Annotated in this window: 54 protein-coding genes, 3 tRNA genes and 1 pseudogene (2 of these 58 running past the window's edge); 39 read left to right on the forward strand and 19 right to left on the reverse strand. The window is 35.0% G+C overall.

The features are described 5' to 3' along the window. From proB to BXU11_RS14365, 6 genes are all read left to right on the forward strand, one after another. Positions 1-601, forward strand: partial view of a glutamate 5-kinase gene (proB, locus tag BXU11_RS14340; protein WP_024980771.1) — the 3' portion only. 161 nt of this gene lie to the left of the window's left edge; only the last 601 of its 762 coding nucleotides appear in the window; the start codon falls outside the window, past its left edge; it ends in the stop codon at positions 599-601. A 65-nt stretch (positions 602-666) separates the two neighbouring features. Next, the gene (locus BXU11_RS14345; RefSeq protein WP_078213039.1) at positions 667-1,641 is read left to right on the forward strand and encodes an N-acetylornithine carbamoyltransferase; all 975 of its coding nucleotides are present in this window, start codon (positions 667-669) and stop codon (positions 1,639-1,641) included. Between the two features lie 9 nt (positions 1,642-1,650). Then, positions 1,651-2,427 (forward strand): acetylglutamate kinase, encoded by a 777-nt coding sequence (gene argB, locus BXU11_RS14350; protein WP_078213040.1) that lies wholly within the window; start codon positions 1,651-1,653, stop codon positions 2,425-2,427. Between the two features lie 54 nt (positions 2,428-2,481). Continuing rightward, positions 2,482-3,552 (forward strand): M20 family metallo-hydrolase, encoded by a 1,071-nt coding sequence (locus BXU11_RS14355; protein ID WP_078213041.1) that lies wholly within the window; start codon positions 2,482-2,484, stop codon positions 3,550-3,552. 50 nt (positions 3,553-3,602) lie between these two features. Next, the gene (gene argH, locus BXU11_RS14360; RefSeq protein ID WP_078213042.1) at positions 3,603-4,883 is read left to right on the forward strand and encodes an argininosuccinate lyase; all 1,281 of its coding nucleotides are present in this window, start codon (positions 3,603-3,605) and stop codon (positions 4,881-4,883) included. 291 nt (positions 4,884-5,174) lie between these two features. Next, the gene (locus tag BXU11_RS14365) at positions 5,175-5,747 is read left to right on the forward strand and encodes a hypothetical protein (RefSeq protein ID WP_078213043.1); all 573 of its coding nucleotides are present in this window, start codon (positions 5,175-5,177) and stop codon (positions 5,745-5,747) included. 91 nt (positions 5,748-5,838) lie between these two features. Here the strand turns inward: BXU11_RS14365 and BXU11_RS14370 are convergent, their stop codons facing one another. Both BXU11_RS14370 and ytxJ read right to left on the reverse strand, forming a co-directional pair. Further along, complete coding sequence (locus BXU11_RS14370) at positions 5,839-6,360, reverse strand: GNAT family N-acetyltransferase (RefSeq protein WP_078213044.1); 522 nt, start codon at positions 6,358-6,360, stop codon at positions 5,839-5,841. Between the two features lie 81 nt (positions 6,361-6,441). Then, the gene (gene ytxJ / locus BXU11_RS14375; protein ID WP_078213045.1) at positions 6,442-6,831 is read right to left on the reverse strand and encodes a bacillithiol system redox-active protein YtxJ; all 390 of its coding nucleotides are present in this window, start codon (positions 6,829-6,831) and stop codon (positions 6,442-6,444) included. A 154-nt stretch (positions 6,832-6,985) separates the two neighbouring features. On the opposite strand from ytxJ, the gene clpB reads away from it, so the two are divergent. The 11 genes and pseudogenes from clpB to BXU11_RS14430 all read left to right on the forward strand — a co-directional run bounded on the left by clpB (position 6,986) and on the right by BXU11_RS14430 (position 16,975). After that, positions 6,986-9,589, forward strand: a complete 2,604-nt coding sequence (clpB, locus tag BXU11_RS14380) for an ATP-dependent chaperone ClpB (protein ID WP_078213046.1) — start codon at positions 6,986-6,988, stop codon at positions 9,587-9,589. Between the two features lie 390 nt (positions 9,590-9,979). Next, the gene (locus BXU11_RS14385) at positions 9,980-10,234 is read left to right on the forward strand and encodes a hypothetical protein (RefSeq protein ID WP_024980781.1); all 255 of its coding nucleotides are present in this window, start codon (positions 9,980-9,982) and stop codon (positions 10,232-10,234) included. 39 nt (positions 10,235-10,273) lie between these two features. Further along, the gene (locus BXU11_RS14390; RefSeq protein ID WP_078213047.1) at positions 10,274-11,146 is read left to right on the forward strand and encodes a DUF808 domain-containing protein; all 873 of its coding nucleotides are present in this window, start codon (positions 10,274-10,276) and stop codon (positions 11,144-11,146) included. 92 nt (positions 11,147-11,238) lie between these two features. After that, positions 11,239-11,658, forward strand: a complete 420-nt coding sequence (locus BXU11_RS14395) for a DUF1801 domain-containing protein (protein WP_078213048.1) — start codon at positions 11,239-11,241, stop codon at positions 11,656-11,658. A gap of 122 nt (positions 11,659-11,780) precedes the next feature. After that, positions 11,781-12,625 (forward strand): annotated as a pseudogene (locus BXU11_RS18560) (HAEPLYID family protein). Positions 12,626-12,636: 11 nt separating this feature from the next. Continuing rightward, the gene (locus tag BXU11_RS14405) at positions 12,637-13,005 is read left to right on the forward strand and encodes a glyoxalase (RefSeq protein ID WP_078213049.1); all 369 of its coding nucleotides are present in this window, start codon (positions 12,637-12,639) and stop codon (positions 13,003-13,005) included. 130 nt (positions 13,006-13,135) lie between these two features. Next, positions 13,136-14,023 carry a carbon-nitrogen hydrolase gene (locus BXU11_RS14410; RefSeq protein ID WP_078213050.1) on the forward strand — a complete coding sequence of 296 codons (888 nt, stop codon included), beginning with the start codon at positions 13,136-13,138 and terminating at the stop codon, positions 14,021-14,023. Between the two features lie 2 nt (positions 14,024-14,025). Beyond that, positions 14,026-15,066 carry an agmatine/peptidylarginine deiminase gene (locus BXU11_RS14415; protein WP_078213051.1) on the forward strand — a complete coding sequence of 347 codons (1,041 nt, stop codon included), beginning with the start codon at positions 14,026-14,028 and terminating at the stop codon, positions 15,064-15,066. Between the two features lie 17 nt (positions 15,067-15,083). Next, on the forward strand, positions 15,084-15,674 hold the full coding sequence (locus BXU11_RS14420; protein WP_078213052.1) for a sigma-70 family RNA polymerase sigma factor: 591 nt from the start codon (positions 15,084-15,086) through the stop codon (positions 15,672-15,674). Positions 15,675-15,752: 78 nt separating this feature from the next. After that, the gene (locus BXU11_RS14425) at positions 15,753-15,989 is read left to right on the forward strand and encodes a thioredoxin family protein (protein ID WP_078213053.1); all 237 of its coding nucleotides are present in this window, start codon (positions 15,753-15,755) and stop codon (positions 15,987-15,989) included. An 11-nt stretch (positions 15,990-16,000) separates the two neighbouring features. Continuing rightward, entirely contained in the window at positions 16,001-16,975 is a 975-nt protein-coding gene (locus BXU11_RS14430) for a permease (RefSeq protein WP_078213054.1), read from the forward strand. A 62-nt stretch (positions 16,976-17,037) separates the two neighbouring features. Here BXU11_RS14430 and BXU11_RS14435 read toward each other — a convergent pair whose 3' ends face one another. Next, positions 17,038-19,296 (reverse strand): M1 family metallopeptidase, encoded by a 2,259-nt coding sequence (locus tag BXU11_RS14435; protein WP_078213055.1) that lies wholly within the window; start codon positions 19,294-19,296, stop codon positions 17,038-17,040. Positions 19,297-19,451: 155 nt separating this feature from the next. On the opposite strand from BXU11_RS14435, the gene BXU11_RS14440 reads away from it, so the two are divergent. The 4 genes from BXU11_RS14440 to BXU11_RS14455 all read left to right on the forward strand — a co-directional run bounded on the left by BXU11_RS14440 (position 19,452) and on the right by BXU11_RS14455 (position 23,749). Further along, positions 19,452-20,306: an aldose 1-epimerase family protein gene (locus BXU11_RS14440; RefSeq protein ID WP_078213056.1), complete on the forward strand. Its 855-nt coding sequence runs from the start codon at positions 19,452-19,454 to the stop codon at positions 20,304-20,306. 10 nt (positions 20,307-20,316) lie between these two features. Then, positions 20,317-20,865 carry a GNAT family N-acetyltransferase gene (locus BXU11_RS14445; protein ID WP_078213057.1) on the forward strand — a complete coding sequence of 183 codons (549 nt, stop codon included), beginning with the start codon at positions 20,317-20,319 and terminating at the stop codon, positions 20,863-20,865. 3 nt (positions 20,866-20,868) lie between these two features. Then, positions 20,869-23,067 carry a TonB-dependent siderophore receptor gene (locus BXU11_RS14450; protein ID WP_078213058.1) on the forward strand — a complete coding sequence of 733 codons (2,199 nt, stop codon included), beginning with the start codon at positions 20,869-20,871 and terminating at the stop codon, positions 23,065-23,067. A 124-nt stretch (positions 23,068-23,191) separates the two neighbouring features. Then, complete coding sequence (locus BXU11_RS14455) at positions 23,192-23,749, forward strand: DUF3575 domain-containing protein (RefSeq protein WP_024980794.1); 558 nt, start codon at positions 23,192-23,194, stop codon at positions 23,747-23,749. On the opposite strand, the gene BXU11_RS14460 is transcribed toward BXU11_RS14455, so the two are convergent. Continuing rightward, positions 23,746-23,970: a VF530 family DNA-binding protein gene (locus tag BXU11_RS14460; protein ID WP_024980795.1), complete on the reverse strand. Its 225-nt coding sequence runs from the start codon at positions 23,968-23,970 to the stop codon at positions 23,746-23,748. The two genes, BXU11_RS14455 and BXU11_RS14460, sit on opposite strands and share 4 nt — an antisense overlap. A 70-nt stretch (positions 23,971-24,040) precedes the next feature. Between BXU11_RS14460 and smpB the strand changes: the two genes are divergently transcribed. Together smpB and BXU11_RS14470 are read left to right on the forward strand one after the other, a co-directional pair. Beyond that, the gene (gene smpB, locus BXU11_RS14465) at positions 24,041-24,493 is read left to right on the forward strand and encodes an SsrA-binding protein SmpB (RefSeq protein WP_078213059.1); all 453 of its coding nucleotides are present in this window, start codon (positions 24,041-24,043) and stop codon (positions 24,491-24,493) included. A 66-nt stretch (positions 24,494-24,559) separates the two neighbouring features. Further along, entirely contained in the window at positions 24,560-25,204 is a 645-nt protein-coding gene (locus tag BXU11_RS14470) for a hypothetical protein (protein WP_223253741.1), read from the forward strand. 39 nt (positions 25,205-25,243) lie between these two features. On the opposite strand, the gene BXU11_RS14475 is transcribed toward BXU11_RS14470, so the two are convergent. Further along, complete coding sequence (locus BXU11_RS14475) at positions 25,244-25,885, reverse strand: protein-L-isoaspartate(D-aspartate) O-methyltransferase (protein ID WP_024980798.1); 642 nt, start codon at positions 25,883-25,885, stop codon at positions 25,244-25,246. 164 nt (positions 25,886-26,049) lie between these two features. Here BXU11_RS14475 and BXU11_RS14480 point away from each other — a divergent pair, with 164 nt between their 5' ends. Continuing rightward, positions 26,050-27,015: a Gfo/Idh/MocA family protein gene (locus BXU11_RS14480; protein WP_078213060.1), complete on the forward strand. Its 966-nt coding sequence runs from the start codon at positions 26,050-26,052 to the stop codon at positions 27,013-27,015. Positions 27,016-27,101: 86 nt separating this feature from the next. Continuing rightward, a complete protein-coding gene (locus tag BXU11_RS14485) occupies positions 27,102-27,989 on the forward strand; it encodes a 3-hydroxyacyl-CoA dehydrogenase family protein (RefSeq protein ID WP_078213061.1) in 888 nt (295 codons plus the stop codon). Between the two features lie 73 nt (positions 27,990-28,062). On the opposite strand, the gene gpmI is transcribed toward BXU11_RS14485, so the two are convergent. The 3 genes from gpmI to BXU11_RS14500 form a co-directional block, all read right to left on the reverse strand. Beyond that, positions 28,063-29,580: a 2,3-bisphosphoglycerate-independent phosphoglycerate mutase gene (gene gpmI, locus BXU11_RS14490; RefSeq protein ID WP_078213163.1), complete on the reverse strand. Its 1,518-nt coding sequence runs from the start codon at positions 29,578-29,580 to the stop codon at positions 28,063-28,065. A 122-nt stretch (positions 29,581-29,702) separates the two neighbouring features. After that, positions 29,703-32,129 (reverse strand): DUF5916 domain-containing protein, encoded by a 2,427-nt coding sequence (locus tag BXU11_RS14495; RefSeq protein WP_078213062.1) that lies wholly within the window; start codon positions 32,127-32,129, stop codon positions 29,703-29,705. Between the two features lie 136 nt (positions 32,130-32,265). Then, the gene (locus BXU11_RS14500) at positions 32,266-34,659 is read right to left on the reverse strand and encodes a DUF5916 domain-containing protein (RefSeq protein ID WP_078213063.1); all 2,394 of its coding nucleotides are present in this window, start codon (positions 34,657-34,659) and stop codon (positions 32,266-32,268) included. A 198-nt stretch (positions 34,660-34,857) separates the two neighbouring features. Between BXU11_RS14500 and BXU11_RS14505 the strand changes: the two genes are divergently transcribed. Further along, positions 34,858-35,589, forward strand: a complete 732-nt coding sequence (locus BXU11_RS14505) for a murein L,D-transpeptidase catalytic domain family protein (protein ID WP_078213064.1) — start codon at positions 34,858-34,860, stop codon at positions 35,587-35,589. Here BXU11_RS14505 and BXU11_RS14510 read toward each other — a convergent pair. Next, complete coding sequence (locus tag BXU11_RS14510) at positions 35,578-37,170, reverse strand: murein L,D-transpeptidase (RefSeq protein ID WP_078213065.1); 1,593 nt, start codon at positions 37,168-37,170, stop codon at positions 35,578-35,580. The genes BXU11_RS14505 and BXU11_RS14510 overlap by 12 nt on opposite strands. Positions 37,171-37,382: 212 nt before the next feature. Between BXU11_RS14510 and BXU11_RS14515 the strand changes: the two genes are divergently transcribed. The 3 genes from BXU11_RS14515 to BXU11_RS14525 all read left to right on the forward strand — a co-directional run bounded on the left by BXU11_RS14515 (position 37,383) and on the right by BXU11_RS14525 (position 37,727). Further along, positions 37,383-37,455, forward strand: a tRNA-Gly gene (locus tag BXU11_RS14515). Positions 37,456-37,518: 63 nt separating this feature from the next. After that, a tRNA-Gly gene (locus BXU11_RS14520) sits at positions 37,519-37,591 on the forward strand. Positions 37,592-37,654: 63 nt separating this feature from the next. Continuing rightward, a tRNA-Gly gene (locus BXU11_RS14525) sits at positions 37,655-37,727 on the forward strand. A 43-nt stretch (positions 37,728-37,770) separates the two neighbouring features. Here the strand turns inward: BXU11_RS14525 and pepE are convergent. Further along, on the reverse strand, positions 37,771-38,478 hold the full coding sequence (gene pepE / locus BXU11_RS14530; protein ID WP_078213066.1) for a dipeptidase PepE: 708 nt from the start codon (positions 38,476-38,478) through the stop codon (positions 37,771-37,773). 171 nt (positions 38,479-38,649) lie between these two features. Between pepE and BXU11_RS14535 the strand changes: the two genes are divergently transcribed. The 10 genes from BXU11_RS14535 to BXU11_RS14580 all read left to right on the forward strand — a co-directional run bounded on the left by BXU11_RS14535 (position 38,650) and on the right by BXU11_RS14580 (position 48,543). Beyond that, positions 38,650-39,411, forward strand: coding sequence for a carboxypeptidase-like regulatory domain-containing protein (locus BXU11_RS14535; protein ID WP_078213067.1), 762 nt, complete (start codon positions 38,650-38,652; stop codon positions 39,409-39,411). Next, complete coding sequence (locus BXU11_RS14540) at positions 39,401-40,126, forward strand: hypothetical protein (RefSeq protein WP_024980809.1); 726 nt, start codon at positions 39,401-39,403, stop codon at positions 40,124-40,126. The genes BXU11_RS14535 and BXU11_RS14540 overlap by 11 nt, the downstream gene beginning before the upstream one ends. After that, on the forward strand, positions 40,113-40,844 hold the full coding sequence (locus BXU11_RS14545) for a hypothetical protein (RefSeq protein ID WP_078213068.1): 732 nt from the start codon (positions 40,113-40,115) through the stop codon (positions 40,842-40,844). The genes BXU11_RS14540 and BXU11_RS14545 overlap by 14 nt, the downstream gene beginning before the upstream one ends. Next, positions 40,828-41,577, forward strand: a complete 750-nt coding sequence (locus BXU11_RS14550) for a hypothetical protein (protein WP_078213069.1) — start codon at positions 40,828-40,830, stop codon at positions 41,575-41,577. The genes BXU11_RS14545 and BXU11_RS14550 overlap by 17 nt, the downstream gene beginning before the upstream one ends. Beyond that, positions 41,574-42,080 carry a DUF6702 family protein gene (locus tag BXU11_RS14555; RefSeq protein ID WP_078213070.1) on the forward strand — a complete coding sequence of 169 codons (507 nt, stop codon included), beginning with the start codon at positions 41,574-41,576 and terminating at the stop codon, positions 42,078-42,080. Before BXU11_RS14550 ends, BXU11_RS14555 begins: the two co-directional genes overlap by 4 nt. A gap of 58 nt (positions 42,081-42,138) precedes the next feature. After that, positions 42,139-44,382: a M1 family metallopeptidase gene (locus BXU11_RS14560; protein WP_078213071.1), complete on the forward strand. Its 2,244-nt coding sequence runs from the start codon at positions 42,139-42,141 to the stop codon at positions 44,380-44,382. A gap of 218 nt (positions 44,383-44,600) precedes the next feature. Beyond that, complete coding sequence (locus BXU11_RS14565) at positions 44,601-45,260, forward strand: YggS family pyridoxal phosphate-dependent enzyme (protein WP_024980814.1); 660 nt, start codon at positions 44,601-44,603, stop codon at positions 45,258-45,260. Positions 45,261-45,334: 74 nt separating this feature from the next. Continuing rightward, positions 45,335-46,696 carry an exonuclease domain-containing protein gene (locus BXU11_RS14570; RefSeq protein ID WP_078213072.1) on the forward strand — a complete coding sequence of 454 codons (1,362 nt, stop codon included), beginning with the start codon at positions 45,335-45,337 and terminating at the stop codon, positions 46,694-46,696. 12 nt (positions 46,697-46,708) lie between these two features. Then, on the forward strand, positions 46,709-47,629 hold the full coding sequence (miaA, locus tag BXU11_RS14575; protein WP_078213073.1) for a tRNA (adenosine(37)-N6)-dimethylallyltransferase MiaA: 921 nt from the start codon (positions 46,709-46,711) through the stop codon (positions 47,627-47,629). Between the two features lie 173 nt (positions 47,630-47,802). Next, on the forward strand, positions 47,803-48,543 hold the full coding sequence (locus tag BXU11_RS14580; protein WP_078213074.1) for an acyl-[acyl-carrier-protein] thioesterase: 741 nt from the start codon (positions 47,803-47,805) through the stop codon (positions 48,541-48,543). 36 nt (positions 48,544-48,579) lie between these two features. Here BXU11_RS14580 and BXU11_RS14585 read toward each other — a convergent pair whose 3' ends face one another. The 9 genes from BXU11_RS14585 to coaBC all read right to left on the reverse strand — a co-directional run. Continuing rightward, the gene (locus tag BXU11_RS14585; RefSeq protein WP_078213075.1) at positions 48,580-49,296 is read right to left on the reverse strand and encodes a response regulator transcription factor; all 717 of its coding nucleotides are present in this window, start codon (positions 49,294-49,296) and stop codon (positions 48,580-48,582) included. Positions 49,297-49,299: 3 nt separating this feature from the next. Continuing rightward, a complete protein-coding gene (locus tag BXU11_RS14590; protein WP_024980819.1) occupies positions 49,300-50,883 on the reverse strand; it encodes a sensor histidine kinase KdpD in 1,584 nt (527 codons plus the stop codon). A gap of 79 nt (positions 50,884-50,962) precedes the next feature. Further along, the gene (gene coaE / locus BXU11_RS14595) at positions 50,963-51,538 is read right to left on the reverse strand and encodes a dephospho-CoA kinase (protein ID WP_078213076.1); all 576 of its coding nucleotides are present in this window, start codon (positions 51,536-51,538) and stop codon (positions 50,963-50,965) included. After that, on the reverse strand, positions 51,539-52,543 hold the full coding sequence (locus BXU11_RS14600; protein ID WP_078213077.1) for a glycosyltransferase family 2 protein: 1,005 nt from the start codon (positions 52,541-52,543) through the stop codon (positions 51,539-51,541). It lies immediately after the preceding gene. Between the two features lie 57 nt (positions 52,544-52,600). Beyond that, on the reverse strand, positions 52,601-53,407 hold the full coding sequence (locus BXU11_RS14605) for an enoyl-ACP reductase (RefSeq protein WP_078213164.1): 807 nt from the start codon (positions 53,405-53,407) through the stop codon (positions 52,601-52,603). 85 nt (positions 53,408-53,492) lie between these two features. Then, positions 53,493-54,683: an enoyl-ACP reductase FabV gene (gene fabV / locus BXU11_RS14610; protein ID WP_078213078.1), complete on the reverse strand. Its 1,191-nt coding sequence runs from the start codon at positions 54,681-54,683 to the stop codon at positions 53,493-53,495. A 93-nt stretch (positions 54,684-54,776) separates the two neighbouring features. Further along, a complete protein-coding gene (recN, locus tag BXU11_RS14615; protein WP_078213079.1) occupies positions 54,777-56,429 on the reverse strand; it encodes a DNA repair protein RecN in 1,653 nt (550 codons plus the stop codon). A 53-nt stretch (positions 56,430-56,482) separates the two neighbouring features. Then, complete coding sequence (locus BXU11_RS14620; protein ID WP_024980824.1) at positions 56,483-57,373, reverse strand: DUF4835 family protein; 891 nt, start codon at positions 57,371-57,373, stop codon at positions 56,483-56,485. Between the two features lie 61 nt (positions 57,374-57,434). Continuing rightward, positions 57,435-57,671: the end of a bifunctional phosphopantothenoylcysteine decarboxylase/phosphopantothenate--cysteine ligase CoaBC gene (coaBC, locus tag BXU11_RS14625; RefSeq protein WP_024980825.1), read on the reverse strand. Its footprint extends 1,005 nt past the window's final position; only the last 237 of its 1,242 coding nucleotides appear in the window; the start codon falls outside the window, past its right edge; it ends in the stop codon at positions 57,435-57,437.

Here is a 57,671-nt window from a genome sequence, read left to right on the forward strand (position 1 = left end):
CAAACAGTTTGTCAAGCTAGACAATAATGACCAAGAAGTCTTTGTAAAACAAGCCTTAGCATCTATTGGGCAACCCCATTTGATGCGTATTTATCACGAAAATTTCAGCGATTTAGGATTGCATATTTCACAATGCCTACTCTCCTATTCTGATTTTGAGAAAGAACAATCCAAAGTCAATATTGTGAATACCATCAATGTTTTGGTCAAAAACAATTACATTCCCATCATCAATGAAAATGACACAGTGGCAACAGACGAAATCAAGTTTGGCGATAACGATAAATTAGCCGCTTTGGCAGCCGTATTGTTAGATGTAGATATTTTGATTATTGCTACCAATACGAATGGTATTTACACCAAAGCGTCTATTAACGATGCACTTCCATCAACGATTGAACTAGTAACCGATTTGTCTTTACTAGAAAAAGAAATAGGCGATAAAAAATCGTCTCACGGAACTGGAGGAATGCAATCTAAAATAGAATCGGCAGCCATTGCCAAAAAAGCCAATATTGAGACTTGGATTGTGAATGGCCTAGAAGATGATTTTATGCGGAAAGCGCTGCGGAATGAAATCCCTTTCACTAAAATTATTTAACTTAGAGCCACTAAAAATCACAAACTACAAATCCGCTTATTCAGCATTCTAATAAAGATAAAGCTATGAATTACACCTCAATAAAAGAAATCGATTCCCTAAAGAAATGGGTAAAACAAGCCCTTAAAATAAAGAAAGACCCATTAAAAAATCAAAGATTGGGTAAAGACAAAACATTAGTTATGCTCTTTTTCAATCCAAGTTTGAGAACGCGTTTGAGTACTCAAAAAGCAGCCATCAATCTAGGAATGAATGTGATGGTGATGAACTTTGGTGCTGAAGGATGGACTTTGGAGTTCGAAGACGGCACAATTATGAATCAAGGCGCCTCAGAACACATAAAAGAAGCCGCCGAAGTCGTTTCACAATATTGTGACATTATTGCCATTAGAGCTTTTGCGGGACTAACGGATAAAGAAAAAGATAATGCAGAAACGGTGTTGAATGGTTTTGTAAAATATGCCACTGTGCCTATTGTTAATATGGAAAGTGCTACTGGGCATCCGCTACAATCCTTAGCCGATGCGATTACAATGGCCGAATTCAAAACCAAACACAAACCTAAGGTTGTCCTGACTTGGGCGCCACATCCGAAAGCATTGCCTCAAGCTGTGGCCAATTCGTTTGTAGAAATGATGCAACTGCAAAGAGATATGGATTTTGTAATCACGCATCCAGAAGGTTATGAATTGAATCCTGAAATCACCAAGGATTCGGTAATAGAATACAATCAAAACAAAGCTTTTGAAAATGCTGATTTTATTTATGCCAAAAACTGGAGCAATTACAACGACTACGGGAAAGTGACTAATACGGACGAAAATTGGACCGTTACTGCCGATAAAATGAAATTGACAAACAATGCTAAATTTATGCATTGCCTTCCAGTGCGTCGCAATGTGATTGTAGCCGATGAAGTGATTGATAGCGAAAACTCCATTGTGATTCAGCAAGCTCATAACAGAACCTATTCGGCACAATTGGTTTTACAAAAAATATTGAAAAGATTACCTAGTGGAGCCAAAAGTTTAGAGTATTAATTCAAAAAAATGGAACAACTAACAATAGTAAAAATCGGTGGTAATATTATTGATAATCCAGCCGAACTACAACAGTTTATTACCGATTTTTCAAAAATTGAAGACTATAAAGTATTGGTGCACGGCGGAGGAAAATCAGCTACCAAAATGGCAAAAAGTATTGGTTTAGTCCCTCAAATGATTGATGGAAGACGCATCACAGACCAGCCTATGCTAGACGTTGTCGTGATGATTTATGCGGGCGAAATCAACAAAAATATCGTAGCACAATTACACGCAAATGGAACTAATGCAATGGGCTTTTCTGGGGCGGATGGCAATTTGATTCAGTCCACCAAAAGAAATCATCCAACGATTGATTACGGTTTTGTGGGCGATGTACAAAAAGTAAACACGTCTTTGCTAGAAACATTGCTAAAAAACGAAATAACACCCGTTTTTTGCGCTATTACACACGATAAACAAGGACAATTATTAAATACAAATGCTGATACGATTGCCAGTGAATTGGCCATTGCATTGTCTAAAGTTTTTGAAGTAACTTTGACGTATTGCTTCGAAAAATCGGGAGTTTTGTATGATGCAGAAGACGACACTTCTGTCATTGAAAACATCAATAAAGAACTGTATGATAGATTAAAAACAGAAGGTGCCATACATTCAGGGATGATTCCAAAACTCGACAATTGCTTTAACAGCTTGTCCAAAGGCGTTCATAAAATAAAAATTGGACATCACAAATTATTGAAAGACAACAACGCACTTTGTACGAGTATAACATTATAGATTACTAACAACCCTTTCAGAATTCAAAACTCTGAAAGGGTTAAATTAAAAATTTTGAAAACCATTACAACCCTTACACAAGAAGCCATCTCCTTACTAAAAGCACTGATTGCGACTCCTTCCTTTTCTAGTGAAGAACAACAAACTGCGCTTTTAATTGAACAATGGTTTCAACAAAATAACATTCCCTTTGAGCGGGAAAACAATAATATTTGGGCGTACAACCAACATTTTGATGCGGCTAAACCCACTCTTTTACTCAACTCTCATCACGATACGGTAAAACCCAACCAAGGCTATACCAATAATCCTTTTGAACCTATCGAAAAAGACGGGAAGTTATTTGGTCTAGGCAGTAACGATGCTGGAGGTTGTTTAGTGGCTTTATTGGCCACTTTTGTTCATTTTTATGCTCAAGAAAATTTGCCTTACAATTTGGTTATGGTCGCTTCTGCAGAAGAAGAAAGCAGTGGCAAAAACGGATTGAATAGCGTACTAAAACATTTACCAGAAATTGATTGTGCCATCGTGGGCGAACCTACATTAATGCAACTGGCCATTGCCGAAAAAGGACTCTTGGTTTTAGATGTAGTCGTAAAAGGTACCGCAAGCCACGCAGCACATCATAATCCTGACAATCCTATTTACAATGCGATGCCTATCATCAGTTGGTTAAACAGTTACCAATTCGAAAAAGTATCAGAAGTTTTAGGACCTGTAAAAATGACGGTAACCCAAATCAACGCAGGAAAACAACACAATGTAGTACCTGCTGAATGCCATTTGGTAGTCGATATTCGAGTAAATGATTGTTATACCAATGCGGAGATATTAGATACGGTTCGTCAACAAGTGAAAGCTGAGATTACACCGCGTTCTATGCATCTCAATGCTTCTTCTATTCCTCTTTCACACGGATTAGTACAAGCAGGAATCGCGTTAAGCCGCACCACCTATGGCTCTCCTACGCTTTCGGACCAATCGGTGTTGAGTTGCCAGTCGCTAAAACTTGGCCCGGGAGAAACCCTGAGGTCACACTCGGCAGACGAATTTATCTACATCAATGAAATCGAAGAAGGAATTCAATTGTACATTAAAATATTGACAGATTTTTTAAAAAATTAATTGTAGGGACAGGTCGCGACCTGTCCCTACAATTCAAAAAATAAAATAATATGAAACTCTGGGAAAAAGGAATACCAACCGACAAACAAATCGAACATTTTACGGTAGGAAATGACCGTGAATTAGATTTGGTTTTGGCCAAATACGATGCTTTAGGCTCTATCGCTCACGCTAAAATGTTGGCTCAAATAGGATTATTGGATGCTACAGAAGCTAATGACTTAGTTTCAGCTTTACAAGAGATAATTACAGCTATCGAAAAAGGAGATTTCGAAATCGAATACAGTTTTGAAGACGTACATTCCAAAATCGAGTATTTATTGACCGAAAAACTAGGCGACGCTGGTAAAAAAATACACACGGCACGTTCTCGAAACGACCAAGTCTTGGTGGATGTCAATTTGTATTTGAAAGACGTTGTCATAGCACTCAAAGAGCAAGTAAAAACGCTATTCGATTTGTTCATGGCATCCGCTGAACAGTATCAAAATGTATTGTTACCTGGCTATACGCATTTACAAATTGCTATGCCTTCATCCTTTGGTATGTGGTTCTCCGCTTACGCCGAAACTTTGATAGATGATATTACGATGTTGAATGCCGCTCTAAAAGTGGTAAATCAAAATCCATTAGGTTCCGCCGCTGGTTATGGAAGCTCCTTCCCTATCAACCGAACCTTTACAACTCAGGAATTAGGCTTTGCTACTTTAAAATTCAATTCTGTTGCAGCTCAAATGAGCCGTGGAAAATCTGAAAAAACAGTGGCTTTTGCTATGAGTAGCGTGGCTTCAACTTTAGCAAAATTCTCTATGGATGTATGTCTATATATGAGCCAAAACTTCGATTTCATTAGTTTACCAGCGCATCTAACGACTGGGTCAAGCATTATGCCTCACAAAAAAAATCCAGATGTTTTTGAACTAATCCGTGGGAAATGCAATAAAATTCAAGCTTTGCCTTATGAAATCACTTTAATCACAAACAACCTTCCTAGTGGCTATCACCGTGAATTTCAATTATTGAAAGAAGGATTATTTCCCGCTATACAAAATCTAAAAGCGTGCTTGGATATTGCCATTTTTTCCATCAAAGACATCAAGGTAAAAGACAACATTCTAGCCGATCCAAAATACAATTACCTATTTACTGTGGATACATTAAACGAAATGGTAGTAGCAGGAATGCCTTTTAGAGACGCCTACAAAGCGGTGGCAGAACAATTAGAAAATGGTACTTACGAATCACCAAAAGCCACCCAGCACACCCACGAAGGGAGTATCAATAACTTGTGTTTGAAAGAGATCAAAGAAAAAATGGAAAACACTTTTTAAATTAATCTTATTAATAATAGCCACGAATGCACAAATTAAACGCTTATAATTTGTGCATTCGTGGCTTATTTATAAAATTCAATAGCAATATCACTCCTATCAAACATCACTTTAACACAACAATTCTTATTCATAAAAATTTTCAAATATAAATTAAGAATAGCACAACTAATTAATAGTTAAATACTTAATATCACTTTTATTTTATAGTGTAAAATTCTCATAAAAATTATTTGCTAAACAAAAATAATACATAATTTTGTAAGAACTTTAACTATATAATAAATAAAAATGAAAAAGAAAATTGTCCTTTTACTATGCCTAAGCTTAGGTGTTTTTACAAGTTGTTCTAACGATGACTCAAACAGCACTACTGTACCACCAACAGACAACTCAACAATAAAAACTTTCAAAGATGTTACTTTTTCTTTAGATGAGTCTGAGGGATTTGATGCAGGAAGATTTTTCTCTACCGAATTAGGAAAATCATTCAAAAAAAGTAAAATAGATGCTACAATATTACCAAAAATAGATCTTGCTTTTTATAGTGGTAGTTTCTCATTAAACGCATTTGTTAGCCCAAATAACTCAGATCACGGTATAAAAAATGCCACAACCTCTATTTTCTTAAACAACCCTAAAGGGTCTATCACAGTAGATCAATTCAATAAAATCGAAAAAAGCACCGATTTCGATACTTTGAAATTAGATGCCGATGATAATGAGTCATTCCCAGACAATTTAACTCCAACAGTAGTTTTATTTAAAAACGCTGCTGGAAAAAAAGGAGCGATTCATGTGAAATCTGTGTCTAGAGCAGGCTACGACCCAAGAATCGTAGTAGATATAAAAATTCAAAAATAGCAATACTTTTTGGTAGTACTAAAAACGGCAATTTTTCTTTGTGAAAAATTGCCGTTTTTTTATTAAACTCGATTACGATTTGAAATCAGGATTAACTCAATTTCAATCGCATCATAATATCAGTCTGCTCGTCATCGCCTAACTTAAAAATGTGTTTATCAAAAGCCACAAAACCATTTTTGGTATAGAATCGAATCGCTTTCACATTTTCTTCCCAAACACCAAGCCATACATACTCCACACCTTTTTCTTTGGCAATTGTGATGGCATTATCATAAAGCAATTGTCCCACATGCTTCCCGTGAAAGGCATTTACAACATAAATCCGTTCAATTTCAAGCGCTTTATGATCTTTTAACTCCGTTTGAGCTTCTGCAAAATTGATTTTCAAATACCCAATGATGTCATTTTCATGGATAGCAAAATAGAACTCAGAATCTTTATTATGCAACTCTAAAGTAAGCTTTTCAACAGAAAATCCCTCCTCCAAATAGCTTTTCATGTTTTCCTCAGAATTGGAATCTGAAAAAGTCTCCTGAAAAGTCTGTCTCCCTATTTTTTGCAATGGAACTATTTCATGAGGCTTTACTTTTGTTATTTCAATAGTCGTCATTTTATTTATTTTGATGATCAAATCTAGTACTTTTTAGCCTAGTGAATAGTATCATAACTTATTACCCGAAAAAGAAAGAAATTAAACGTACTCTTTCAAAATCCCAGCTTCAATATCACTATGTGAGGCATCATAAATGGCTTTTCCTTCTTTAATCAAGATCAATTGAGGCGATTGATGTTGCACGCCAAAACGAGTAGAAATTTCATTCGAAATCTCACGGTAGGTAATCAAATCCAAGAAATAGGCATCCATAACATCGTGCAAATCAAACTCGTTTTCAAATTGTTTCAAGGCAAATCGACTAATACTACAACGAGTACTATGTTTGAAAATAAATACAGGTTTTTCGTTAGAAAGTGCTGTTAATTCGTCTAATTGTCCCATCAATTGCAACGGAATCCAATTGACTTTACTATCCGACTCTTTTTTTTCTTCTGAACTACCAAATAAGGAATTAAATAGGCTCATTTTGTCTCTTTTTATGTCTTTTTGTCGTTAAATAATACTCAAATTCAAACAAAAACAGTCAAAATGTCCGTAAATTTATAATGGAATACCCTTTGACGCTTTCTCAACAAAATTAGCTAATAAAACACAAAAATAATCATCAAATCTAACAATCATGAACATTAATAAATTTACGATCAAATCCCAAGAGGCCATTCAGCACTCCCAACAATTGGTGCAAAGCCTAGGACAACAACAAATTGAAAACGAACATCTCTTCAAAGCTATTTTTGAAGTAGACGAGAATGTAGCGCCTTTTCTATTGAAAAAACTAAACGTTAACGTGCCTATATTTCTTCAAATTTTGGATAGTCAGATTCAAAATTTCCCTAAAGTAACTGGTGGCGAAATTCAATTATCTAGAAGTGCTAACACCGCACTTAACGAAGCCGAAATTATTGCCAAAAAAATGAACGATGAGTTCGTTAGTATTGAGCATTTAATCCTAGCGATTTTTGGTTCTAAAAGTAAAGTTGCCCAAATCCTAAAAGATCAAGGCGTGACCGAAAAAGGACTCAAAGCTGCGATAGACGAATTGCGCAAGGGCGAACGCGTTACCTCGGCTTCTGCGGAAGACACCTATAATTCTTTGAACAAATTTGCCAAAAATCTCAACGAATTAGCTCGAACAGGAAAATTAGATCCTGTAATTGGTCGCGACGAAGAAATCCGTCGTGTCCTTCAAATTTTAACGCGTAGAACCAAGAACAATCCGATGCTGGTGGGAGAACCTGGTGTGGGTAAAACCGCCATTGCCGAAGGCTTAGCGCACCGAATCGTAGCAGGCGATGTTCCTGAAAACTTAAAAAACAAAATTGTTTTCTCTCTCGATATGGGCGCGCTTATCGCGGGTGCAAAATACAAAGGGGAATTCGAAGAGCGTTTGAAATCGGTAGTCAAAGAAGTCATTGCTTCTGAAGGAGACATTGTATTATTCATAGACGAAATTCACACGCTGGTAGGAGCTGGCGGTGGCGAAGGCGCCATGGACGCGGCCAATATTTTGAAACCGGCTTTGGCTCGTGGCGAATTGCGTGCGATTGGAGCCACTACTTTGGACGAATACCAAAAATACTTTGAAAAAGACAAAGCCTTAGAGCGCCGTTTCCAAAAAGTAATGGTTGAAGAACCGGATACAGAAAGTGCGATTTCGATTTTGCGTGGTATCAAAGAAAAATACGAAACACACCACCAAGTACAAATCAAAGACGAAGCTATTATCGCTTCGGTTGAATTGTCGCAACGCTATATTACCAACCGATTCTTACCAGACAAAGCCATCGATTTGATGGACGAAGCGGCTTCTAAATTGCGTATGGAAATCAACTCCAAACCCGAAGAACTCGATGTATTGGACCGAAAAATCATGCAGCTAGAAATTGAAATCGAAGCCATCAAACGCGAAAAAGACGAAAGCAAGCTGAAAGTGTTAGGTTTGGATTTGGCCAATTTGAAAGAAGAACGCAACGAAATTTTCGCTAAATGGAAATCTGAAAAAGATGTGGTGGACAATATTCAGTTGGTAAAAACAGAAATCGAAAACTTCAAATACGAAGCCGAACGCGCCGAACGTGAAGGCGATTACGGAAAAGTTGCCGAAATTCGTTACGGAAAAATCAAAGAAGCCCAAGAAAAACTGGCTACTCTCACCCATCAGTTGCAAGAAAATCAATCCGGAACTTCTTTGATTAAAGAAGAAGTAACCCGAGAAGATATTGCCGAAGTCGTAGCCAAATGGACCGGAATTCCAGTCATGAAAATGCTACAAGGCGAACGCGAAAAACTATTGAAATTAGAGGATGAACTTCACAAACGCGTGGTAGGACAAGAAGAAGCCATCGAGGCAGTGAGTGATGCTGTTCGCAGAAGTCGTGCGGGATTACAAGACATGAAAAAACCCGTAGGAACCTTCCTTTTCTTAGGAACTACTGGTGTGGGTAAAACCGAATTGGCCAAAGCCTTAGCCGAATATTTATTCGACGATGAAAATGCCATGACCCGAATCGACATGAGCGAATACCAAGAACGCCACAGCGTGAGCCGATTGGTGGGTGCGCCTCCGGGCTACGTGGGCTATGACGAAGGAGGACAATTGACCGAAGCTGTGCGAAGAAAACCGTATTCTGTGATTCTGCTAGACGAAATCGAAAAAGCACATCCTGATACGTTCAATATTTTGCTACAAGTGCTGGACGAAGGCCGATTGACGGACAACAAAGGACGCTTGGCCGATTTCAAAAACACCATTATCATCATGACCTCGAATATGGGAAGCCAAATTATTCAGGATAAATTTGAAAATTTAAAAGGAAGCCTAGAAGCCGCCACCGAGGCCGCCAAAGTAGAAGTGTTGGGATTACTAAGACAAACCGTTCGTCCAGAGTTCATCAACCGTATCGACGAAATCGTGATGTTTACCCCGTTGACCAACGCTAATATTGCGCAAATTGTAGGCTTGCAAATGAAAAGTTTGACCAAAATGTTGGCACAACAAGGCATCACCATGGACGCTACTCCCGAAGCGATAAGCTATTTGTCTCAAAAAGGCTACGATCCGCAATTTGGAGCCAGACCAGTAAAACGCGTCATTCAGCGTGAAGTGCTCAACGAATTATCGAAAGAAATTCTGTCGGGTAAAATCACCACCGATAGTATCGTTTTGATTGACGCCTTCAATAATCAATTGGTTTTCAGAAATCAAACAGAATTGGTAAATTAATCAATGCTTACTAACAACTTCAACCTTGTCAGAGTTTTGAACTCTGATTGGGTTATTCAACAACACCAGTCGAAAGATTGGTGTTTTTTTTAGGAGCAGTAACACCTTTTTTCATAATAACTTTCCCTCCCGCTGTCCGCAGTATCTTTAGGGCTGAACCCCAGCCCTAAAGGATACTTGCTCCCATCGGGGCTGAATAGAAAAAATGCTTTGCATCACTACATTTTCAAAAGATTGATAGAATCAACTTAAACAAAATAAATACAAAATGACCCTTATTTTATTCCTATAATTTGGTGTTTTTCTTTAGATTTGCCTCACTCATTTGTAAACACATAGTCAAGCAAATAATTGGAGAAGAAATGCTTTTTATAAATCAATAGCCAAAAAATGGATATCGTCAAATTCAAAATCACCCCAAAAACCATCAAAGTAGAAGTACGTAATTCCAATAATTACGTGTTTAATTTTAACAGTGCGGTGGAAATCGATAAACAAGACCGAGACGTTTTATTAAAATTATACAATGCATTAGATCTTCTTTTCAAAAAAGAAACCACAAACGAAACCAAAAACTTTATCGCTCCCAATCAAACTAACATCTTAGATCAAATCAAAGAAGTGAGTGAAACAGAAAAGCCATAAATCAAAACAAATTAAAAATTAAACTAAATTAAATAAAAAATGGGATCAGGATTTTTTGCACTTTTAGATGATATCGCAGCAATAATGGATGATGTGGCAGCAATGAGTAAAATTGCTACCAAAAAAACAGCTGGAATTTTAGGAGACGACCTAGCTGTCAATGCCGAAAAAGCTTCAGGATTTGTTTCCTCACGTGAGCTACCAGTATTGTGGGCCATTACTAAAGGTTCGTTTTTAAACAAACTAATCATTCTTCCAATAGCCTTTGTGCTTAGTGCTTTTTCGCCTTTGGCCATTAAAGTAATTTTAGTTTTGGGAGGTCTTTATTTAGCCTACGAAGGTGCCGAAAAAATTTATGAATATTTCTTTCCGCATCATCATCACGAAGCTGAGATTTCATTAACCCAATCTTTTACCGAAGAAGAGATTCTTGCACAAGAAAAAGGAAAAATAAAAGCAGCTATTGTTACAGATTTTATCCTCTCTGTTGAGATTGTAATCATTGCCTTAGGAACCGTTTTAGAGAAATCAGTCCCCACTCAAATTGCAGTAGTGTCTATTGTTGCCATTATTGCTACTATCGGTGTATACGGTATAGTAGCTTTAATTGTTCGTATGGATGATATGGGATTCAAACTAATGCAACTAAGCAGTAAAGAAAATGGCTTTTTAACCAAAATTGGAAACTTTTTGGTAAACGCTTTACCTAAAGTCATTAAAAGTTTAGCCGTAATCGGAACTATTGCTTTGATTATGGTAGCTGGTGGAATTTTTGCCCACCAAATCGACTATTTACATCACGTGCTACCACAAGTTCCTAGTTTCATCAAAGAGCCTTTATTTGGCTTAGTGTTTGGTGGAATTACACTACTCATCGTTACCATTATAAAGAAAGTTTTGGGCAAAAAATAAACAACACCTCTATTTTCAATTAATTACAAGTTAGCTTTTGTTTTTTTTACAAAATAAAAGCTAACTTTATTTTTTATATTAATTCAAAGATAATGGCACAAAAAACTATAGAAACAGATCAAAGTGTGGCTGATTTCATTGAAAAATTTGCCGATTCAGAACAAAAGAAAAAAGACAGCCAAAAATTAGTTGAAATTATGCAGGCTGTTTCTGGATGTGAAGCTATAATGTGGGGAGCATCAATCATTGGCTTTGGCAAATATCACTACAAATACGAAAGCGGACACGAAGGAAATGCACCGCTATTGGGTTTTTCTCCAAGAAAATCGGCGATTTCGTTATATGTTTTTACTGGACTCGAAGAGCAGGAATCACTTTTAACAAGTTTAGGGAAATTTAAAAGAGGAAAAGCGTGTTTGTATGTAAATAAGCTCAGCGATATCGATTTGGATCAATTGCAAAAAATTATGAAAGCCAATATCGAATACTTAAAAACTCGGTTCGAGTTATAGCAATAATTCAAACTGAATTTTGGTAATCTTTCGAAATCATTATGACAGCTTACAATTCTTAGAATTATAATAAATAAAAAAAGCAACACGTTATTAAAAACGAAGTAACTAGATTCAGTCTCATGAAAAAAATAATTTTTGTTGTATTATCAACACTCTGCTCTGCTCTTATTTTTAGTCAAAATAAGAAAGAAAAAGACAGTTTATACATTGAAGCAGTAGAAAACAAACTACATCCAGATAAAGTTCTTCACGCCGAGCCCCTTTATATTGATTTAATTAGAGATTTAGGTGCCCGAAAAGGAGAAAAAGAATGGAACGTTGGATTTGAATTAAAAGACAACAATACATTTGATTCATACAATGGATTTGTAGAATACGAGTGGGCAGTCATCGATCGTTTAGGTTTAGAAATTGAGGTCCCATTCACTTTTTATTCTCCAAACAACAGCGGCGCAACCATTCCGAAAAATGCCATAGATGGATTAAAACTAGCTACACAATACTCGTTTTATGTTTCTGAAAAAAAAAAACCACACTGGCCATTGCTTACTTAAACGAATTCGAACTACCCAATTTTTCAGATTATGGCAAATCGAAAGCCATAATTGGTAACATTTACAATCCTTTTTTTGTTGCTGCAAAACGATGGGGAAACAATTTTCATACTTTACTTTACATTGGGCCCGTGATAGAACACGAATTTGAAAACAATCATATCGAAACTACGTGGCAAATCAATACTAGTTTCCATTATATGATTCCTGGAACTAGTAACTTTTTTGGAATAGAATTGAATAAAGAGATTCATAATGGTGCTTTCGATATGGTCATAAGGCCTCAAATGCGTGTTGGAATAATTGATAATTTATTGATTGGAATTGTAACTGGAATCCCAATAAGCAAAGAAAACGAACGCTTTAGTACTTTCTTACGACTCATTTATGAACCCAAAGGCATACATTAAAAACAAAAAAAGTGGAATTCAAAACCAAATCCATCCGCCCATTTATAGGATCTAAAAACTTCGCGGAATCTAGACAGTTTTATAAAGAGCTAGGTTTTAATGAGAGTATGCTTTCTAGCAATATGAGTTATTTCTGTACCGCTAATTTTGGCTTCTACCTACAAGATGCTTATGTAAAAGACTGGATTGACAATACTATGGTTTTTATGGAGGTTGAAAATGTAGAAGAATTTTGGGAATCATTAGTAGCATTACATTTGACGAAAAAGTATCCTACTGTCAAATTGGTCCCTATTCGCCATCTCGACTGGGGAAAGGAATGTTTTTTACACGATCCTTCTGGTATTCTTTGGCATTTTGGAGCATTTAATCCTCAATAAAAAAAAGAATTCTATTTACAATTGCACTTCAACAAAACCAATGATAGCTTGATTACAAACCAAACTTTCATTTTACCTCATTAGAACTCTTTAGAAAAAATAACTACTTTTGCACTCTAAATTTTAAGTTATGCCTAATAAAAAATACAAAATAGCGGTTATTCAATTAAACCTCAACGATATTGCTGAAAACAACTTAAAAAAATGTTTACACTGGGTTCGAGAAGCTGCAAAACAAGGTGCAGAAGTCATTTCGTTACCAGAATTATATAGCAGTCATTATTTTTGTCAAAGTGAAGACGTGGATAATTTTGCCTTGGCAGAACCATTGTACAGTACTTCATTTATCGCTTTTTCGGCACTAGCCAAAGAATTAGGCGTGGTAATCATTGTTCCTTTCTTCGAAAAGAGAATGGCGGGAATTTACCACAACAGTGCTTACATCATTGATACCGATGGAACCGAAGCTGGACTGTATCGCAAAATGCACATTCCAGACGATCCACATTTCTATGAAAAATTCTACTTTACGCCAGGCGATATTGGTTTCAAAGCTTTCCCTACACAAAAAGGAAAAATTGGAACCTTAATTTGTTGGGATCAATGGTATCCAGAAGGTGCACGTCTTACTGCTTTACAAGGAGCTGAAGTGTTATTTTATCCAACTGCAATTGGTTGGCATCCTTTAGAAAAAGAACAATATGGCGAAAACCAACACGGTGCTTGGATGAATGTGATGAAAGGCCACGCGGTAGCCAATGGTGTGTATGTAGCCGCAGCCAACCGTATTGGTTTGGAGCAATACATCGAAGGAACAGCTGGAATTGAATTCTGGGGATCCTCTTTTATTGCAGGACCACAAGGAGAAATTTTAGCGCAAGCTTCACACGATAAAGAAGAAATAATAATTGCCGAAGTTGATTTGGATTTACAAGAAAACGTACGTCAGAATTGGCCGTTTTTCAGAGACAGACGCATCGATGCTTTTGGGGATATTACTAAAAGAGCAATAGACTAAAGATGACTACAACCTCAAGAAGATTTCCCGCAGAATGGGAAAAACAACAAGGAATCCTATTATGTTTTCCTCATAACGGAAAAGACTGGCCTGGAAAATACGAAGCGGTACAATGGGCTTTCGTAGAATTCATCAAAAAAGTAGCCACCTACGAAACTGTTTTTTTGGTAGTTGCCGATGAAAAACAACAAGAGAAAGTCACTGAATTGCTAACAATGGCTACCGTAAATTTAGAGCAGATATCCTTCATCATTCATAAAACCAATAGAAGTTGGATGCGTGATTCTGGTCCAATCATTGTGAAGAATGGTAATCAAAGAGAAGCCTTGAATTTCAATTTTAACGGTTGGGCAAAGTACAAAAACATCAATTTAGATAAACACGTACCGAGTAAAGTCGCTGAACATTTACAACTTTCCTTAACTCAAGTTACCTACAAAGGAAAGCCCGTAATTGTAGAAGGTGGTGCTATTGATGTAAACGGACGTGGTACCTTGTTAACTTCAGAAGAATGCTTAATGCATCCTACGATTCAGGTGCGTAATGAAGGCTTTACCAAAGAAGATTATGAAACCGTTTTTAAAGAGTACTTAGGCATTACCAATGTCATTTGGCTAGGAGATGGTATCGAAGGTGATGATACACACGGACACATCGATGATTTATGCCGATTTGTAAATGAGGACACTATTGTCACCATTATAGAGACTAATCCAGAAGACAGCAATTACAAACCTTTACAAGACAACTTAAAACGTTTGCAAAATGCGAAACTAGAAAACGGTCAAGCACCTGTAATTGTTACTTTACCTATGCCGAAACGCATTGATTTTGATGGATTGCGTTTACCTGCGAGTTATGCTAATTTTTTGATTTTAAATAACTGTGTTTTAGTACCTACTTTCAATGATGCAAATGACAGAGTAGCTTTGAATATCCTTTCAGAGTGTTTTCCAGATCGTGAAATTATTGGCATTAGCGCCACAGATTTTATTTGGGGATTTGGAACTTTACATTGCTTGAGTCAACAAATTCCTGAGTAATTTTTTACTTTAAAAAGATGAAAAACGAATGCTGCAATATCAATGAAGTAGTAGATGAATTTTATTCTTTTCTAAAAAATTATATTCTTAAGAAAGTACAAAATCCAACGGTGGCTGAAGACATCGTTCAAGAAGTGATGCTACAACTCATTGAATCACATCAAAAAAATAGAGCCATTGCCAATGTAAAGGCTTGGTTGTTTCAAGTAGCAAGAAATACGATTCACGATTATTTCAACAAGAATAGCATCGACAGTATCGAGATTGATGAAATCCTTCTGGACAAAAACGCACAAGCATTTGAATTATCGGTATATGATTACATTATACCGATGATTCAATTACTTCCTAAAAAATATGCTGAACCTTTGTATTGGAGTGATATTGACAAAATCCCTCAAATCGAAATCGCCAAAAAACTGAATATAACTCTTTCAGCGGCAAAAATGAGAATTCAAAGGGCAAGAATCCAATTGCGAGAACTCTTTGTTGAAAGTTGTGATATTGTATATGATGCGAATGGCAACTTTGTCACTTGTACTGTTAAAAAAAACTGCGCTACCGTTCAAAATCACTTGAATGATTTTAAAGCTGAAGTAAAAAAATAATTTTTTTTTCAAAAAAAATGTGTCTTTTACTTTATTTCAAAGACTACATAGTAGAGTTTAATCTTAAAAAACAATACTATGAGTACTGAAATCAAAATTTTACATTCGTCATGCTGTGGTGCTAAATCACCAATTAAAGAACAATTAACAGCAATTGCAGAAAAAAACAATCTTGATATTTCGATCACCGAGTTATCCAATTTACAAGAAACTATGGCTTTTGGAACAATGACTTTTCCTTCTTTAGTTATCAAAGGAAAAGTTTATGATTACAAAAAAATAAATAGTGAAGAGTTACTAATATCCATTCTATAATACCTTGTAAAATGGAAACCTTATCACAACTCCTCACCTATTTGGCCGATTTTTTGGTTTATAATTGCTTGGGACTTAGCGGTACCGATAAATTTGGTGCTGCTTTACATTATTTCATTATCACTTTTAGCGAAATTTCAATTTTGGTGCTTCTGGTTACCTATCTTATGGGCATTGTAACCAATTATTTGCCATTAGATAGTATTCGGATTTATTTAGAAAAAAATAAAAAAACGGGGATTGGGAATCTAGCAGCATCTACTTTGGGGGCCATTACTCCATTTTGTTCTTGTTCTTCTATACCGCTTTTTGTTGGAATGCTTAAAGCAAGAATACCTTTTGGAATAACACTTTCATTTTTGATCACATCTCCATTAGTGAATGAAATTGCAATTGCACTATTTTGGGTAACCTATGGTTGGAAAGTGGCCGTGATATACATTATAACCGGAATCGTTTTAGGTGTTGTTGGAGGTATCGTATTAGAAAAATTAGGAATGGCTAAACATGTAGCCGATTGGTTAAAAACCCCCAACTCCTTTCAGCTATCACAAGAAGAAAACAATAGAACGCTTCTTCAACGTCTTCCTGAAATTAACACAGAAGCCATTCAAACCTTGAAAAAACTAGTGGTATATGTATTTATCGGCATCGCTATTGGTTCTTTTATTCACGGATATGTTCCGCAATCCTTCTTTGAAAGTTATTTATCAAAATCCAATGTTTTTGCAGTACCTATTGCGGTTTTGGCGGGTATTCCACTTTATATTGATGCCGTAGGAGTTTTGCCTGTTTTAGAATCGTTGGTTAGTAAAGGAGTACCATTGGGAACTGGAATTGCATTTATGATGGGAGCCATTGGTTTATCCATACCCGAAGCCTTACTGCTTAAAAAAGTAATGAAAAAAAAGTTGATCATTACCTTTTATTGCACCATCGGTATTGGAATGATGCTTGCTGGGTTTATGTTTAATATTTTTTTTTAATACAAAAAAAGACTTGCAGTACACCACATACTACAAGTCTTTTTTTGTAATATCAAAGCCTTTTACTCTCTTGTAAAAGCAATTTTTTCTGTTGGACTGATGATCATATCCACTTCCGTTTTAGCTTCATTAAATTGAAACGTAACACCCTCTTCTTCAGACTCAAATGTATCTTTTCCTATCTGAGATAAACCAAATTTTGGATAATCGGTAATTTCAGCAAATAGGACACTGTTTTTTTGTGTAAACTCAATTTTTAAAGGAGCTGCTTTAGTAGAGAATTTACCCAAATAACCATCCAAAATCACATCTTTTTCAATTGTACCTGAACTTGCATTCCAAATATTATTAGCAGTATTAGAATCAGGAAAAACGTGATCTGGATCTATCACAACACTTTCAATTTCCTCAGTTGAATTGTGCTGAAATGACCATTCTTTATTGCGCTGCCAAATTTCGACTGGCAATTTCACTCGTGTCACTTTACCACTTTTTGTTTTTACATCAATTACTATAGGCATCGCCATTTTCTCAAGGTTTTCGATCGTAATGATTGCTCCGTTCTTAGGCTCATTTTTCACGTATTTTACGCTATTCACACTTTGATCCAAACGCCAATTGTTTTGAAACCATGCTCTCCAAAACCAATTCAAATCTTCGCCAGAAACATTCTCCATTGTTCTAAAAAAATCATCTGGTGTAGGATGTTTAAAAGCCCATCTTTCGATATACTTTTTAAAAGCGGTATCAAAACGTTCGGGTCCCAATACTTGTTCTCTCAAAATCACTAAACCTTCACTGGGTTTAAAATAACAAAGGATACCAATGTTCTTTTCTTTCATATTATCCGGAGAACTCATAACTGGTTCTAATTTCGGACTGGTCAACATTTCACTTATAGCATGCAAATCATTTGGTCTGTCCTTGAATTCACCTTTATTAAATTCAGCTCCACTTAATGAATTGATAAAAGTGTTAAACCCTTCGTCCATCCAAGCAAACAAACGTTCGTTAGAACCAACAATCATTGGAAACCAAATGTGTCCAAACTCATGGTCTGTAACGCCCCATAAATCTTTACCTTTGGATTCCCAACTACAAAAAACAATCCCTGGATATTCCATTCCGCCTTCGTTACCCGCTACATTTGTAGCAACTGGATAAGGATATTCTAACCATTTTTTAGAGTAATGCTCTATCGAACCTTTTACATACTCTGTTGAGCGTCCCCAAGCTGCATTTCCAGCAGATTCTACTGGATAAGCAGATAATGCCAAGGCTTTTTTTCCACTCGGTAAATTGATTTTTGCGCCATCTAAAATAAATGCAGCTGACGAAGCCCAAGAAACATCGCGGGAATTTTTAATTTGATAATGCCACGTTTTCGTAGCAGTTGTTGTGCTTTTTGCGGTTGCATTCACCTCGGCTTCGGAACGAATGACTATGGTTTTATCACTGGTTAACGCTGTTTTATATTGTTTGAATTGCTCTGCAGTATACACTTCTGCTGGGTTCAATAACTCCCCTGAACATACTACAAAATGATTCGCGGGTGCAGTAATTTTAACATCAAAATTACCATACTCCAAGTAAAATTCTGAAGCTCCAAGGTAAGGATGAACATTCCACCCTCTCACATCATCATACACGCACATTCTTGGATACCACTGCGCCATGGTGAAAATTTTTCCATTTTTGGTTCCCAAAACGCCCATTCTATCCGAACCTTCATTGGGAGCTATAAAAGAAAATTCAACAACTAATTTGACACTTCCGCCTTTAGCTGTAAGAGCTTCCGGCAGAAAAACTTGCATTCGAGTATCAGTAACCACAAATTTTACGTCGGTTGCTGTTTTGGCTTTTCCTGAAATAGCTTTAACGGATTTGATTTTAAAACCTCCATCAAAAACTTGTCCTTGGCCTCCATTTCTACTTCCTGTTAACGGAACAAGCGCGGCACCTCTAGAATCTTGTTTGAATAAATTTTGTTCTAAGTTCAACCATAAAAACTCTAACTTATCGGGACTGTTATTAGTGTATGTAATTTCATCCGTCCCCACCACTTCATTGGTAGCGTCATTCAATTTTACCTTCAACTGATAATCCGCCCGATTTTGCCAATACTCAGGGCCTGGCTGACCACTAGCTGAGCGGGTAGGCGTTCCGATTTTGGTATAAAAATTAGGACCAAACGTATCATGATAATCGTATTTTGATACGGTGCTTCTGCTTTCAGATGATGTAGGTTGCTGCCCAAAAACGGATAAAACCCCGAAAAAGAGCCCCAAGCATGAAATCCAATTTGCTTTCATAATTTGCATGTTTTTATTAGTATGAACACAAATTAAATAAAAAAATAATAGTTTTCACTACTAAAAACATATAAATTAAGATAATTCTTAAGGTTTCTAGCCATCTATTTCTACATGTATTGTAATATCAATATATTTACACCTCATTATTAAAAATAAACATCGTGACTACCATTTCTATAAGCAATGCAAAAATTACTGCTCAATTCAAAACATTGGGTGCCGAATTATTTTCTTTAAAAGATACAAACAACAAAGAATTCATTTGGGAAGGTGATCCAAACCATTGGGGAAAACATGCTCCAATTTTGTTTCCTATTGTTGGTTCTTTAAAAAACAATACTTTTGAATATAATGGCGACTCCTATTCATTACCACGCCACGGCTTTGCTCGCGAATTAACTTTTGAAGTAATTGACAAAAAAGAAGACAGTGTTATCTTTTCATTACAATCCAATGAAGAAACGCTAAAAAAATATCCTTTCTCGTTTGAACTTCAATTGAGTTACACCCTAATTGGTAGTTCATTGCATTTAGGATACAAAGTCATCAACACTTCGAATACTGTGCTTCCGTTTTCTATAGGAGGACATCCTGCCTTTGCTTTACCCAAAGCTTTTGAAAAATATAGTTTACAATTTGATGCTTCAAATTCACTAACCTATCATTTACTGGAGGAGGGATTAATTTCGAATCAAACGAAAACCATCGAAATCCCAAATCAACAATTGAATTTGGAGTATCCGTTATTTGAAAATGATGCTTTAGTGTTCAAAAATATACCTTCAAAATCTGTAACAATTTTAGAAGAAAACCAACCCATACTCAAAGTAGACTATGCCGATTTTCCAGACCTTGGCGTTTGGACACCAGTAAATGCTCCTTTTATTTGTATTGAACCTTGGTTTGGTTATTCAGATACACCAAATAATTCAGGAAAAATTATTGAAAAAGAAGGGATTCAATTGGTCGAGCCAAATTCTTTTTTTCAATCCAATTATACAATAACGCTTCTTTAAATTTAGAAAAATGCTAACCATCAACTTCTCTCCTTTTCCGAATTTAGAAACCGAAAGACTCATCTTAAGAAGGGTTTCTACCGATGATATCAATGAGATATTTGCCTTGCGTTCGAATCCAGAAACTATGAAATACATCCCGAGACCATTAGTAACCAATGAAGAAGAGGCTTTGGCACACTTTAAAATGATTGATGATAAAATTGAAACCAACGAAGGCATCAATTGGGCAATTACCTTAAAAGGAAATAACACTATGATCGGACTCATTGGACATTATCGCATCAAACCTGAACATTATAGAGCCGAAGTTGGGTATATGATTTTACCTGAATATCACGGAAAAGGAATTACTACAGAAGCAGTTCAATGTGTAGTAGATTATGGCTTCACTAGAATGAAATTACATTCTATTGAAGGGGTTATTGACCCTGAAAATGGAGCATCTGAAAAAGTTTTACAAAAATGTGGTTTCGTCAAAGAAGCCCATTTTAAAGAAAATGAATACTTTGGCGGTAAATTCATTGATGCGGTGGTATATAGTATATTGAACAAGTAAAAAATGAAACAAGTTATTATCACCTTGTTTTGTCTATGCTCTTTTATGGGCTTTTCACAAGCAACAAAAGATAGCGTGAATGCCGTTGAATTAAACGAACTAGTGGTTAGTGCTAGACGTTTTGCACAACCTAAAATTAAAATGACACAGCAAATAGAAACGCTGTCCAAAAAACAAATCGAATTTCAAAATTTTCAAACCAGCGCTGATGCACTTGCGAATTCTGGAACATTGGCGGTTCAAAAATCACAACAAGGTGGCGGAAGTCCAATTATTAGAGGATTTGAATCCAGTAGAATTCTATTACTTGTAGACGGAATCCGAATGAACAACCTTATTTATCGAGCTGGTCATTTGCAAAATATTATCACCGTTGATAAAAATATGCTCGATAACATTGATGTGCTCTTTGGTCCTTCTTCTACCGTCTATGGAAGTGATGCAATGGGTGGAGCTATTTTTCTTCAAACCAAAAACCCCCGTTTACTTGACGAAAATGACAATAAAAAGTTTTCTGGAAACGTATTGTCTTCTTATAGCACTGTAAACGAAGGCAAATCAGGTCATTTTGATTTTAATTATGCTGGCAATCGATGGGCGAGCCTAACCTCTTTTTCTTATAATGAATTTGGAGATTTAAGAATGGGAAAAAACAAAAATGGTAACAATGCTTTCTTTGGAGAACGCCCCTTTTATGTAGTAACCAATAACGAAGTAGACACTCAAGTGGCTAACACAAATAAATACATTCAGAAATTCTCTGGCTATACGCAATATGATTTTATGCAAAAAGTGGTTTTTAAGCCAAACGAATCCACTAAACATCAATTGAATGTTCAATATTCCACTACTTCTGATATTCCAAGATACGACCGTTTGACGGACACTAATGCAGCAGGTAAATTAAGGTCGGCCGTTTGGAATTACGGTCCACAAGACAGATTTTTATCAGCCTATAAACTCGTTAAAAAAGATATTTTTGGCTCCACAACCTTGAATTTGAACGCTAGTTATCAAAAAGTAGAAGAAAGCAGGATTACCAGAAGTTTTGGTAGTGCCAATCAAACTTCTAGAATTGAAAAAGTAAACGTGTATGCTTTGACTTCTGATTTTAAAACCAAAATTGGTAATGGTGATTTGGTATACGGCGCCGACTTTTACTATGATGATTTACAATCAAAAGGAATTCGAAAAAACATCTTAACTGGTGCCGAATCCATTACAGATTCCCGTTATCCTGATAAAAAAAACAATACACTTAGAGCCGAAGCATTTGCTTATTTCAATAATGACATTACTAATTTGACAACATTCAATACTAGTTTTAGAGGTGGCTTTACTCAATTGAATAGTGAAACTGATACTAATTTTTTCAAACTTCCTTACACCACTGTTAAACAAGAAAATTTCACTTACAGTGGTGCCGTTGGAATTGTTCATAACCCTAGTAAGAATGTGAAATTAGCATTCAATTTAGCCTCAGCTTTTCGAGTACCGAATATCGATGATTTGGCTAAAATTTTCGAATCCGTTCCTGGAAGAGTTATTGTTCCCAATCAAAACATAAAACCAGAACAATCTGTAACTGCTGATATGGGAATCACCTTTTGGGAAGGTAAACGCTTTCAACTAGAAAACACCTTCTTTTATACCCGATTGTATGACGCCATTGTAACTTCGCCATACACACTTAACGGGCAAAATAGCTTGGTATATGAAGGACAATTAAGTCAAATCTACGCGAATCAAAATCAAGGAAAAGGGGAAATTGTAGGGCTTTCCACTTCTCTAAAATGGTATTTGTTTCCAAAATTGCTTTTGTATGGTAACTTCAATTACACCAACGGAAGAGTTGAAAACAATTCAGGCCGCTTTCCGTTAGACCATATAGCTCCAACCTATGGAAAAGTAGGCTTGAGTTATGAAGCCGATAAGTGGATGGTGGATACTTATGTTTTATACAATGGCAAAAAAAGACTAAAAGAGTATTCTCCAAGTGGAGAAGATAATTTACAATATGCGCCAGCCAACGGAATGCCTGCTTGGGAAACCTATAATTTGAAAGGAGCGTATAAATTAATAAATAATCTTACCCTCATTTCTGGTATAGAAAACTTATTGGACACACAATACAGAACTTTTGCTTCTGGAATAAATGCTGGAGGACGAAATTTTTATTTGGGAGGAAAGTATACGTTTTAACCAATTGAAATACCAAGTGTTGCTTTTTTTATATTTAAAAAACCAATGCTTGGTTATCATTAATCCATATTCGGCTCAGATTTTTCCCAAAAATAGATTTACCTTTACCGTAAATTAAACAAACATGAAAAAAACAATTGCATTTCTTTTATTATTAGTAGTCACAACAAGTTTTGGCCAAACATACGTCAAATTTAATGGTGCAACAGCTTTAGTTGGCGTTCCAAATATTGGGATTGAAACAAGCATTGGAAAAAAATTGACATTTAATTTTGATGTAATGGCTTCATTCTGGAAATCTTTTGATGGTCATCATCCTATGCAATTTTACACTTTTACTCCAGAGGTTCGTTATCACTTTAAAGAAAAATATAACGGCTGGTATTTTGGTGGACACGCAGGACCTGATATTTATAAAATTCAGAAATGGAATTATTGGAACACTAATAAATACGAAGAAGGATTTGGCTATCGATTAGGAGCTACCATTGGATATAACTTTAAAATCTCTGACAAGATTGTCTTAGATGCATTTGTTGGCGGTGGTTGGCATCAAGGTTTTTATAAAGGATATTACAATGATGGCACACCCGGACGCTATGAAAAGGCTAAAGATTGGAACAAAAGTGGCGAGTGGTTGCCGTATCGTGGTGGACTAATGCTCTCTTATAAATTAAATTAAAACTTAGAGAGCGATCGTATATACAACTCTTCTACTTGTTTGCGAGCCCAATCTGTTTTTCGTAAAAAGGTTAAGCTGGACTTGATACTTGGATTATTTGTAAAGCACTTTATTTTTATCAATTCGCTCAAAGTATCAAATCCGTATAAACCGACCAATTGCTCTACCATCTTTTGAAGGGTGATACCGTGTAATGGATCGTTTGATTTTTTATTTTCCATAAGGCAAATGTATAGCATTTTTGTAAAAAGAATTGTGCTTTCATTAATTTGTACCTAAATTTGCTGACCTATGCAAAAAACAGTCAACATACTAAATAAAAGAGCGCGTTTTGATTATGAAATAATCGAAACATTTACGGCTGGTATTGTTTTGGCCGGAACCGAAATAAAATCCATTCGTTTGGGTAAAGCCAATATTACTGAAAGCTTTTGTGAATTTAGCAACAATGAACTATTCGCTATCAATACCTATATTGAAGAATATGCCTTTGGAAACCAATTCAATCACAAAGCCAGAAGTGAACGCAAATTATTACTGAATAAACGAGAATTAAAATCGTTAGCAAGAAGTGTACAAGCCAAAGGTTTAACTATTGTACCCTTAAAAATGTTCACCAATGAAAAAGGAATGGCAAAACTACAAATTGGCCTTTGCAGAGGTAAGAAAACATACGACAAAAGGGAATCACTCAAAGAACAAGACACCAAACGTGATTTAGACCGTATTAAGAAGGCTTTTTAATTTCACTATTCTTTTGTAATTTTTATAAAGTAAAATCATTATTTTTACTTTACTAATCTTAAAAAAATGATTTTGAAAAAACTATTATTATCCCTACTCGCATTAACCCTTTTTAGTTGTGGAAGCAACACCGTTATTGTTAACAGTTGGAGTGATCCGACAACAACAATTGAACAACAACAATTCAAAAAAATACTAGTAGTCGCTTTAGTCAAAGACGAAGCTACCCGAAGAACTACAGAAAATAGAATTGCTTCCTCTAATCCCATTTTTGTAACTTCTTTTCAATATTTGAATGGAACAAATTTAGAATTAAGCAAAGAACAAAAACTCAAAATCCTTAAAGATGAGAATTTTGATGGGGTACTTACCATGCGCTTGGTGAGCAAAGAAAAAGAGACCAATTATGTTCCAGGTACTAACACTTCTCTTTTTTATGGTGGCTTTAATGGCATGTATTCTGGTATCTACGGCTATGGTTTTGGCAATTGGTACGGAATGTATTCGCCTAATTTTTATACTCCTGGATACTACCAAGAAAACACCTATTATATGGTAGAAACCAATATCTTTTCCTTAAATCAAAACAAATTAATTTGGACAGGAACTACAAAATCTTCTAACGCATCAGACTTAGGGCTTAAAGTAGACGAAATAATGAAAACACTTTATGGTCAAATGATCAAAGACAAAACGGTCATTAAAAAATAAAAAAAAACGGTTAGTGAAAAATCTAACCGCTTTTTTTATCTAATTTTTATCTTCTAGCAAAGGAACAAAACGAAATTCTCCAAACTCATGTTTTTCAAATTGCGTAGCATTTTTCCTAATGAGCAAAGTCATAATTTGAACTTCTTCTCCCAAAGGAATAACTAACCTTCCTCCTATTTTTAGTTGAGCCATCAAAGGCTTAGGAATAAATGGTGCTCCTGCTGTAACAATAATACTATCAAATGGTGCGTGTAATGGCAACCCCTTGTAACCATCACCAAAAGACACATGCTTAGGTCTGATTCCTAATTTTCGGAACAAAACAGACGTTTTTTTAAACAATTCACTTTGGCGTTCTACGCTATACACTTTAGCTCCTAAAGCACATAATACTGCCGTTTGATACCCAGAACCTGTTCCTATTTCAAGTACTTTATCTTCTTTTTTTACTTCCAATAATTGAGACTGAAAAGCAACCGTGTAGGGCTGAGAAATGGTTTGATCAGCACCAATTGGAAATGCCTTATCTTGATAAGCATACGCCTCAAAACTAGAATCTAAAAAAAGGTGTCTTGGTATTTTTCCGATAGCCTCTAATACAGCCATATCCGTAATTCCTTTTTCTTTTAAAAGAGTAACCAATTGATTTCTAAGTCCTTGATGTTTAGCAGTGTCTTTCAATGTTGTTTATAATTATTTTGGCAAAAATAAACTAAAAATTCAAATTCCAAATGGAAAATAAAACCAATTAAAAGTACAATTAACCAACTTTTATCAGTAGGATTTAGATAGATTACCATTGGTAATTCTCATTAAATTGCTATTTTTGTAAAAAGAACATTCTTATGCTAAAAATTGGAGTATTAGGTGCTGGTCACTTAGGAAAGATACATTTGCGTTTACTGCAACAGTCAGAAAAATATGAATTAGTAGGTTTTTATGATGAAAACCTTGAAAATGGCCAAAAGATAGAAAAAGAATTTGGTTACAAACAATTCAAAACTATAGCCTCTCTAATTCATGCTGTAGATGTGGTCGATATTGTAACCCCTACCTTGTCTCACTTTAAATGCGCCAAAGTAGCCATTAAGTCAGGCAAACACGTTTTTATAGAAAAACCCATTTCAAATACAGTTGAAGAAGCTCTAGAGATTATCGCCTTAGCCAAAGAGTATAATGTAAAAGGTCAAGTGGGGCATGTAGAACGCTTCAATCCAGCATTTATCGCAACTAAAAACATGATTGAAAACCCCATGTTTATTGAAGCCCACCGTTTGGCCGAATTCAATCCTCGCGGAACCGATGTGCCTGTAGTCTTGGATTTGATGATACACGATATTGATGCTATTTTAAGTGTAGTACAGTCGAAAGTCAAAAACGTAAGCGCAAGTGGTGTATCTGTCATTAGCGAAACTCCCGATATTGCCAATGCAAGAATCGAATTTGAAAATGGTTGCGTAGCCAATCTAACCGCCAGCCGTATTTCGATGAAAAACATGCGTAAATCAAGATTCTTTCAAAAAGACGCGTATATCTCGGTTGACTTTCTAGAAAAAAGATGTGAGGTAGTAAAAATGAAAGATGCACCAGAAGTCCCAGGTGATTTCGATATGATATTACAAAATGCAGAAGGCGTAAAAAAACAAATCTATTTTTCTAATCCTGATGTCGCCCAAAACAACGCCATCTTAGACGAATTAAATTCCTTCGCAGACGCCATCAACAACAATACGACTCCTGTTGTTACCTTAGAGCAAGCAACAGAAGCCCTAAGTGTAGCCTATCAAATTATCGATTGTTTTGCTAAATAACACACAACCACAAACTAAAAAATTTAATAATTAAATCCTATTTACCCCTAATAGGAATTCCCCTTTTGGGGGTCAGGGGGCATATTATGAAAACAATAGCTGTTATAGGTTCAGGTACTATGGGTAACGGAATCGCCCACACCTTTGCACAAAGCGGATTTACAGTAAAATTAATTGATGTTTCTGAAAAAGCATTAGATAAAGGAATGGCTACCATCGCTGCCAATTTGGACCGAATGGTAAGCAAAGGCAGCATTACAGAAGAAGACAAAGCCAAAACCATTACCAATATCATTACGTATACGGATATCAAAGACGGAGTAGTTGGTGTAGATTTAGTAGTAGAAGCCGCTACAGAAAACGTAGATTTAAAACTGAATATCTTCAAACAATTAAATGAAGTTTGTTCCCACAATACCATTTTAGCGACTAATACCTCATCAATTTCCATCACACAAATTGGAGCTGTGGTAAGTCATCCAGAGCGTGTTATCGGTATGCATTTTATGAATCCGGTGCCTATTATGAAATTAGTCGAAATCATTAGAGGATACAATACATCTGATGAGGTGACGAATATCATCATGAAATTATCTGAAAAACTAGGAAAAGTACCTGTTGAAGTAAACGATTATCCTGGTTTTGTGGCGAACCGAATTTTGATGCCTATGCTAAATGAAGCAATAGAAACATTGTACAATAAAGTAGCAGGTGTTTACGAAATAGATACGGTAATGAAACTTGGTATGGGACATCCAATGGGACCATTACAGTTAGCTGATTTTATTGGCTTGGATGTGTGTTTAGCCATTTTAAATGTAATGTACGAAGGATTCAAAAACCCAAAATACGCTCCTTGCCCGCTATTGGTCAATATGGTGCGCGCTGGAAAGTTAGGCGTAAAATCGGGCGAAGGATTCTACGATTACAGTGAAAGCAAAAAAGCAGAAAAAATTTCAAAAATGTTCTTGTAATTTTCTTTACTTGCACAAAAAAACAAACCCCAAAATCATTAGATTTTGGGGTTTTCTATTTTAAAATATTGTCTTACAACAAAGAATGACTAGTCATAACTTCAGGTTTCTCAACACCCATCAATTCTAAAATGGTTGGAGCAATATCCCCTAACACACCATCATTGATGTTTTTCAAATCTTTATCCACTAAAATAATCGGCACTGGATTTGTCGTGTGAGCCGTGTTTGGACTTCCATCAGGATTGATCATCGTTTCACAGTTACCGTGATCGGCAATTACGATAGTAGTATAATCATTAGCTAAAGCCGCTTCAATCACTTCTTTCACACAAGCATCAACTGCCTCACAAGCTTGTATGGCTGCGCTCATTACTCCTGTATGCCCAACCATATCGCCGTTGGCAAAATTCAAACAAACAAAATCAACTTCACCTTTGTTCAATTCAGGAACCAAAGCATCTTTCAATTCATAAGCACTCATTTCTGGTTTCAAATCATAAGTGGCTACTTTTGGAGAATTTCTTAAGATACGTGTTTCGCCCTCAAAAGGAACTTCTCTTCCTCCTGAGAAAAAGAACGTAACATGTGGATATTTTTCAGTTTCAGCAATACGAATTTGTTTTTTTTTGGCTTTTTCTAAAACCTCACCCAAAGTTTCAGTGATGTTGTCTTTGTTGTACACCACTTTCACGTTTTCATACGTTTCATCGTAATTGGTCAAAGTAACATAATACAAAGACAATTTGTGCATATTTTGCTCATGAAAATCTTTTTGTGATAAAGCTTCTGTCAATTCACGTCCTCTGTCTGTTCTGAAGTTAAAGAAAATAACTACGTCATCTTCTTCTATTTTAGCCAATGGTTGACCTGCTTCGTCTACAACAACCAAAGGATCTATAAATTCATCCGTCACATCTTTAGCATAGCTTTCTTCAATTGCTGCTACTGGATTTTGAGTAGCCGTTCCCGTTCCATTTACCACTAAATCATAGGCTAACTTTACACGCTCCCATCTTTTATCACGATCCATAGCATAATATCTACCTACAACTGAGGCTAATTTAGCTGTTGTTGGCGCCATGAATTCTTGTAAATCTTGAATGTATTGTTTTCCTGATTTTGGATCTACATCACGTCCGTCAGTAAAAGCATGCACAAAAACATCTTGCAAACCATAAGTTTGTGACGCTTCAATTAATCCTCTTAAATGTGAAGTATGTGAATGGACACCACCATCAGAAACTAATCCTAAGAAATGTACTTTTTTGTTGTTTTCTTTGGCATAAGTAAAGGCATCAACTAAAACAGATTCTTTAGCTAAAGTATGATTTGCCACAGCCAAATTGATTTTTGCCAAATCTTGGTATACAATTCTACCAGCACCCAAATTCATGTGTCCCACTTCACTATTTCCCATTTGCCCTTCTGGCAAACCAACATTTAAACCATCGGTTCTAAGTTGTGCACTAGGATATTTTTCGTAAAGACTATTGATAAAAGGTACATTGGCATTGTCTATTGCAGACACCTTAGGATCAGGAGATTTCCCCCATCCATCAAGTATCATAAGGATAACTTTCTTGTTCATAATTATTTTTTTATCAAATATAAAGAATTTTGAAGCGCCGAAAAAGGATTCTAAAATTCGCTTTTTCATTTCAATCGATGTAGGTGATAAAAATTTACAAAAAAGACCCTAAAATTTCGATTTTAACTTTTTATAAACAAATTCTTCGCTTCATTATAATCAATAAAATAGCGTACACTGATGGATAAAGTGTGTTGCAATTTTTCATTGGTTAATATGGTATTCAGATTATCCCTATAATTTTTATTGATAAGGTCCTCAAAATTAGCCGAACTGTTGCGATACAAAAACGAAACCTGACTCCCGGGTGCAAACCACCAAGAACAAGACAAGTCCATATTCCAAGAATAAAAACTTGAATTCTTATTCAGATTATACCCCATAAATTCAACCAATCTTCCATTGGGAGCTAGTTGAAGTATGTTTTTGTTTTCTGCATAAGACCAATATTGTCTCACCAATAAATTAAAATTAACCTGACTATTTATGGAATATTTCCCAGAAATATTATGAGAATAAGTAACTACATTTCGATTAGCAAAAAGAATCATTTTATCTAAAGAAGCGTCAATCGTATTCTCAACTTTATCAATATACCCTTTATTATTATTTCGTCTTGAAAATCCAAAATCATACACTACCGCCATTTTATCATTAAAACGATATCTTGGGCTCACAGTCACGCCGATAAAATCTCTTCCAGGTTCATCTGAACGAAAATACTCTGGATTAATATCAAAGGCAAATTTGTAGTTGTAATTACGAGAATAGTATGCCCAAAAGCCATAACTCGTAGGGGTGATGACATATCGACCTGACTGACGAGGTTCATAATAATCATAATTTTCAAAGGGATTAAAAACAATGCCAAGACCATATGAATTATTCTTTTTGGTTTCGATATTGGTGTTTATATTGATGTTATTGCCTTGCACCTGCCCTGTTTCTTTATTGAATTGGAGGAAATTATTATAATTCACTCGAAATCCATTGAAGTTTTTGGTCGGATTTAAAATTCTATAATTCGCATTTCCGTAAAAACTATAATAATTGGTTTGAAAATTAATCCCTAGATCGTTATTATCAAAGTCTTTGGTGTATAAATCTGTCCCCAAACTATAGCGATAATTCCCTGAAGTTTCGGCAAAATTAAGTTGTGTAGCTATGCCTTTTTTTACTATTTCATCATTAACATAACTGTATTTAAAATCACCCGACAAGTTATAGGTATTGGCTTTGGTATTCAAATCCCAAACTAGGGCCGAAACATTTCCATCTCTAAAACTTCCGTTTCTAGTTACGTTGGTATTAACAAAAGTGACTGATGAATTTTTACGAAATCGTTGATCCAAAACCAATACATTATAATTAGCCAAAGGCTCCACTAATTCTCTTCGAATCGCACCGGTTTTAGTGTTTTGCAAGGTTGCATTTGTTTTTTCGGTCACTGCATTCAACACGCCAATTCCTAATCCTCCTTTGGTTCTTCCCGATATTTTTAAAGCATTTAATAAATTTACACTGGCAGGGTTATCGATAATAATCTCATCTTTTTCTTTGGTTGGATACAAGGTTGGCGCACCCCCAATTCTTCTGGAGTATAATAAATTTCCTTTGCTAAACAAGTCAGTCCCTTCGGTGAAAAATGGTCTATTTTCATTGAATTGTTGTTCAAAAGGACCCAAATTTAAAATCTGATCATCGTATTTGGTTTGCCCAAAATCTGGAATTAAAATGGCATCAAGTGTAAATGCGTCGTTAATGCCGTATTTGATATCCAAACCTCCTTTCAACGTTCCTTTTGTTTTTTGTTGGTCGTTGGCATTTAAATAAAACGAAGAATAAGGTAATAAAAAAAGTCGTGTAGGGGTTTTAATATTTTCAATTCCGGTCAGTATGCCATTTTGTTGAGTAAAAGTCCCCAGTTTTGAATCGATAAAATTCCATGAATATTTTTGACGATCTCTTCGTATCTCTCTAAAGAAATTAATCCCCCAAGTTTGAATTTTCTCAGGCGAAAAACGTAAGGCAGCATACGGAATACGCATTTCAACTGTCCAACCAAAATCTGTAATAATCGCTTTGCTATCCCAAACCGCATCCCAAGAATAATCTTCACCATTAGTATCCGTAGTAATACAATCCGCTTGCCCATCGGCCGCATTGACAAAAAATTGAAAATCTTGTTGACCATCATTATAGCCATTTATAAAAACACCAAAAAGATCAGCCGTACCAAAATCGTCTCGTTTAGAAATTTCCTTTAGAATTTTTTGAGGCTGATCATCGAACATTTTAGCCGAAATATAAATGGCATTGTTATCAAACAAAACTTTTACTTCAGAACGTTTTTCAGGAGCTACTGCCTTTCCGTTATCTGGCTGAAACATAATAAAATCCGTGGCCGGCTGCACCGTTTCCCATACCTTCTCCTCTACTTTTCCATCAACAGTAATGGGTTCCGTAATCAACTTAGTAGCAATGCTCTTCTTTTGACCATGAGCAAAAAAAGAAAAAAACAAAACAAAAAACAGTACAATTGATTTCATAGGAATAGATTAAAAAGCCGAAACGAAACAGCTCCTTAATAGACATAAAAAAGAAAAAAATGTTACAGTTCTAGCAAAAAACCTTTTAAAAAAACAGGAATCAATTATTTAAAACCCAAAAAATGAAGAAAACATATTAAAATTTATTCTTTACCGTATTATAATCTATGAAATAACGCACGCTTACAGATAAAATGGACGTCAAGTTGTTGTTCCAAACATTTTTAAAATTTGTTGGAAAATCTCGCTCTACAAGATTTGTTCTTTCTAAGGCATAGTTTCGATATAAAAAGGACAATTGGCTACCAGGAGCAAACCACCAACTGTAAGAAAAATCAAAATTCCAGGAATTAAAATTTCGATCTTTATTTTCAACATAAGTAGTATTTGTAACAAGTCGCCCATCATTTTGTAAGCTAAAAAAATCATGATTCTTGGCATAGGACCAATAATATCTTGCCGTCAAATTAAGAGTCATCTTTTCGTTCAAAGCATATTTTCCGGTAAAATCATGCTGGAAATACTCTCTGTTTCGTTCTGCAAAAACTATAGCATCATCTGTTGTTTCAACCCAACCACGATCATTTTTTTTATTCAAATAATCCAAAGCATAGGCAAGTGAAAATTTATCATTAAAACGGTATTTTGGACTTGCAAAAAAACCATAATTGTGCCTGCCTTCTTCATCATACCAAGCACCAGAAACGGTAACATCCATAGTAAACGCATGATTCCTATTCATCTCAACACCAAAATAGGAAGACATTCTTTTGGGAATAAATACATATCTATTGTGTTCACGAGGCTCATAAAAATCATAATTAACGAATGGATTAGCAAAAAAGGCAAATTCAAAATAATCATTATTCAAATTTGTTCCTTTAATGAGTGCTTTGTACCACGCTTCTTGTAATTTTCCAAAAGTGTTTTGTACCTCGACATTCACTTCTTGTTCTACTTTGAATGTATTAAAATACCGTGTTGGATTTAGAATTCTATAACTACCATTCGCTAAAAAACCGTGGTAATTCGTAAAGAAAATAATACCCAAATCATTTACATCATAGTTTTCAGAAATATATTTACCAGAAAGCAAATAACGATATTTACCACTCGTCTTTGCAAAATTTAAAGACGTTTTAAAACCATTATAATCCTGAATATCATTAATGGTACTGTATTTAAAATCACCATAAAGATTATAACTATTGGCTTGAGTATTCAAATCAAACAACAATCCCGAAACATTGGCATCTCTAAAACTTCCGTTTCGAGTTGTGTTGGTATTAATAAAGGTAACCGATGAATTTTGATTAAAACGCTGGTCAAAAACCAATACGTTATAATTAGTCAAAGGTTCCAATATTTCTTTTCTTCTAAATTGAGTGATCGTGTCTTTTAGGGTGGCGAAAGTTTTTTCGGTAACGGCATTCAAAAAACCAACTCCGAGCCCTTTTTTAGTACGTCCAGAAATTTTAACAGCATTGATCAAATCAACAGTATTGGGATAATTATCGATGACTTCATTGTCTTTGGTCGTTACTTCTGTCGTGGATCCCAATCCAATTCGGCGGGAATAAAACAAGTTTCCCTTGGTAAACATATCCGTCCCTTCGGTAAAAAAAGGTCTATTTTCTTGAAATTGTTGTTCAAAAGGCTCCAAGATTAAAATGGCATTATCGAACTTGGTTTGACCAAAATCAGGAACCAAAATAGCATCTAAAGTAAAAGAATCATTGATACCATATTTCAAATCTAAACCAGCTTTAAAAGTAGTTTCAGAACCAATATCGTTATGCTGATAATAAGCAGACGAATAAGGAATCAAAAACAATCGCGTGGGCGTATCAATATTTTCAATCCCTTCCAAAACTCCAGCTTGCGGAATAACCGCTCCAATGCTAGCATCTACTAAATTCCAAGTGTATTTTTGAACATCTCTTTTTATCTCTCTCATAAAATTAATGCCCCAAGTTTGCTTTTTGGCAGCAGAAAATCGCAAGGCTGCATATGGAATCTTCATTTCAACCGTCCAACCAAAACTGGTTTGTAACACTTTGCTATCCCAAATGGCATCCCAACTAAAATCTTCAAAGTCTTCTGTAGCCAAACAATCCATTTGAACACCAGCTGCACTTACAAAAAATCGAAAATCTTGTTGCCCATCATTGAAGCCATTAATATAAACACCAAAATGGTCCGACACCCCAAAAACATCTCTATTGGTAATTTCTCGCTGAATTTTCAAAGGATCTTCATCGTACATCATTGCAGCGATATAAATCGCATTATCATCATAAAGAATTTTGACTTCTGTTTTTTTACTTGAACTAATTGGCTTACCATTGTCGGGTTCAAACATCACAAAATCAGTAGCTGCTTCGGCTGTACTCCAAGCCTCTTCATTGAATTTTCCATCAACACTAATGGTTTCTTTAATAAAACTTGTGTGTAGTGACTTTTTTTGTGACCAAATTGTGCTATTTATTAAAAGCATCAAAAAAGGAATAAAAATGTATTTTTTACTCATAAAGCGAATTGATTTGGAGTAAATGTATGGATTTTAACACAAATACAACTAAAAACTACGCTTTTATCTTAAATAAAACCAAATACAACATCGACTAAGTGTTAAATTTTATCGACAAAATACATTTTAGCATTGTTTTATTGCTTAATCATAGTATATTTGCGACCACGACAATTCTTTCTAACTAAAAGATTTACAATGTATTACAACGTAGCTTTTCTCTTGTTATATTTATTCGGCAATAGCTTTTCTTTTAATTCCAATAGTGTAAAAGAGGGTAATTTTCTTCTTAATAAAAACAAAAAAACTAGTAGCTATAGATCTGACTCCCACACAATGATTGCATCGATCTATCAAAATTTAAATGCCAACCAATTTGAATTACCTAATTATGATAGTTTTGCAGAAGGACTAAAAGGCTACTACACTTTAAAAGAAAAAGGATTAATCAAAAAAGAAATCCTTACTCTAATTGATTTTAGTCTTTCAGCGAACACCAAACGTCTTTGGGTAATTGATTTGGCTACCAATACCATTTTACACCATTCACTTGTAGCGCATGGCAAGAATACTGGCGATGAATTTGCAACAAAATTCTCCAATCAAAATTCATCTTTCCAAAGCAGCCTAGGTTTTTATAGTACTGGCGAAATCTACCAAGGAAAACATGGCGCTTCATTAAAACTTGATGGTTTAGAAGAAGGACTCAATAGCAATGCTAGATCTAGAGCAATTGTCATTCACGGCGCTGACTATGTTTCAGATAAATTCATCAAACAAAACAAACGATTGGGAAGAAGTTTAGGATGTCCTGCTTTACCAAAGGAACTCAATATGCCTATCATTACCACTATTAAAGACAAATCACTTCTCTTTATTTATCATCCGTCAAGAAAAAAAGAAGAAAACAATCAAGCCTTAACGTCGTAAACTATCATACAACGCTAAATCATAGTCATAAATATCTTTTCTAAATAAAAGACGCCCTTTTTGGCTCCAAGCCGTCCAATACCAAACATGAAGGTTGTATTTTTTTTCGATTTTGATGTAGTGTGTTTTTCTAGTTGCTACTACTGAATCCATTTTTTCTTTGGGCCATTGTTCTGAATGATTTAAAAAATATTCAGCCAATTCCAGCGGTTTTTCCACTCTTATACATCCCGAACTCAGCGAACGATTACTCAAACCAAACAAATTGCGATGATTGGTATCGTGCAAATAAATACTGTGACGATTTGGAAAAAGTATTTTCATTTCCCCCAAAGTGTTATCGGGTCCAGGACCTTGTACATAGCGATAAGCATGCGGTTTTGTGGCATTCCAAGCATGGGGAGCAACCACTTCATTAGTACTACTATATATGGTGATATTTTTATTCAATAAATAATTCCTATTCTTTAACATAGCAGGCACAATGTCTTCCACTAAAATAGTTGGAGGTATCGTCCAAGTCGGATTCAATACAATTGTTCTTAAATACGAATCTAAAATTGGTGTCTTCCTTTTTGAAGTCCCAACTACAATTTTATGCACCAAAGTGGTATCTTGATTTTCAACCACCCACAATTTATAATCAGGAATATTTATAAAAACAGCATCTTCGTTCTGTAAAGCTTCAAACCATCTCCATCTTTCCAAATTAGCAATAATCTGTTTTTCCCTAATCGCTTTTGAAACATTCAATGCTTCAATAGTGCCTTGTCCAATTACACCATCTTGCACTAAACCATGACGTTCCTGAAAACGCTTAATTGCCGCTAACGTCTGTCCATCGTATTTTGAAGTCAACGAATCCCTAGTTTTCAAATCTCCCCAATACCTGAGAATTTTTTTAATGGTTTTCATTTCAACCACATTATCATTAACTTGAATACTTTTAGAATATACTATTGGCGCAAATTCTTGATCATCATATTGACGAATAATTTTCAACGCTTCGAGTAACTGATGATAGACTTCTGTAGTAGGTCTACATTTTTCGACTAAATCTTTGAAAGATTTGTTTTGCAAAGACTCAGCCAACAACAGATTGACATTAAAAGGAGTTTTCTTTAAATCCCAAGTATCATACACAATTTTAGGATCAAGTTTACCGTTTTTTAGTTCCGATAACAACTGTTGAATATTTGAGGTAATCAAAATATCATATTCAATTAATTCCTTTTCGGTCAAATCAGCATGTCTTTTTTCATATAATTCTAAAGTACTCCATTGATAATCATTTGGTACCAATCCATCAACATTCGACGTTTTAATCATCGAAAGAACAGTATCACGCAAACTATCCGACTGCCAAACTGTGGAAAACCCCGCAGCACTGTAAAACTGAATTAAGGTTTGATTTTTGGTAGCCATAACCAAAGAACTATCGAACGGTATAGCATTTTTCTCAACTTTCAAGTCAGGTATAGGCGCTAAACTTGAGGTAACCACCGGAGTCGATTGCTCTTCAAAATAGTGCTTACAGCTAGTACAACATAAAAAAAATAGGATCAAGTAAAATAGTTTCATGTTGATTAGGGTATAAATCAATCAGGTATAGCATGTATAACAACAGCGATTTCCGATATCTGACAAATAAAAGACTTTTAATTCAAAAGAAATACAAAATATAACTTTTTAGTTTTAAAACAATTACAAAATTAACGGAATTTTATATCATTTTTTTGGTTTGAAAATTTGCAATTAAACGAAATGTTTCCCTATATTTGCACCTCAATACTGCGAAAGTAGCTCAGTTGGTAGAGCTCCAGCCTTCCAAGCTGGTTGTCGCGAGTTCGAGCCTCGTCTTTCGCTCTAAGCTAGAATTTTTCTAGTCGTTCTTAGAGTTTTTATTCAATTAACAACTCATTATTTAATGCGAAAGTAGCTCAGTTGGTAGAGCTCCAGCCTTCCAAGCTGGTTGTCGCGAGTTCGAGCCTCGTCTTTCGCTCTAAGCTAGATTTTTTCTAGTAGTTCTAAGAGTTTTATTCAATTAACAACTCAATTATTTAATGCGAAAGTAGCTCAGTTGGTAGAGCTCCAGCCTTCCAAGCTGGTTGTCGCGAGTTCGAGCCTCGTCTTTCGCTCTAAAAAGCCGAAACAAAATTTGTTTCGGCTTTTTTATTACCCTTAATTCAACTGACTTAAATCAGCTCCTGCACTCATTTCTACGGGCTCTTGATGTTGCAAAAACAAACGCGCACTCAAATTGCCTTTTAAAACTACCGAATCTCCTTTTACTTCCAGCCAACTTCCTTCTCGCAATCCCAATACAGGAACAGCATTAAAAGCATGAAATTCTTTAATCCTAGTTTCACGAGTTTCTCCCATGTGAGTAGAATCAGGCATTGGATCTAAATAATGTGGATTTAAATTAAAAGGAATCAATCCCAAAGTTTGAAAACTTGGAGGATATACAATTGGCATATCATTGGTGGTTTGCATACTCAATCCGCAAATATTACTTCCAGCACTAGTGCCTAGATAAGGCGTTCCATTCTTAACAGTTTCAGACAAGAGTTGCATTAACTCGTATTGATACAGTTGCGACACCAATAAAAAAGTATTACCTCCGCCAGTAAAAATTCCTTTGGCCTGCTGAATGGCTTGCTTTTTGTCTTCAAATTCATGAATTCCTTGAACTTGAAGCTGAATTTTAGCAAAAGCCCCTCGTACTTTTGCCGTGTATTCGTCATGCGAAATACCTCCAGGACGCGCAAAAGGAATAAACAAAATAGTTTGACAACCTTCAAAATGATGTTGTAATTCTGGTAATAAATAATCCAAATACTCTCCCTCGTGTAGCGTTGAAGTACTAGCTATGATAACTTTTTTCATTATAATAAATTTAAAGAGCTAAGATATTAAAATGAGTGCTATTTATTGTTGAAAAAACAGAATATCAAAAGACCAATTCTTCTTGTAAATTAACATATTTTTACCAATCTATTAGTGTTTTATTAGCAAGGACTTACAATACTTTTACTTCAAATCATCATCGGTACAAAAATGAGAATTTGGTTAGCTCTTTTTTTTCAAATATCAACTATAATACACTTGCAGGCTCAACCAAAAAATGAAGTAGTCCTTTCTGGTCGTATTATTAGCTCAAACACCAACACCGAAGATGTAGTTGTACGCAATGAAAATTCAAACACAACTACGAAAACAAATCAAAACGGATCTTTTCGTATCGCATGTAAAATGGGTGATGTTTTGCATTTTAGCGCTACTCACTTAGAAACCAAAAGAAAAAAAATAACCCTAAAAGAATATGAATCACAAACCGTTTTTATAGAAATGACATCAAAAATCATTGCTTTAGACGAAGTAATCATTACGACAAACCAAGCAATTACCGCCGAAAAACTACATATTATTCCTGAAAATCAAAAAAAATATACCCCAGCGGAAAGAAGATTAAAAACTGCGGGGGATTTTAAACCCATACATTTGTTAGCAATTCTAGGTGGAGGAATGCCATTGGATCCTGTAATCAATAAGATCAGTGGCCGAACCAAAAAATTAAAAAAGGAGCTTGAAATTGAAAAAAAGGAAAAAATTCTGGAACGCTTAAAAATACTTTATCCCAATGATTACATCCAAAAAAAACTAAGCATTCCAAGCAAGTACATCGATGCTTTTAGATATTTTTGTATTGAAGACAGTACATTTGTCTCCCATTTCACTGCTGGAAATCAAAAATTAACAGCATTAGCACTATCAGAATTGGCCATTACCTTTAACAAAAACATACTGAGTGAAGAATAATTTCATACTCTTACTATTGCTTTTTTTCGCTATCCCACAACTTTTCGGTCAAATAAGTACAGAAAGAGTCGTTCAGGGACGAATTATGGTAGCATCCAATTTTATAGATGGGATTAATATCAAAAACGAAACCACCGGAGCCTCTACCTCAAGCCGAATTCAAGGTTTTTTTAGGATTCCGGCTAACGAAGGAGATGTCTTACTTTTTACTGCGGTTAATTTGGAAACCCTTACCAAAATTGTAACCAAATTAGATTTAATCCAAAAAGATTTAAAAATTGAAATGAATCTAAAAAGTATTGTTTTAAAAAACATCATTATTGGTGGAGACAATGATATTTCCCCTCAAAAACTTGGAATTCCAATGGCTACCAAACATTTCACCCCAGCCGAAAGAAAATTGCAAACCGCAACCAAAGGCAGTTTAGATGGGATTTTAAATGGTCTTTCTGGAAGAACCGAAATGCTCAAAAAAGAAGTAGTCATTGAAAGAAAACAAACATATTTAGAAAAATTAGAGTACTTATTTGAAGAAGAGTATTACACAAATAAGCTCAATATCCCGAAAGAATATATCAAAGGATTTCAATACTATTGCATTGAAGACATGGGATTTACCAACTCATTAAAAGCAAAAAACAAAACCATGAGCGAATTTTTGATCATTAAACTCGCTGAACAGTATATTCAAATCATTACTGATGAAAAAAACTAAAGCCAAAACACTATTCCTGTTCTTGAGCACACAGTTACTTCTGGGACAAGTACAAGAAGAGGGTAAAATGATCAAAGGAAAAATTATCACCAACTCTGGTATTTTTACTGAAATTGAAGTAGTGAACCTCGCTTCGGAAAAAAGCACAAAAGTAGATACCAACGGTGAATTTGAAATAAAGGTAAACATCGCAGATGTTTTGATATTTGCTTCTAAAAACTTTCAAGCCTATAAAAAGATCATCCATAAAGAGGATCTTTTAAATGATTATGTTACTATTAATATGACTCCAAAAGCCATTGAATTAGATGAAGTAGTGATCAATCAATATGCTAATATTAATAGCCGAGCATTGGGCATAATCCCAAAAAACCAGCGAACTTATACTGTTGCTGAAAGAAGATTAGCCTCAGGATCTGGTGGCATAAGCGGTATAATCAATACCCTTTCTGGCCGAAAAGACATGCTCAAAAAAAACCTTGAAGTAGAAAAGAAAGAAACCAATCTAGAAAAATTAAAACGATGGTTTACGACGGAGGACTATCAAAAAACGTTTCATATTACCGACGATAAGATCAATGCTTTTCAATATTATTGTATCGAAAACAGTGCATTGGCAAAGCTTATAGAAAGCAATAATAAAGCACAAATTCTACTAGCAATGTTACAATTAGCCGTCACTTTTAACGAACTACAAACCAATGATCACCAAAACTAAAATCTTATATGCTTTTTTATTATTTGTGTCTCTTGCGTATTCCCAAGAACGAACAAGACTTCACGGAAAAGTTTCTACACAGTTTGGAGTAGTAGCCAATGGAACCGTTTTAAACTTGAACTCCAAAACAAGGCAACCTATTACAGAGGTCGGATATTTCGAAATTTTAGCCAAACCAAAAGACACTTTACTTTTTACCGGTTTAGCCTGTTTACCCAAAACAATAGTACTGAATACATTGAATTTCAATCCTGCCGTTTTAGAAGTAACGCTAGAAATGTTTGACAATGAACTCAAAGAAGTCATCATTCTCAATCAAAAGGAAATTCGCCCAACTAGTGCTAATTCTCAAAAATACGTTGACAAAAAGTACTTTGCCGATAACCAATCGTCGCCAACAAACCCACTAATGCCTTCATCCCCCATTCCAAACGGAACCGATTTAGTACGCTTGTTCAAAGAGTTCAAAAAAATTATTAAAAAGAAAGAACCTGCTTTAGAAGAAAAACAAAAAACGATAAATTTCTACAAGGAAGTAACTCGAAAAACGCCAACTTCTTTTTTTGTTAATACATTAAAAATAAAAGAAAGTGAAATCTTGCTCTTTCTCTCTTTTTGCGAAAAAGACAAAAAAGCAACACAAGTCATTACTGAATATGATGATTTTTTTCTCTATGATTTTCTAATAAGTAAGAATATAGAATTTAAAAGTTTCAGTACTTTTGAGCAATGAAAAAAACAGTTTTAACCTTTGCCTTACTATTTCTAGCGCTAAGTCTATCTTCATTTGAACTTCATAAATTTTATGTTGCCATTTTTCAGGTGCAATTTGTTCCTGAGAAAAAAAGAGTGCAAATCACTTCTCGCATCTTTCTAGATGATATCAACCAAACTTTAGAAAAAAAATATCACAAAGCAACTCAAATTGGATTCGGCCCCGAAAAACCAGAAGAAATTGTTTTACTAAAAAAGTATTTTACTGACAACTTAGTAATAAAAATAAACGGGCAGTTGCACCATTTGAATTACCTATCGAGTGATGTTGAAGAAGATGTATTGGTCAGCTATTGGAGCATCACCAACATCTCGAAGGTCAAAAGTTTCAATATTCAAAATACAATTTTAATGGATGGGAATGCTGACCAACAAAATATCATGCATTTTACCGCAAACAACACCAAAAAAAGCTTGAATTTTACGGACTCTTCCAAAATACAAATGTTAAACTATAACTAATTGTAGTGCCGTTTCGTTAAAATAATTATTTTCACCAGCTTAAAACGCCAAACTATATATGAAAAAAACCATCTTTCTTTTATTACTACCCGCAATACTTATTGCCCAAGAAAAAACCACCACCACAATCCAAAAACAACAAGGCGCATACGACACCAATAAATTTAGTCAAATGTACGATTTGTTAGCTACGCCAAATATGTTTCGTACAGCCTCTGGTGCACCTGGTCCGGCCTACTACCAACAACAAGCCGATTATAAAATTGATCTTGAATTAGATGACAAAAACGCAAAAGTAAGCGGAGCTGAAACCATTACTTATCACAATAACTCTCCCGATAAACTCGAGTATTTATGGCTACAATTGGATCAAAACCAAGCAGCCAAAAATTCGCAAACACCCTTAGCTGAAAACGAAAGAATTGAACAAGTACTAACACCCAATAAATTCACCAACGAATATTTAAAACAGGGGCTAGATCGTGGATTCAAAATAGAATACGTAAAAGATGCCAAAGGCAATCCAATGAAATACACCGTAAATCAAACCATGATGCGTATTGATTTACCTATTGCCATGAAACCTGGTGAAAAAATATCATTTTCAATAAAGTGGTGGTATAATATCAATAATTACCAACAAGATGGATTTCGATCAGGTTATGAATTTTTTGAAAAAGATGGCAATCGTCTATATGTAATTGCCCAATTTTATCCAAGAATGGCCGTGTACAATGATGTAGAAGGATGGCAAAATCAACAATTTTGGGGTACAGGAGAATTTGCGCTCCCTTTTGGAAATTTTGATGTAAACATCACTGTTCCTGCAGACCACGTTATGGAAGCCACAGGAGAATTACAAAATCCAGCTGAAGTTTTCTCCCCTGCCCAATTCAAACGATATGAACTAGCAAAAAAGAGTTTTGATAATCCTGTTATAATTGTTACTCAGGCAGAAGCAGAAGCAGCTGAAAAAGGCTTTGCAACACAAAAGAAAACCTGGAAATTTAGTGCTAAAAACGTACGTGATTTTGGAATAGCAACCTCTAGAAAATTCATATTTGATGCAATGGCTGTACAGTTAGGTGGTAAAGTCGTTATGGCTACTTCTGTCTATCCAAAAGAAGCCAACCCGCTTTGGGAAGAAACCTCTACAAGAACAGTTGCGCATACCCTAAAGAGCTATTCCGCTCACACTTTTGATTATCCTTATCCAAAAGCAGTTTCTGTTTCAGCAGAAGACCAAGGTATGGAATACCCTATGATTTGTTGGAATTTTGGGCGTCCCGATGCTAACGGTGTCATCAATCCTCAGATTAAAAACGGAATGATTGGAGTAATTATTCATGAAGTAGGGCATAACTTCTTTCCAATGATTGTGAACTCAGATGAACGCCAATGGTCTTGGATGGATGAAGGTTTGAATACCTTCATGCAATACATGGCCGAACAAGAAATGGGTACTAACTTCCCATCAAGACGTGGACCTGCCAAAAACATTGTTCCTTACATGAGTGGTGATCAAAAAATGCTAGAGCCTATCATGAGCAACTCTGAAAGCATAATCAATTTCGGAAATAACGCTTACGGTAAGCCCGCTACAGCCCTCAATATTTTGAGAGAGACCGTAATGGGTCGTGAATTATTTGACCATGCTTTTAAAACCTATGCCAATCGTTGGAAATTCAAACATCCAACACCTGAGGACTTTTTCAGAACAATGGAAGACGCCTCTGCCTTTGACCTTGACTGGTTCTGGAGAGGTTGGTTTTACTCAACCGATGTTGTAGATATTGGCATTACAGAAGTAAAACAATATTACGTAACCGACACACCAACTACCGAATTAAAAAATTCCAAACTAAGAAAAGGGCGTTTCGGAGAAGAAAAAGGACCTTTTGTTTATTTAGTAAATGGAACAAATCAAGAATTAAAAGAAGCTGACAAGAAAGCGTTGAAAATCGACGAATTCAAATTGCTTTCGGATTATGTGAATGAAAAACTAACAGCCGAGGAAAAAGCATCATTAAATGCACCAAAATATTTTTATGAAGTGGCATTCAACAAACCCGGAGGCTTAATCATGCCAATTTTAGTGGAAATCACTTATGAAGATGGTACGACAGAAAATTTCAAATATCCAGCACAAATTTGGAGAAAAAACAACGATACAGCCAAGAAAGTATATGCTACTACCAAAGCAATCAAAAAAATTGAAATCGATCCAAAATTAGAAACTGCCGATATTGATGTCACTAACAATAGCTGGCCAAAAGCAGAAGTAAAATCAAAATTTGATTAATCAATTAAAGAACAATACGAAATAAGCCTGACGAACTCAGGCTTATTTTTTTTTAAAACAAATCGATTACACATTGGCACCAATACTAAATGGTTAAATAAAGAATAAAATTAAACACCCCATAAAAAGAAGACCCTACTCCATGCGTAAAAAGAGCTATTAATTTAATAAGTTTGCTTAAGGGTAACAAAGCCGGAAGATCTATAAAAAATCACATAATGCCAATAGCTGAAAATTTACTAAAAATAAAGGAATCACTTCCAGAACAAGTAACACTAGTAGCGGTTTCAAAAACCAAACCCGTATCAGATTTGATGCAAGCTTACAATGCAGGACAACGTATTTTTGGCGAAAATAAAATCCAAGAAATGGTGGATAAATGGGAACAAATGCCCAAGAATATCGCTTGGCATATGATTGGTCATGTTCAAACTAATAAAGTCAAATATATGGCGCCCTTTGTTTCACTAATTCACGGTGTAGATAGCCTTAAATTATTAGTAGAAATCAACAAACAAGCGCTAAAAAACAACCGAATTATTGATTGCTTATTACAAATTTATATCGCCGAGGAAGAATCAAAATTTGGTTTGGACGAACAAGAATTACAACAACTCCTCTCCTCTCCTACTTTTACCCAAATGAAAAACATTAAAATTGTTGGACTCATGGGGATGGCAACCTTTACCAATGATCAAAACCAAATCAAAAAAGAATTCACCCACTTAAAATCTATGTTTGATAACATACAAAAACTGGAAACTACAAACTGCCAACTGAGCACTATTTCTATGGGAATGTCTGGCGATTACTCATTAGCTATCGAATGTGGTAGTACTATGGTTAGAATAGGAAGTAGTATCTTTGGCGGTAGATAATTATCAATGATTCTAGATTAAGGATATATGATGTATAAACTGATTACTATAAACTGAAAACTGAACACTGAATTTTGTACGCAATACTTGACATAGAAACCACAGGAGGACAATTTAACGAAGAAGGAATCACCGAGATTGCTATTTATAAATTTGACGGTCACGAAATAGTAGATCAATTTATTAGTTTGGTTAATCCTGAAATCCCCATACAGCCTTTTGTGGTAAAATTGACTGGGATTAATAATGCCATGTTAACTTCGGCTCCTAAATTTTTTGAAGTCGCCAAACGTATCATCGAAATCACCAACGATTGCGTTTTAGTAGCACACAATGCTAGTTTTGATTGTAGAATATTACGAACTGAGTTTCGTCGTTTAGGCTATGATTTCAACATCAAATCATTGTGCACTGTTGAGTTGTCTCAAAAATTACTACCCGAACAACCTTCACATAGTTTAGGAAAATTAGTGCGAGCACTTGGTATCCCAATGGCTGACAGACATCGTGCGAGTGGCGATGCATTGGCTACCGTAAAACTCTTTAAACTTTTATTAGAAAAAGATATTGAAAAAACCATCATCAAACAGTTGATCAAAACTGAAATTGAGAAAGGAATCGCACCAAAACTCTTAGATATTGTTCAAAATATGCCCTCAAAGACGGGGATCTATTATATTCATAACGATAAGGGCAACCTGATTTATATTGGTAAAAGCCGAAATATAAAAAAGAGAATTAACCAACATTTTACAGGAAAATCAAACAAGTGCAAGAAAATTCAAGCCGAAGTATTTACCGTAACGTATGAAGAAACCGGAAGTGAATTGATTGCTTTACTCAAAGAAAGTGAAGAAATCAAAATCAACAAACCCATTTTGAATCGTGCCCAACGTAAAAGTATTTTTCAATTGGCACTCTATTCCGAAAAAGATAAAAATGGCTACTTGAACCTAAAAATTCAAAAATACGATGGGCGAAAAAAAGAAATTACATCCTTTTCATCCTTGCAAGAAGCTAAAAACACAGTTCTTAAAATTACATCCAAATATCATCTTTGCCAGAAATTAACCGGACTATATCAAACTAAGAAAGAGTGTTTTCAATATACTATAAAAGAGTGTGATGGCGCCTGTGTTGGCGAAGTTTCAGCGGAAGACTACAACCAAAGAGTAGAACTTTTCATAAAAGAGCACGACTTTGAAAGTCAAAACATGATTATTCTTGACAAAGGACGAAAGTATAGCGAACGATCTGCGGTGCTAATAGAAAACGGAATTTACAAAGGCTATGCTTTTTATGACTTAAATTACCAAATCACAAATCCGGAGATATTGGCTAATATTTTAATTCCGATGCAAAACAATCGCGATGCTAAAAACATTATTCAGAGCCATATTCGAAAAAGCAAAACACTGAAAGTGATTCATTTTTAGAGATTCAAAACAATGAAATATTTAATTACTATTGTGGGGCCAACAGCTATTGGAAAAACAGCTTTAAGCATTCTACTGGCTCAGCATTATAACTGTGAAATTGTTTCGTGCGATAGTAGGCAATTTTTTAAAGAAATGCGTATTGGGACGGCGGTACCTTCACTTGAGGAACTCAAATCGGCTCGGCACCATTGTATTCAAAACAAATCTATTTTTGAAAATTATACGGTTGGAGATTATGAAAAAGAAGCGCTATCAAAAATAGACGAATTATTTACGACCAATGATTATGTGGTTTTGGTAGGAGGTTCTGGGCTTTATGTTGACGCGGTTTTAACAGGTTTCGATACTTTTCCTGAAATTGACCCTGCGGTGCGAACAAGGATTCAATTACAGTATGAAAAAGAAGGTATAGCTTATTTACAAGAGCAACTAAAGGCGCTAGATCTCTATTATTTTGAAAAGATAACGCTTGAAAATCCCCAAACATTATTGAATCCTCAGCGGATGATGCGTTTTGTTGAAGTGTGTATTGGTAGTGGAAAACCTTATTCTTCTTTCTTAAATCAAAAGAAAAACAACCGAAATTTTACCCCGATCATCATTGGTCTTGAAGCCGAAAGAGCTCTTATGTACGACCGCATCAATCAACGCGTGGATATCATGATCGAGGAAGGTTTAGTTGAAGAAGCTAGAAGTTTGTATCCTCATAAAGCCTTGAATGCTTTGCAAACGGTGGGTTATAGAGAGTTATTCAGCCATTTTGATGGCGAATGCGAGTTGGCATTTGCTATTGAGGAAATAAAGAAGAATACCCGACGTTTTTCTAAACGACAACTTACTTGGTTTAAACGAAAAGAAAATACTAAATGGTTTGATTTTACAACCGATAAAAATGTTATTATCGAACATATTGACTCAAAAATGACATAATAAAAAATCCCAAATGCTGCTCATTTAGCCCCGACAGAAGGGATAAACCTTGTGCGCCGGGGTTCGGCGGACAAGTTTAGGAATGATGGCGGGTACGATGTTTATTAAAATGCCGAATGTTTTGCTCCTAATTTTTACGAATACACTTTGTTTACCTCTTAAAACTTTTTTGAATGCCTATATCCCCAAATTTCTCTTCGATCTTGTCTAAAGACTGGGAGATCAATTTTACACAATGTGCGCCTAATGGCTTTTTGAAATATACGGAATTATGCAATTTGTTGCAATTGACTGCGGCGGCACACTCAGAATTGGGTGGTATTAGTTTTGCCGACATGCAGGAGTTTCACCAAGCGTGGGTCTTGAGCAGAATGCGGGTTGAAATTGAGTCTTTACCTAAATGGGGAGACACGGTAACGGTGAGTACTTGGATAAATTCTCTCGAAAATTCGCGTTCCGTACGGGCTTTAGAAGTACATGTTAACGGAAAAAAAATTGTAGGATCAGAGACGTTTTGGGCGGTTTTTAATACTCAAAAGCGTCGACCTGAAGCCTTGGCCTTGCCTTATGAACATTTTGAGCTGTATCCAGATAAAAAGGCTACAAAGGATAGTTTTTCAAAAATTGACATTCATCACGAAAAAGAGATTTTGTTTGAAAAAACGGTTTGTCTTTCAGATTTGGACATTGTAAACCATGTTAACAACGTAAAATATTTTGAATGGTGCCTTGATTTGGTGGACACTGAGCTTATTTTAAAACAAAGATTGGATAGTTTTGAGATGAATTTTTTGAAAGAATTATCACTGAAGGATTCGGTTCAAATTCACGAAAATAGCAAAGAGGAGGAAACTATTTTTTCTATTACCAAAGAGGGCAAAACCTGCTTTGCGTTGCAATTACATTTTAAATAAAAAAAAAGCTTCGAAATGTTTCGAAGCTTTTTTTTGTTATGCTGTAGTGTTACTTTTTACTACTAGTCTAAATCCTTCACCGTGGATGTTTAAAATTTCAACATCTTCGTCTGGTTTTAGGTATTTTCTTAATTTGGCGATGTACACGTCCATACTTCTTGAAGTAAAGTAGTTATCATCTCTCCAGATTTTGGTCAAGGCTAATTCTCTTGGCATCAAATCATTTTCATGAAGAATTAGCATTTTAAGCAATTCATTCTCTTTTGGTGATAATTTCACTGGCTCATCGTCTTGAAAAGTCAAAAATCTCAATTTTGAATTCAAGTGGAATTTACCAATATTGAATTCAAATTGAATCTGATCTGTTTTAACTTCAGAAGATTTTCTTTGAATGATGGCTTTAATTTTCATTAACAATACTTCTGAGTCAAAAGGTTTGTTAAGGTAATCATCGGCACCTGCTTTGTAACCTTTCATCACATCTTCTTTCATCGTTTTTGCGGTTAAGAATATGATTGGCACTTCGCTGTTTTTTTCACGGATTTCTTTGGCAAGTGTGTATCCGTCTTTGTATGGCATCATTACGTCTAAAATACAAAGATCGTAACTATCTTTTTTAAACTTCTCAAAACCTTCCATTCCATTTTTAGCTAAAACAACCTCAAAGTCATTTAGCATTAAATAGTCTTTTAAAACAGCTCCAAAATTCAAATCGTCTTCTACAAGTAGAATTTTTTTATTTACATTTTCCATTTGCTAATTTATTAGTGGTATTTTTATTATAAAGGTACTCCCTTTTCCTTTTTCACTTTCTACGTATACTTGACCGTTATGGTCTTCTACTATTTGTTTTACATAGGCTAATCCAAGACCGTGCCCTTTTACATTGTGCAAATCGCCCGTATGCTCTCGATAAAATTTTTCAAATACTCTTTTTTGAGCGGCTTTGCTCATCCCAAGACCATTATCTTTAATTTTTATTAAAAGCATGTCCTTGATGTTTTCGGTATAAACATCAATTTTAGGTGGCCCTTGGGTGTATTTGATCGCGTTTTCTAAAATATTCACAATTACATTGGTGAAATGAAAATCATTTAATAAAACCGTAGTTCTATTGGCACCAAAATGCAATTTCAAACTTCCTTCTCTGTCTTCCAAAATCAAATTAACATGTTCGATAGCATCCTCAATGATTTCTTCTGCATTAGTGGACTCTTTAATAATATCCAACTCCTTTTTTTCTAATTTCGAAATTCGAAGTACGTTTTCTACTTGAGCATGCATTCGTTTGTTTTCTTCCCGAATCATTCCAAGGTACTTAAACACTTTTTCTTTGTCATCAATAATCTTTGGATTCCGAATTGCATCTAAAGCTAAATTTATCGTAGCAATAGGTGTTTTAAATTCATGTGTCATATTATTGATGAAATCGGTTTTGATCTCTGAAATTTGTCTTTGACGAATCAATTGATTCAAAGCCGATGTATAAGCAATCAAAATAATCAACGTAAAAATGACCGATAAAACGGTAATACTTACCAACTCTGACAATAAAAACTTCTTTTTATTTGGGAACGTTACCAATAACTTATACTTCTCTGTTCCTTCATTATCGGTAAAAATCGGCGTTGTATACGTTGCATTTTTCTCGTAGGTAAAATTCTCAGATCGAATTTTGGTTGCTAATCCATTACTATACACCCCAAATTCAAAATGAGTATTAACCCCATTTGCTTCCAATTCTTTTTTAATCAATTTAGTAAGAACGTCATTCGATACTCGCTCATGTATCGGCAAAGCAGCAGCAAAATCTTTATAGGTAATTTCTAATTGGGCATTATCTAAAATTGCTAAACTACCTGACTTTTCAATTTTCACATCAGGTATTAAACTTTTTTGATAGTCGTAATCATCAATACCATTGTTATTATAAATCTCCGTCTTTCGCTTGGAATTAAAACTTTTAAATTTTAAATCATCTTTTTCACCTGAAGAAAAAGTTGGATTAATATTATAGTCTTCAGAAATAATACTATTGGAATACACAATAGTTTTATTGGTTTTTTTATTCTTTTGAACTAGGGTGAATTCCAAAATATCTTCACGTTGAGGAATCTTACCTGTACTATCTTTTAGTTTATTAATGTTGTTGTAGAAATTATAAGCTTCTTGCTTTTCGAGTTTTTCGGCTACATTTCCAATTACTTGTTTGACATGAAATTTAAATTGCTCATCGTTATTGTTAAAGGAAGAGTTAAACCAATACACTTGAACAAGAATAATCCCAATTAGGGACAAACTCATTAACAATACCAATAATCTAAAAAACATTCTATTCATGCCACAAAATTAACATTTTAACAATATAATAAATAATGCATTAACCAAATATTAACAATTAATCCTCAAATTGTTGTTTCTATAAAATATTAAGAATTTTAACAACTTGCTTTTCTGTATTAACAAGGGAGTCATTATTAATTACAAATTGACTTTTTTCGAGGCGTTGTTCATCCGTCCATTGCACCTTCATCCGTTGAAGAATTTGTTCTTTGGAAGCAGCATCCCTGAGCATAACTCTTTGAATTCTAACAGATTCAGAAGCAACAACAGTGATTACAGCATGACATTTAGTATCGCCACCACTTTCAAATAATATGGCCGATTCATAAATTACGTAGTCAAAATTTTGATGATTTTCTAGCCAAGAAGCAAAGTGTCTGGCCACTGCGGGATGTACAATAGCATTTAACTGTTGTAATTTATCTTTGTCTGAAAAAACAAGAGAAGCTAATTTTTTACGATCAAGAACACCATTTTCAAATACAGTTTGTCCAAACGCTTTTTGAATGGCTAATAGAATACTAGGGTCTTTCATGACCTCTTTCCCAGCTTCGTCAGCAATATAAACAGGTAAACCATGCGCTTTAAAAATAGTCGCTACAGTTGTTTTACCGCTTCCAATACCACCTGTTAAGCCAATAATTTTGGTCATTTAAAGTTTAAAAAAAAGTTCAGGAAAAGCCTCCTGCGGTTTTTGTTTCAACACAATGATTTTTAAATACGAAAGCAAAAAACCTGTACCATAGCCCCAAAACTGTTTCCAAACGGCTACTACAGACAAATATCCAATTTTAATGTTTTTGTTTTGAATAGAAGAGGTAATAAAAAGCACCAGAAAATAAACAAAGTACAATTGCAGTAAAAAATCAAAATGTTGACTGAACAAATACAAAAAAACTGACAGTAAAAAGCCTAGTATAAATAGACTTGGAAAAAAGAAGGTCAATTTATTGTATTTAGGATACCAGCTGTTTAAAATTGGTCTTGCTTTTCCAAATTTATTAACTTGGATTGAAAATTTTTCCCAATCTATTCGACGTTTATGATACACGTAAGCCGAAGGAATCAATTTAGTATCAAAACCTAATTCCCATAAACGAATCGATAAGTCGGGATCTTCACCAGGATGAATATTACCAAATCCTTTAGATAATTCAAAAGCCTTGCGCGACAATCCCATATTAAAACTTCTTGGCTGGAATTTTCCAATTTTTTCAGAACCGCCACGAATACCGCCAGTAGTTAAAAAAGAAGTCATGGCAAAATTGATTGCTTTTTGAATGTCCGAAAAACTATCTAATGCTTTATCCGGCCCACCAAAACAATCTACATAGTGCTCTTGCAATGAATTAGACACTTCCTGTAAATAGTTCGAAGGAATAATACAATCCGAATCAAAAATGATAAAATAATTTCCTCTTGCTTTTTGCATACCAAAATTCCTAGAATCACCAGGTCCTGAATTGGGTTTAAAATAGTATGAAATATTCAATGAAGTAGCATATTTTTCGAGAACTTCCTGACATCGAATTGTTGAACCATCTTCTACAATAACAATTTCATAAACGTCTGGGTACTCCATTTTAGTTAAACTCATTAAAAGTTCATCAATTTCATCAGGACGATTATAAACCGGGATTATTAACGAAAAAAACATATAAAAAAAGTGGTATTAAACTTGTTGTTACTTTAAAAAGGGATGCAAAGATACTATTTATTCAAACATTTCCATTATTTCTTGACTGACTCCTACATTAGAAAATCCGCCATCGTGCATTAAATTTTGCAGCGTAACTTTTCGGGTAAGATCAGAAAAAAGTGTGACAGTATAGTTGGCACAATCCAAGGCAGAAGCATTGCCTAAAGGAGCCATTTTTTCAGCATAGTTGATAAAACCATTAAAACCTTTTACTCCATACCCCGCTTTGGTTGCTGTGGGAGATTGCGAAATGGTGTTGACTCTAACTTTGGACTTCTTTCCAAAAAAATAGCCAAAACTACGCGCTATAGACTCTAAAAAAGCTTTGTTATCTGCCATGTCATTATAGTCAGGAAAAACGCGCTGAGCTGCCATATACGACAAAGCTACGATACTCCCCCACTCATTCATGGCGTCTTTATGGTACAAAACCTGTAACACTTTATGAAAAGAAACAGCCGAAACATCCCAACCTTTTTGAGTAAAGTCATAATTCTGTTGCGTGTAATGATTGCCTTTACGCACATTGACAGACATACCGATAGAATGTAACACAAAGTCAATCTTTCCCCCTAAATGTATCATTGCTTCCTCTACTAAATTTTCCAAATCAGCTACCGATGTAGCATCAGCAGGAACAACTAGCGCTCCGGTTTTTTTCGCTAAAGCATCTATTGAACCCATTCTAATAGAAGCAGGCGCATTACTTAATACAAAAACACCACCTTCTTCATGGACTCTCTCAGCGGTTTTCCAGGCAATAGAATTTTCATCTAAAGCCCCAAAAATAATACCTCTTTTTCCTTTCAATAAATTGTACATATCTTGTGATTTTTTTCCAACAAAAAACACCTTATTTGATTTTACATTACATAAAACAAATAAGGTGTTACTCTTTTTTTATCAATTAAACGATACTTGAAACATTTACCATTTCGTTAGTATCCGCTTTATAATCTACTTGATCAAACTCGAAGCCAAAAAGATTATAAAAATCATGACGGTATCCTTCAAGATCACCAATTTCAGCAAGGTTCTCAGTAGTAGCCTGAGGCCATAATTCAGCAATTAAGGCTTGAACATCTTCACGCATTTCCCAATCGTCAATACGAATACGTCCTTTGTCATCAGTAGCAATTGCGTTTCCAGTAAACAAACGCTCGCTATACAAACGCTGTATTTGTTCAATACAACCCTCATGAATTCCTTTTTCTTTCATGATTTTGTACAACAAAGAAATATATAGTGGAATCACTGGAATAGCTGAACTCGCTTGTGTTACTAGGGCTTTATTTACAGAAACAAAAGCTTGTCCGTTGATTTCTTTTAAACTATCGGCAATAGTAAAAGCAGTAGCTTCTAGATGATCTTTTGCACGACCAATCGTTCCTTTTCTATACACAGCTTCCGTTAATGAAGGTCCTATGTAAGAATATGCTACTGTCATTGCACCATCAGCCAATAAATTTTCAGCTTTTAAGGCCTCAATCCACATACTCCAATCCTCTCCACCCATCACAGCTACAGTGTTTTCGATATCATCACCCTCACAAGGTTGAATCGAAATTTCAGATACATTTCCTGTATGAAAATCAACGGTTTTATTTGAATATACCCCGCCAATTGGTTTTAATGTAGAACGATGCAACACGCCAGTTACTGGATGTTGACGCACTGGAGAAGCCAAACTATACACCACTAAATCTACTTGACCTAAATCCTTTTTGATTAAATCTAAGGCTTGTTGTTTTACTTCATTTGAAAAGGCATCACCGTTAATACTTTTGGCATACAAACCCGCTTTATGCGCTTCTTTTTCAAAGGCGGCCGAATTGTACCATCCTGGCGATGCGGTTTTCCCTTCTGCTGATGGTTTTTCAAAAAACACACCAATGGTAGCTGCATCAGATCCAAAAGCACTCGAAATTCTAGACGCTAATCCAAATCCTGTAGAAGCTCCGATAACCAACACTTTTTTGGCTCCTGCAATTGGTCCTTTTGATTTGATGTATTCTATTTGATTTTTTACGTTTTGTTCGCATCCTTCTGGGTGTGATGTCAAACAAATAAATCCTCTCATTCTTGGTTCAATAATCATAGTATTGGATTTTCTTTTTAAAAATATAAAAAGCTATTAATAAAATTTTGAATTGAAATTGCTTTTATTGATCGGCAAATATAGCCCATTTTTTTAGTTGAGCAAGGCTTTGGCGTGATTTAAAGCGGATTCAGAAATGGAGGCTCCCGAAAGCATTTGTGCAATCTCTACCACTCGTTCTTCTTCCGTTAGTAATCGTAATTCGGAGGTAGTTCCTTCTCCAACCGTAGTTTTGAGTACTTTAAAATGAGAATCCCCTTTTGCTGCAATTTGTGGCAAGTGTGTGATAGCAAAAACCTGCATCGACGCACTCATTTGCTTCATAATTTCACCCATTCGAATGGCAATTTCACCAGAAACACCAGTGTCAATTTCATCAAAAATCAAGGTAGGCATTTTGGAATACTGTGCTAAAATTGCTTTTACAGCCAACATAATTCTGGACATTTCACCACCTGAAGCTACTTTTTTAAGCAACCCGAAATCACCTCCTTTATTGGCCGAAAACAAAAATTGCAATTCGTCTTTTCCATTGGCAAAATAAGTAGCACCAAAACTCAAATCAATATTAAAACGAACATTTGGCATACCTAATTTATCTAGAATAAAAGTAAGCTTCTCTGTTAATATTGGTATAGAATCCATTCTTTTTTCATGAATCGCTGTAGCCAATACATCAAGCTCTTCTTCGTTTTTAGCAATAGTAGCTTTTAGCAATTCCATTTCAGACTCTAAATTACTAATTGACAACAAAGATTGATCTAATTGCTCTTGAATAGCCAATAGTTCAGCTACAGAATTGACTTGATGTTTTTTTTGTAAGTTATAAATCAACTGCAGTTTTTGATTGGTGTACTCCAATTTCTCAGGATCATTCAAAAGCTGCTCAGACTGTTGATCCAATTCGCTACTAATATCATCAAACTCAATAATCACACTATTGATTCGCTCTAGCAATTCTTGATATTTGATCCCAAAAGGTGCAACGCGTTGTAAAGAAGATTTTATTTCTTTTAAATGATGTAAAACCCCGATTTCTTCTTCATTAGCAATCAACAAGCATTTGTCTATTGCTTCCTTTATCACTTCTACGTTATTTAATCGTTCAAAATCCTCTTCCAATACTTCTTGCTCTCCATTGACCAACTTGGCTGACAATAATTCTTCTAACAAAAAAGTATGGTATTCTTGCTCTTTGATCGACTCTCCTTGTTTTTTCTGCAATGAAGCCAATTGCGATTTACTAGATCGAAACACTTTCATCACCTCTTGATAGCTCACAAGTTCAGATTTATTATTTGCAATGGCATCAATAATTGCAAACTGCACTCCTTCTTCAGATAATTCTTGGGTTTGTTGCTGGGAATGTATATCGATCAAAAACAAACTCAATTCTTGTAATTCTTGAAGATTAACCGGACTATCATTGATAAAAGCACGTGATTTTCCAGAAGGTAAAATCTCTCTACGAATGATGGTTTCATGCTCATAATCTAAATCATGTACCTCAAAAAAAGGCTTAAGATTATATTTTGATATCTCAAAATGAGCTTCAATCACACATTTTTCGTTGGCATTTTTCAAAGAGGACAAGTCAGCTCTCTTTCCTAACACCAATCCTAAAGCGCCTAAAATAATAGATTTACCGGCACCAGTTTCTCCTGTTATGATAGAAAAACCAGAAGTAAAATCAATAGTTAATTGATCAATTAAAGCGAAATTCTTTATAGAAAGTGAAATTATCATTACAATAGGTTTTGAATACAGCTATTAATATAAGGCAAATATAAAGGAAAAAATCAGTACTTAATTTGCCCCCATTTAGTAGCATTCATTGGGGAAATTTTATTTAAAGTTTCTAACAAATCTGAAACAGTGATACTTGGACCACCTGAAAATATAGAAGCAATTTCATCCGCCTTTGCATCAAAGAAAACACGTGTCAAAAAAGCATTTGGACGAGTTTGATGGACTTTAGACAGATTTAAAATAGAAGTCTTTACTTTTTCTTTAGACAATTTCAAATCTGAACTCATTCCATCTAAACCTTGGTGATATTCAATTAACGCTTGACGATATGCTGCAAAAGTGGGTGATAGTAAATCATTAATCAGAAAAAAACGATTCTGCGTACCATCGGACTGACTCCATCCTTTGTAGCTACCTTGTTGAGCTACGTTTAAAATATTTTGTGCCGTCTCAAGATAGGAATTCCCACCAAAAGACTTAAACGTATCCATATTTAAACCCAAAATAATATAACTGTAATAGGCCAACACCGATACTAAATTAGAGTCGAAAACATTAGGATTATACACTAAGTTTTCAAACTCCACATACTTAAAATTAAAGTCTTTATCGTTATAATTAAATATTGGAGAACTATAAGTTGAATTAAATACCAAACGAGAAGACTGTACTTGTATTGTGCCTGAGAACTGATCAGAAGAAACCGCTGATAACGTAATAAACATAGAGCATTTTATCTTTTCATTTTGCTTTAATTCCTGACCAGTCCAATCGGTTTTGTTTACAAATTCATTGAGTGCAATTTCTAAATTCTTTATCAATTGCTGATTGGTATTGGTTACTTTTTGCGCATTGATTACAACTGAACAATTTAATTGCTGGGCATACAAAAAACTAGCATTGAATAGCACTAAAAAAAAGAAGCATAAAGATCTGTACATAATCAAGAGAATTTGTAAATTAAAACGACCAAAAAAACAAAAAAGTATATCTTTAGTAATGCTATTTCACTACTAAGTGTTCGCAAACCATCTTCATTATATCTTCTGCCACTGCAACTTTAGATTTTAATTCCATTGGAGTTATAGTACTATTTTTATCAATAAAGGTAACCTTATTCGTGGATTTACCAAAACCAGCTCCTGCATCTTGTAAAGAATTCAACACAATCAAATCAAGATTTTTCTTTTGAATTTTGAGCTTGGCATTTTCAATTTCATTTTCAGTTTCTAACGCGAA

Source organism: Flavobacterium sp. LM5 (genome assembly GCF_002017945.1).
Lineage (GTDB): Bacteria > Bacteroidota > Bacteroidia > Flavobacteriales > Flavobacteriaceae > Flavobacterium > Flavobacterium succinicans.

What these genes read in the sequence shown, in the direction of transcription:
- BXU11_RS14345 (WP_078213039.1), top strand. Translation starts at nt 667, where the DNA reads ATGAATTACACCTCAATAAAAGAAATCGATTCCCTAAAGAAATGGGTA.
- argB (WP_078213040.1), top strand. Translation starts at nt 1,651, where the DNA reads ATGGAACAACTAACAATAGTAAAAATCGGTGGTAATATTATTGATAAT.
- argH (WP_078213042.1), top strand. Translation starts at nt 3,603, where the DNA reads ATGAAACTCTGGGAAAAAGGAATACCAACCGACAAACAAATCGAACAT.
- BXU11_RS14365 (WP_078213043.1), top strand. Translation starts at nt 5,175, where the DNA reads ATGAAAAAGAAAATTGTCCTTTTACTATGCCTAAGCTTAGGTGTTTTT.
- BXU11_RS14370 (WP_078213044.1), bottom strand. Translation starts at nt 6,360, where the DNA reads ATGACGACTATTGAAATAACAAAAGTAAAGCCTCATGAAATAGTTCCA.
- ytxJ (WP_078213045.1), bottom strand. Translation starts at nt 6,831, where the DNA reads ATGAGCCTATTTAATTCCTTATTTGGTAGTTCAGAAGAAAAAAAAGAG.
- clpB (WP_078213046.1), top strand. Translation starts at nt 6,986, where the DNA reads ATGAACATTAATAAATTTACGATCAAATCCCAAGAGGCCATTCAGCAC.
- BXU11_RS14385 (WP_024980781.1), top strand. Translation starts at nt 9,980, where the DNA reads ATGGATATCGTCAAATTCAAAATCACCCCAAAAACCATCAAAGTAGAA.
- BXU11_RS14390 (WP_078213047.1), top strand. Translation starts at nt 10,274, where the DNA reads ATGGGATCAGGATTTTTTGCACTTTTAGATGATATCGCAGCAATAATG.
- BXU11_RS14395 (WP_078213048.1), top strand. Translation starts at nt 11,239, where the DNA reads ATGGCACAAAAAACTATAGAAACAGATCAAAGTGTGGCTGATTTCATT.
- BXU11_RS14410 (WP_078213050.1), top strand. Translation starts at nt 13,136, where the DNA reads ATGCCTAATAAAAAATACAAAATAGCGGTTATTCAATTAAACCTCAAC.
- BXU11_RS14415 (WP_078213051.1), top strand. Translation starts at nt 14,026, where the DNA reads ATGACTACAACCTCAAGAAGATTTCCCGCAGAATGGGAAAAACAACAA.
- BXU11_RS14420 (WP_078213052.1), top strand. Translation starts at nt 15,084, where the DNA reads ATGAAAAACGAATGCTGCAATATCAATGAAGTAGTAGATGAATTTTAT.
- BXU11_RS14425 (WP_078213053.1), top strand. Translation starts at nt 15,753, where the DNA reads ATGAGTACTGAAATCAAAATTTTACATTCGTCATGCTGTGGTGCTAAA.
- BXU11_RS14430 (WP_078213054.1), top strand. Translation starts at nt 16,001, where the DNA reads ATGGAAACCTTATCACAACTCCTCACCTATTTGGCCGATTTTTTGGTT.
- BXU11_RS14435 (WP_078213055.1), bottom strand. Translation starts at nt 19,296, where the DNA reads ATGCAAATTATGAAAGCAAATTGGATTTCATGCTTGGGGCTCTTTTTC.
- BXU11_RS14445 (WP_078213057.1), top strand. Translation starts at nt 20,317, where the DNA reads ATGCTAACCATCAACTTCTCTCCTTTTCCGAATTTAGAAACCGAAAGA.
- BXU11_RS14450 (WP_078213058.1), top strand. Translation starts at nt 20,869, where the DNA reads ATGAAACAAGTTATTATCACCTTGTTTTGTCTATGCTCTTTTATGGGC.
- BXU11_RS14455 (WP_024980794.1), top strand. Translation starts at nt 23,192, where the DNA reads ATGAAAAAAACAATTGCATTTCTTTTATTATTAGTAGTCACAACAAGT.
- BXU11_RS14460 (WP_024980795.1), bottom strand. Translation starts at nt 23,970, where the DNA reads ATGGAAAATAAAAAATCAAACGATCCATTACACGGTATCACCCTTCAA.
- smpB (WP_078213059.1), top strand. Translation starts at nt 24,041, where the DNA reads ATGCAAAAAACAGTCAACATACTAAATAAAAGAGCGCGTTTTGATTAT.
- BXU11_RS14470 (WP_223253741.1), top strand. Translation starts at nt 24,560, where the DNA reads ATGATTTTGAAAAAACTATTATTATCCCTACTCGCATTAACCCTTTTT.
- BXU11_RS14480 (WP_078213060.1), top strand. Translation starts at nt 26,050, where the DNA reads ATGCTAAAAATTGGAGTATTAGGTGCTGGTCACTTAGGAAAGATACAT.
- BXU11_RS14485 (WP_078213061.1), top strand. Translation starts at nt 27,102, where the DNA reads ATGAAAACAATAGCTGTTATAGGTTCAGGTACTATGGGTAACGGAATC.
- gpmI (WP_078213163.1), bottom strand. Translation starts at nt 29,580, where the DNA reads ATGAACAAGAAAGTTATCCTTATGATACTTGATGGATGGGGGAAATCT.
- BXU11_RS14495 (WP_078213062.1), bottom strand. Translation starts at nt 32,129, where the DNA reads ATGAAATCAATTGTACTGTTTTTTGTTTTGTTTTTTTCTTTTTTTGCT.
- BXU11_RS14500 (WP_078213063.1), bottom strand. Translation starts at nt 34,659, where the DNA reads ATGAGTAAAAAATACATTTTTATTCCTTTTTTGATGCTTTTAATAAAT.
- BXU11_RS14505 (WP_078213064.1), top strand. Translation starts at nt 34,858, where the DNA reads ATGTATTACAACGTAGCTTTTCTCTTGTTATATTTATTCGGCAATAGC.
- BXU11_RS14510 (WP_078213065.1), bottom strand. Translation starts at nt 37,170, where the DNA reads ATGAAACTATTTTACTTGATCCTATTTTTTTTATGTTGTACTAGCTGT.
- pepE (WP_078213066.1), bottom strand. Translation starts at nt 38,478, where the DNA reads ATGAAAAAAGTTATCATAGCTAGTACTTCAACGCTACACGAGGGAGAG.
- BXU11_RS14535 (WP_078213067.1), top strand. Translation starts at nt 38,650, where the DNA reads ATGAGAATTTGGTTAGCTCTTTTTTTTCAAATATCAACTATAATACAC.
- BXU11_RS14545 (WP_078213068.1), top strand. Translation starts at nt 40,113, where the DNA reads ATGAAAAAAACTAAAGCCAAAACACTATTCCTGTTCTTGAGCACACAG.
- BXU11_RS14550 (WP_078213069.1), top strand. Translation starts at nt 40,828, where the DNA reads ATGATCACCAAAACTAAAATCTTATATGCTTTTTTATTATTTGTGTCT.
- BXU11_RS14555 (WP_078213070.1), top strand. Translation starts at nt 41,574, where the DNA reads ATGAAAAAAACAGTTTTAACCTTTGCCTTACTATTTCTAGCGCTAAGT.
- BXU11_RS14560 (WP_078213071.1), top strand. Translation starts at nt 42,139, where the DNA reads ATGAAAAAAACCATCTTTCTTTTATTACTACCCGCAATACTTATTGCC.
- BXU11_RS14565 (WP_024980814.1), top strand. Translation starts at nt 44,601, where the DNA reads ATGCCAATAGCTGAAAATTTACTAAAAATAAAGGAATCACTTCCAGAA.
- miaA (WP_078213073.1), top strand. Translation starts at nt 46,709, where the DNA reads ATGAAATATTTAATTACTATTGTGGGGCCAACAGCTATTGGAAAAACA.
- BXU11_RS14580 (WP_078213074.1), top strand. Translation starts at nt 47,803, where the DNA reads ATGCCTATATCCCCAAATTTCTCTTCGATCTTGTCTAAAGACTGGGAG.
- BXU11_RS14585 (WP_078213075.1), bottom strand. Translation starts at nt 49,296, where the DNA reads ATGGAAAATGTAAATAAAAAAATTCTACTTGTAGAAGACGATTTGAAT.
- BXU11_RS14590 (WP_024980819.1), bottom strand. Translation starts at nt 50,883, where the DNA reads ATGAATAGAATGTTTTTTAGATTATTGGTATTGTTAATGAGTTTGTCC.
- coaE (WP_078213076.1), bottom strand. Translation starts at nt 51,538, where the DNA reads ATGACCAAAATTATTGGCTTAACAGGTGGTATTGGAAGCGGTAAAACA.
- BXU11_RS14600 (WP_078213077.1), bottom strand. Translation starts at nt 52,543, where the DNA reads ATGTTTTTTTCGTTAATAATCCCGGTTTATAATCGTCCTGATGAAATT.
- BXU11_RS14605 (WP_078213164.1), bottom strand. Translation starts at nt 53,407, where the DNA reads ATGTACAATTTATTGAAAGGAAAAAGAGGTATTATTTTTGGGGCTTTA.
- fabV (WP_078213078.1), bottom strand. Translation starts at nt 54,683, where the DNA reads ATGATTATTGAACCAAGAATGAGAGGATTTATTTGTTTGACATCACAC.
- recN (WP_078213079.1), bottom strand. Translation starts at nt 56,429, where the DNA reads ATGATAATTTCACTTTCTATAAAGAATTTCGCTTTAATTGATCAATTA.
- BXU11_RS14620 (WP_024980824.1), bottom strand. Translation starts at nt 57,373, where the DNA reads ATGTACAGATCTTTATGCTTCTTTTTTTTAGTGCTATTCAATGCTAGT.